Origin of the sequence: Kosmotoga sp. DU53 (genome assembly GCF_001639905.1) — a bacterium.
Classification (GTDB): domain Bacteria; phylum Thermotogota; class Thermotogae; order Petrotogales; family Kosmotogaceae; genus Kosmotoga; species Kosmotoga olearia.
This window is the reverse complement of the sequence record NZ_JGCK01000012.1, coordinates 1-53,417: the sequence shown is the minus strand read 5'-3', so window position 1 is coordinate 53,417 and position 53,417 is coordinate 1. Positions and strand designations below refer to the sequence as shown.

The following is a 53,417-nucleotide window of genomic DNA, read 5'->3' as shown; positions in this document are numbered from 1 at the left end:
ACATATCGAGTTTTTCCTTTATTTCTTCCCTAATCTTCATGAGTTCTTTTTCTGAATAAGGAAGCCCCATTGACTTGAGAGTGTTCATAATCTCAGCCTGTGAATAGCCGTTAGCAACCAACGAAATGATCAAATCAGTAAAGCTTTCATCGTACCTCTTGTATGGTTCCGGTAAAACGTGGGGTCTGAATTTGCCATTTCTGACCCGTGGAACGTTGAGTTCCAGGTTCCAATTTCCAGCAACGAGATTTCGTGAGTAGAAACCATTTGCTTTATCATGAAGATTCTTGTCGAGATAAATATCTCTTTCAGAAGCCATGATGATATTTAGAAAGTTTTCCAGGAATGTTCTCATAGCTAATCTTTCCTGAGGATCGCTAGAGCAGTATTTATCCAGCATTTCCTTTATGGCTTTTTCCTTCGCTTTTTCAAACATTTCTTTTTCCTTGTCATTCATCTTTTCTACCTCCTTTTTTCCTTCCTAGACACAATTTTATTTTAACCCCCCAATTGGTCAGAGGATCCTGAGTTGAAAAGAAAATACGGCGGCGATTGTGCCAACGATGAGTGAAACTTCTTAATAGGGGGGATGAACATGGGGCTTTTTGAAATGGCTATCAGCAATTTTAACCGAGCAGTGGCCATAATGGGAATTGACGAAGAATATGCGGAAATGCTCAGGAGGCCTAAACGCTGTCTTATCGTTGATTTTCCTGTTTTGATGGATGACGGTAGTGTTAAAGTATTCACAGGGTACAGAGTCCAACACAACACCGCACGGGGACCGGCCAAAGGGGGCATCAGGTATCATCCTGAAACAAACCTTGATGAGGTAAAAGCTCTGGCATTCTGGATGACATGGAAAACCTCCCTGATGGATCTTCCGTTTGGAGGCGCAAAAGGAGGAGTCAGAGTAGATCCGAAAAGTCTGAGTGAAAAAGAATTGCGCCGGCTTTCAAGACGATACTTTTCAGAAATTCAGATAATGATTGGTCCCCAGCATGATATTCCTGCACCTGATGTCAATACGAATCCGGATATCATGGCGGTGTACATGGATACTTACAGTATGAATATCGGACATACAGAATTGGGGGTTGTTACCGGCAAACCTGTGCGACTTGGTGGTTCAAAAGGTCGGGAAGAAGCAACCGGTAGGGGTGTGATGGTGACGGTTAGGGAAGCTTGTAGAGAATTGGGAATTGAAACATCGAAGGCAACGGTTGCTGTTCAAGGATTCGGAAATGTTGGGATGTACTCCGCTCTTCTGTGCAAACATGAACTTGGTTGCAAGATTATAGCTGTTAGCGATAGTAAAGGTGGTATCTTTAACCCAAATGGGTTGAACATACAGGAACTCATTGAGCATAAAAAAAGTACTGGAAAGGTGGATAGTTTTCCTGGAGGAGAGAAGATAGGAAAGGACGACGTTTTTGAAATGGATGTGGATATTTTGATACCAGCAGCGCTGGAAAATGCGATAACAGAGGATAATGCGCATAAAATAAAGGCGAAGATAATATCTGAAGGAGCCAATGGCCCTATTACCCCGGAAGCGGATAAAATACTGAACCAACGAAGAGTTATGGTGATCCCGGATATTCTTGCTAATGCTGGTGGAGTGACTGTTTCTTATTTCGAATGGGTCCAGGATCTTCAGGCTTTTTTCTGGAGTCTTGAACAAATAAGAGAGACTCTCGAATCGATGATGACAGAAGCTTTTAAGGAAACACTTGATACGGCAAAAAAATATGGTGTTGATTTGAGAACAGCAGCATACATTATAGCTATTGATAGAGTCATGTATGCAATAAAAAAACGAGGAATTTATCCATAAGAAAAAGATGAGAATTCATGTAATCATCTGTTTTTCTCGGCCTCCTTCAGGGTAAATAAGTGTAACTTTAAATTTATTAAAAACACCCCTCGGAAACATTTTTTTCTATATAATAAATAATGTTTCTGAGGGTTTTTTTTATTTAACTATAATAATTATATCAAGGGAGGGCGAGAAGTATGAAAATCCACAGATTTCAAATGCTGTTACTCGTTATTTTTTTAATGACTGGGATAGGGATTGCAAAAGGTTTTACTGTTGGGATTATGATCCCGGGAGAAATTGGTGGAAATCCAATATACGAACTTGTTTTCCAGGGAGCGGAACGCGCTCGTGAAGAAGGGATAAATGTAAAACTCGTCGAGGGTGGCTACAACCCCGGCAAATGGGAACCACTCTTGAGGGCTATGGCAGCATCTGGTAGATACGATCTTCTGATAACCTTTACCGAAGGATTGCCACAGAGTGTTAAAAAACTCGCGGTTGAATTTCAAAAACAAAAGTTTGCGCTCATAGATGGAAAACTGAATGAGAGTATCAGTAATGTTTATTCAGTGGCTTTTAGAGATGAAGAAATGACGTTTCTTGCAGGTATTTTTGCTGGTTTGATAACTGTATCTGAACTTCCAGGGGTTAATCCTGATCCTGTTGTCGGTTTGATAGCCGGCGATACTTACCCGGCTATGATGAACAAAATGAAACCGGGGTTCGAAAACGGAGTCAGGTTCGTTCTTCCAAACGCGAAAATAATTTTCAGTGTGGCCGGGAACTGGGCTGACCCGGGAAAGGGTAGAGAACTGGCTTCCAAGCAATTTGATGAAGGTGTAGATGTTATTTTGTCGATCGCTGGTGGTACGGGAATAGGCATAATAGAAGAAGCTGCCCGAAGGGGAAAATATGTGATTGGCGTGGATTCAAATATAATTTCTATGAGACCCGGGACGATCCTTGCTTGCTCTTTGAAGCACATTGATAGAGTTGTTTATGAAACCATTATGGCTGCCGCTGATGGAACCATCACATACGGAGTCAATGAAACCGTTGGAGTTTTTGAAGGTGTAATAGATTTTACCTTTGAAGATCCAAATTATTTAGAAATCGTTCCGGAAAGCATTCGGGAAATCATGAAAGCCAGTTACATACTTCTCAAATACGGTATATTGCGACCTCTGGAGGAATAAGATGAAAAAGAGTTTTTTGAATCAGTTTAACGAAAGGGTTGGAGCTCTCACATCATCTGAAGAAAGAGTTGCCAGATACATAAAAGAGAACCCATTAAAAGTTGTTAATATGTCCATCCAGTCGCTGGCAAATGAATGTTTTGTCGTTCCTTCTACTGTGATAAAGACGGCAAAAAAATTGGGCTTTTCTGGTTTTTCCGAGTTAAAAATCGCACTTGCTGCTGAATTGGATAAAGCTGCTATCGCGGGTCTTGATTCGGACATTCTCAATAACACCTTCAAACGGTACGCAGAATTTGTTCAGGAACTCATTGAACAAGCTTCGGTGCGGTTGTCTGAGGAACTTCTTAATGAAGCTGCTCGGATTGTATTGGAAGCTAATAAGATTGACATTTATTCCTTTGGATTTGATAGTATTGCAGGGCTTGACCTTTATCTTAAACTCGTTCAGATCGGTAAAACGACAGCTCATTATGAGAATGGATACATGCAGATGATCTCCGCAACGTACCTTGGAACAGAAGATGCTGTGATAGCTATATCAAGTACGGGAAGTTCAAAGGACCTTTTTGATGCAGTTAAGCGGGCAATAGAATCTGGAGCGAAGGTAATAGTTATAGCACCATCGAGTTCAATGCTTGCCGGTCTGGAAACGGTCTATCTGGATACGTACTTTTCAACATTGGTTCTTCCCGAAGGTGGTATTGCAACGAGGTTGGTACAGTTGTTTTTGATTGACCAGCTTTATCTCAGGATCTTGAAAATGGATGAAAAGAGTTCAGAGAGGTACGAGAAATTTCAAAATGTTCTCGAATACAAAAGAAAAGCCCCAAAATAAAAAAGGGGCTTTAGCCCCTTTTTTATTACGAAAAGTTTTATTCCTTTACTACAAGACCTCTCCAGATTATCTCCTTTACTGTTTCAATACTTTTGGGATTATCTGTGGAACTTAACCCGTTGAGTATGAGTTCTGCTGCACCTTCAGGATCAACACTGGCATTTATTTCTTGAGAAAGTTTTGCCTGTTCAATCAAAGATGATATTCTTTTTCTCAGTGACATATAACGATCTTTGATTCTCTGCCAGGTTCGTTCGTCTTCACGGGTAAAATTTCCCTTTTCCTGGAGGAGCATTTGCCTGATCTCCTTTTTACTGGTTATAAAATCAATGTAGGCTTTCAATAGCTTTTTTATTTTCTTCAGGTATGCATTTTCATTTTCAATTTCGGCAAATATGTGATCCTCGAGCTCATCAAGAGAATATTGCCATACCTCATAGAATAAGTCCTCTTTACTTGGAAAATAGTAGTAGATCAATGCTTTCTTGACCCCGGCATTCTCGGCGATTTCGGACATGCTCACACCATCATGTCCTTTTTTTGCGAAAGCCTTACGCGCCGCAAGAATTATCTTTTCCCTTGTTGAGGTTTTTTGGGGCACCGGGGGGCACCACCTTTCCATCTGATATTGGTTGCTAGGCTTTCTTATCAATTGCAAGCTTTTCTTCGTTGTTCGCGTATCTGTTCATTCTCACCTCAAAGTCGTATATACCACGTTTCGAAGGGTATTTTTCAGCGTAACCATATTCGTACCAGAGTTTATCAGCGTATTTTGCCCATTCTTCTGAAAGTTTGTCAAGTTCCGGAGCAAGGTCGGTTAGAACTTTTTCGCTACCTTCATGCTGAGGAATAGCGTTGAATTTCTTGACCATAGCTCTTAGAACCTTCGGATTGTCTATAATCGGGCATGGCCTGAACAAGTTGTTGCTGTAAGGAATCATTCTCTTGTAAGCGGTGAAGAATGGTGACTTCAGGATTTCGAGAAGGCTCTTTTCTCTAATGCTGTCAACAGCAAATTGCTGGAAAACACAGGGTTCAGCATAACCTTTAGCATTGATGTGGAGGTATTTCGAACCTGCCGCAAGACAACCATGGGTGAGGAACCCGTGGTTCCAAAAATCTGCAACGAAAGCGAAATCTCCACCGAGTCTCAATTTATCGAGTACGAAGAAACGTTCATATCTTTGTTCGGGTGTTGGCACAAGGTCCATTGATGGATTCATACCAACAGGCATAAATTGGAATATCCAAGAATAGGCAACATCGTTTTCTTTTAAGAAATTCCAAAATTCCTCTTTTACAATAGTGTCGTGATTTAATCTTGTGGCAGTAACAGAAGCTCCAAAGATAACACCAGCTTCACGAAGGTTCTTCCAAGCTTCCGAAATTTTTGCGAAAACACCGCGACCTCTTCGCCAGTCAGTATCTGTTTCGAATCCCTCTACGGATATCGCAGGTGTGGCATTACCAAGTTCTGCGAGTTTCTGAGCAACTTCTTTGGTTATTAATGTCCCGTTGGTATAGATCTGGAAGTAGCTATCGTTAAACTCTTTTAGGGTTTCCATGAGATGTGGCCATACAAAGGGTTCACCACCGGTGATGATAAAGAAGTATATTCCAAGCTCATTAGCTTGTCTGATGAGAGACCAAACTTCTTCTTTGGAGAGCTGATACTTTCTTCCGTAAAGACCAGCATAACAACCAACACAATTCAAATTACAGGCATACGTTGGGCTGATAACCAGCAACTTCGGAAGCACAACCTCATGCTCAAGCATCTTTTCCTGTCTTATCTTTTCACCGAGGGCAAATTCGTTTATTACAAGGTTAGTCATAACCTTTTCAACACACTTGGGATTCGCATTTTGAAAGACGCGTCTCCATGATTGGATCATGGGGTGTTTTTCCTTCGCCATATTTGCAAGCTTTTTAAGACCACCCTTTGCGGGTTCTTTGCTCACTGCACTTACAGTGGCGAAAAGTCTATACAACGTTTCCTCAGAGGCGTTCCTAACAACACTTCCAACAAATTTTCCAGCTTGTTTGAGCATGGTTTTCTTCATACTGTCTACAATTGACATCAGATCACCTCCATAGTTTTTTACTTACCGGTCGGTAAAATAGTAAACCCATAGGTTTTCAAAATTTGTTCATTTTGGTAACAATTATTTTCTTCTTTTGCGTTTAACTTGGTGTTGAATTTACGAATTGTTTTTGTTTTGAGTAATTCAGGTGTGTTATAATCAAATTTAGGAGGATTGTATAAATCATACGACAGAAATCGTCAAGGTTTTTAAGAAGACAGAGATTTCTGGAGGTAAATCGATGCGGGATAAAGGAACAATGAGCCTTGTTGAAGCCAGAAGATACAAACGAAGACATCTCTATAACGGTATTAGTGCCTGGTTGACAGGAGCTGTAGCAATTATCCTCATAGTAACAGCTTACAATAGATCCAGCGTTCTACTTCCAATCAATCCGGGAAGCATCGGTGCAATTTTCTGGTTCGGAATCTTATTGAATATTTTTTCTTTATTATTTTATTTGGTGGCGACTATATACGCATTGAGATTTGCCAGAGTGAAATTTCTCTTTTTGAATACCTTATTTTCATTGATTCAGGGTGGCTTGCTTTTCTACTTTTCAAGAGATATTCTCCTCAGGGGAGACAGCGGTAAATATGAACTGGTTACCCCGTTGGGTGGGAGAATACTTTCCATTATCATGATAATAACCGGATTACTCGTTCTTATCATTGGTCTTATAGAAATAGGAAGACATCGCCAGTAGCTGAGTGAAGTTCTACCAATGAAAAAGCACCATGCCTCCCTCGTCGACAGCCCCGACCGGACCGGTTATGCCTTCAGGCTCAGATTGAGCACCCCCACGGCACACGGTTGAGCTCACTTATGGCTGCTTCCTTCCGGACCTGACCAGGTTCGTGAGCCTCCGTTGCGTGGGACCCAATCCTCAACACCCTCCAGCACACCGTGTTCCGACCGGAACAGCCTCGGAGGGCATTCGGCCCCGCATATGGCGGATTTCGGGTACAGGGAACCGCCAGCTCCCCGCCTAGCATGGTGCATAATCATTATAATACCTCGAAGGGTTATATTCAACCGCTTGAACTCAGATTATAGGAATAATGTCTACTGAGTTGTAGGTTTTGCTAACGCATGGCAGATACATTTTGTTGACTCCTTTTGATCTCAAAAGTTCTACCGTTTCATCACTCAGATCAACATTACAGGCCAGGACATATCCATTCAAGGAATTAAATCCGAAAATAGCTGTTCTGAGCCTGTTTTCAGAGTCTACATTGATCGTTATAGAATGTTCATTGTCAGTTTCAACCAGTGCGAGGGAAATTTTTGGATTAAAGTATGAGGTAATAACTGCGAGTTTTTCTGTCGAGGAAAATCTATCCATTTTCGGGAATTTGTTTTCTTCTAGGGCTATATAGTTCTCAAAACCCACAAAATTGAATTTTGCAACTGAAAGAGAATTCCTTTCCGGTATTGTGAGCAGGAGGATATCGTTATCGTGAGCATATCTGACAGCCTCTTTTTCGAATACTCCACAGAAGCTTTTTACACCTGTTGCGTATAATCTTTTTATCATTGGGTAACTAATTGGAAATGACGAACTATACATGACGCTTTCACCATGGTGAATTGTTTCCATGTTGCCTCTTAAAGATACCTCGATCAATTTTCCGTCTGATATAAAGGCTGAGACGTCTCCGAAGAAGTAATAGAGCCTCATAAATTGGAGGACGCTGCGAATATGGGAGTGATTCATGGCCACTGATGGATTGGCTATGTGGACGTCATCGAGAATCCCGCAAATTCCGCTCACTTTGTAAAGGGTAGATTTTTTTAACGACATCTCTCCGAACATAAGTGGCATAATTTTTTCGAGAATAAGATAATTGTATTTTTCCTCGGCAAAGATCTCAGAGAACACACTATAGATTTCCGAAGTATATGCAGATAAAAGATAAAGCGCTTTCAGAGCCAGTTTTCGTCTCCGCTGCAGTGACACATCACCGTAATATTCGAGGTCCTCGAGCACGTCTTCGTAATCTTCAGGATCACACAAAACCACAACATTTCTATAATTTTTTGCTGCTGATAATACCAGTGAAGGCTTGAAAGAATCTATATGTTCTACCAATTCGGTTTCGTTGCCGGTCTTTTCAACGTATGTGGAGAATGGTTCGAAGTTCACCACCAATAGATCAATGTGTTTATTATTACTACCACAGGTGGCTTTTTCTTCATTTGCTCCCGACAAACATGAAACAATCCTTCTTTGAAGAGCAAAATCGTCTGCTACTTCGGTTTCAAAGAATTCCCGAAGGTTTTTAACAGTGATCTTTTTCAACTTAAGAAATGCGTAGGTGCTTTCATCGGCGATGATTTCAGCACCTTTTGATATCAGTTTTGAACAGAGGTTTTCCAGACCATCGGTAATTCTGGCGCTTACAAAAACCTTGTGGATATTCAAAGTTTCACCCCCAGTCAAAGAAATTTTATCAAACGTGAACGTGTTTTCCTTGACTTTCTTCTCTGAATTTGTGTAAATTTGAAGCAATAGTTCATGTATTTCTTTAGATTCAGGGGTGATTGAATGGATAAGAAATCTGTTCTTGAGCTGGTTAAAAGGGAAAACGTAAGGTTTGTAAGGTTGCAAATCACAGACATCAACGGCTTTTTGAAAAACGTAGAGATACCTGTGAAGCTTCTGGAGAAGAGTTTAGATGAAGGAGTTATGTTCGACGGTTCTTCAATTGATGGGTTTGTGAGAATCGAAGAATCGGATATGTACCTTATTCCTGATGCAACAACTGTGGCCCTTCTTCCATGGAAAGATGATGATGAAAAAACGATGAGAATTATTTGTGATGTTCACCTTCCAAATGGTGAACCATTTGAAGGGGATCCAAGATATAGGTTGAAGAAAGTCGTACAAAGAGCTAAAAAAATGGGATTTATTGCCCACGCCGGGCCTGAGCCTGAATTTTTTCTCTTCAAAAGGGATGAAATTTCTGATAGGCCCATCGTTGGATTTATGGACAGGGGAAGTTATTTCGATATGCTGCCGGTGGATAAAGGAGAAGAGACGAGAAAAGAGATAGTTATATCTCTTGAAAAGATGGGATTTGATATTGAAGCGGCTCACCATGAAGTTGCACCTTCACAGCACGAGATAGATTTTCGATATGCCGATATCCTGAAAACGGCTGATAACATTCAAACATTCAAATGGGTTGTGAAAACGATAGCGCTCATGAACGGTTTATACGCGACCTTTATGCCAAAGCCCTTCGCTCAGGTTAATGGTTCGGGGATGCATATTCATTTGAGTTTATTTGAAAACGGGAAGAACGCTTTCTATGATCCTGAAAAGCCCTATGAGCTCAGTAACGTTTTGCTTAATTTTGTTGGTGGAATCATAAAGTATGCGAAAGAATTGACGATAGTAACCAATCCAATAATTAACAGTTACAAGCGGCTTGTTCCGGGCTACGAAGCACCAATCAACATTTCCTGGGCTCTCGGTAATCGAAGCGCTATGATTCGCGTTCCAGCGGCTCGAGGTCAGGCAACGAGAATAGAAATCAGAAATCCTGATCCTTCGTGTAACCCTTATCTAGCTTTAGCTGTTTTGCTGGAAGCCGGGCTAAGAGGCATTGAGGAAGGGATCTTGCCGCCTGAACCAGTGGGAGAGAACATATTCAAGCTCAATCAAACAGAAAGAAAAAAGCGGAAGATTCAAAATCTCCCGGGCAATTTGAATGAAGCATTGGAATATTTTTCTCGAAGTTCTCTGATCAAAGATGTACTTGGGGATCATATTTATAAGAAATTTCTCGAGACCAAGAAAAAAGAATGGAAAGAATTCATGATGCACGTTACTGATTGGGAAAAAGAGAAATATCTTGAACTTTACTAAAGAGATTGAAAATGAGCCGCTCTCTGTTTCAATGGGGAGCGGCTTGGTCATTTAAAAATTGCTCAGGTATGAACTTTTTCATGAACTCACTTTCTTTTCCTTCCGGAATTACACCCTCATCTGTTTCAACGAAAAAGACCCAGCAACCCTTTTGCCATGACAGATCTTTTACCCCAAATCTGACAACTTTACCGAAAGCATAGGAGGGTTTTACAATTCTTCCGCGGTTTTTGGCAAGCACCTCGAATCGTTCCTTCCAGAGTTCTTCCCAGAGTTCACGCGCTTTTTCTTTGTTATCCAGTTTCCAGAAGAACACAAGGTATCTATGATGTGAAGCGTCCGTAACCACGAATCCACGGCAGTCCCATCCTGAAATCGGACAGAGTTCATTGGTATCAACGATTTCAAATCCTTTTCCCGGATAAAACTCGTCGAGTTCAACAGAGTCATTTGGAACGTAAACTGCAATTCTGTATTTTGAGCTGTAAACCATCATGAATAAAAGGGCAATGATTACAAAAACAAGAGTGAAAAGTTCTGTCTTTGTCCGTTTTTTCATTTCTCATCGACTCCAGAAATCTTCCAATTTCTTCGGAATGCAACCCGAAGAGTGATTTTTTCAGCCATAAACTTGACTATAATTATGGTCATAAGGTATAATGGTTTTCGAGGTGATTTGTCTTGAGACTGCACGAACTGAAGTTCTATTCTATCGCTGAAGCGAAAGCACATTTTTCGCAAGTAGTGGACGAAAGTCACTCTACTGACGTAATTATAACAAAAAACGGTGTTCCTGTGGCTGTAGTGATAGACTACGAGAAGTATGTTGCAGTGAACAAGTTCATTGAACAAACCCGGGATCTTTATTTAATGGATGCTGGAGAAGAAGCCGTAAGACTGAAGTTTGAAGATATACTTGTTCAACTGGATAAAAACTCTGGAGGTGAATTGGATGGCTAATGTAATCCTGAAGAATGTTACCAAAGTCTACCCCAACGGTTTTAAAGCGGTTAAGAACATCAGCCTCGATGTTTTAGACCAGGAGTTTGTGGTGCTCCTTGGACCTTCCGGTTGTGGTAAAACCACTACCTTGAGAATGATTGCGGGACTGGAAGAAATAACTGAAGGGACAATTGAGATAGGGGGAAAAATTGTTAATGATGTCGAACCAAAAGATAGGGATATCGCGATGGTTTTCCAGAACTACGCGCTTTATCCTCATATGACCGTTTATGAAAATATGGCATTTGGTTTGAAGCTGAGAAAATTCCCGAAACCGGAGATTGACAAGAGAGTCAAAGAAGCAGCAAGAATCCTTGGTATCGAGTCGCTTCTCGACAGAAAACCCAAGCAGCTGTCCGGTGGTCAGAGACAGAGGGTGGCTGTTGGGCGTGCTATCGTTAGAAACCCAAAGGTTTTCCTTTTTGACGAACCTCTTTCAAACCTTGATGCGAAATTGAGGGTTCAGATGAGGGCGGAACTAAAAAGACTTCACAAGAATCTTCAGGCGACGATCATATACGTTACCCATGACCAGGTAGAGGCAATGACGATGGCCGATAAGATCGTTATTATGAAAGACGGTATAATTCAGCAGATAGGAGATCCATACTCCGTGTATTTTGATCCTCAGAATAAGTTTGTCGCTGGATTCATTGGAACTCCTGCTATGAACTTCATTAACGCCAAACTCATTTCTGACAAAGGTAAGCTCTGGGTAACCGCAGAAACCATGAAGATCATTGTTCCCGACAAGTTTGCTCCTAAACTGGAGCCTTATATAGATAAGGACATCATTTTTGGTATAAGGCCTGAAAACATTTACGACAAGATGTTTGCTGTCAATGCTACAGAGGAGAACACAGTTACCGGAATGGTTGACGTTGTTGAGCCTCTTGGGAGTGAGACATTGATTCATGCTACCATCGACGGAAACGATATTGTAGCCAAGGTTGATCCAAAAACCCGGGCACAGGCAGGAACCAAGATCGACCTCGTTTTTGATGTATCGATGATGCATATCTTCGATCCTGAAACAGAGATGAATGTTCTTGTAGGTGAACACACTGAAAGTGTAGAGGCATAGTATAACTATTTCCCCTCTTAAATAAAAAGGGTGAGACGTTGAATCTCACCCTTTTTCTATTTTTTCATCAAGAAGGATTTATGACTGTGCTGAACGTGCCTCGAGGTAAGCTTTAACTTTAGACGCGAGCCTTGACTTTCTCCTAGATGCTTGTCTCTTATGAATAACGCCTTTTTTTGCAGCTTTATCAAGGACTGAATAAGAGAGTCTTAAAAGTTCGTTCACCTTTTCAGGCTCCTCGTTGATTTCGATTGCCTTTATAAGCTGTTTGGTGACATTTCTAAATCTGGTTCTAACACTTTTATTTCTGAGCCTTCTAACCTTATTCTGCCTCACGCGCTTGGCAGCCGACCTAATGTTTGGCACTCATTTGCCCTCCTTTCAAACTCTACTGCATCATTTTATCATAAGATTTTACATATTGAAAGCCCTTTTCAGTTCATCTACGGCATCTAATTTTTCCCACGGAACATCTACGTCTATTCTTCCAAAATGCCCGTAAGCGGCAACCTGTTTATAGATAGGTCTTCTAAGATCAAGTTTGTCGATGATAGCGGCAGGCCTGAAATCAAATACCTCTTTGACAACTCTTTCAAGCTTTTCAAGGGCAACCTTTTCCGTTCCATGAGCATCTATCATAAATGAAACAGGATGAGCGACGCCAATAGCGTAAGCAATCTGAAGAGTGACTCTATCGGCAAGCCCGGCAGCTACTATGTTTTTGGCAACGTATCTCGCCATATAATGAGCTGATCTATCAACTTTTGTTGGATCCTTACCGCTGAAGGCTCCGCCTCCATGAGGTATCCAACCACCGTAAGTATCTACGATTATCTTTCTTCCCGTAAGTCCTGTATCTGCCGCAGGGCCGCCTTTCACAAATCTTCCTGTGGGATTAACAAAAATCTCTATTTCATCTAACATCATTTCTTCAGGTACTACAGCTTTGATAACATGTTCTTTCACAAGCTGTTCAATCTCTTTTTGAGTCATGGCTGGATCGTGCTGTGTGGAAACAACTATTGTTTTGACTCCGATGGGTTTCCCGTCTTCATAGAGAACAGTCACCTGTGTTTTACCGTCTGGTCGGAAGCCTTCAACGATCTTTTCTTTTCTGACCGTTGCGAGTCTCCGTGCTAGATTGTGTGCAAGGACAATCGGAAGAGGCATCATCTCTTCTGTTTCATTCGTTGCGTAACCAAACATCATACCCTGATCTCCGGCACCTATGATGTCATATTTATCCTTGCCGTCATTCTTTGCTTCTAAAGATTTATTAACACCAAGGGCAATATCCGGAGACTGTTCATCGATACTTGTCAAAACGGCACAGGTTTCCCCATCAAAACCAAACTTGGCTCTTGTATAACCTATCTCTAATATGGTATCTCTTACGATTCTCGGAATATCAACGTAAGCCTTTGTTGTTACCTCTCCAGCGACGACAGCAACACCTGTTGCCACCAACGTTTCAACAGCTACTCGTGATTCAGGATCCTGCTCAAGCATCGCATCCAAAATAGCATCTGATACCTGATCTGCAATTTTGTCGGGGTGACCCTCTGTAACACTTTCACTGGTGAACAGCCATTTTTTCATCAGCGTTCCTCCTTTTATCTGTAATTCTATGTTTGTTGACTTTCACGTTCGTATTCTTCTTTAGAAATGAACCGCCCACCTATTATATCAAAAGAAATGGGTTTGAATGTTCTTGTAAAATCCGCGTAAATATTTATCCTGTTCTGGCATTTGCTTCCAATGAATTCTTTATCTAAGCGATAAGCACCTCCGGAGCGCTCGTAATTTACATGGATGTCATAGAATTTTCGTAAATGACTCCTGAATACTTCTCCACACTTTGTGCACTTAAAATAGATAACCAGGGTGTCGCCGTTATTATAAAAGGGATTTTTGTTGATGTCTTTTCCTTTTTTCTTTCGTTTAAAAAACATGTCCCATCATCTCCCAACGATTTTGAATGTTACTTCAGATTTGTTTCCCCAGTGGTCTTCAACAACTATGAGAGCATCTTTAGGATCAGAAAGGTCTATTCTATCCCAGTAATTAACGACAATATCGAGGTTTGCGTTACTTTTAAGGTTAAACCAATAATCCGAAGGGGTGGAATTCACATATATTTCATTAACAGCGTCATAGTGCTCTAATTTAAGGTATTCAAAATCAATTCCATAGATCAGTTTATCGTCTATGTACAGCTTAATGCTTTTTGGGTTTATGGGATGCCTTAGTTTGATGATCGTGTGAAGAACGATGGGTGAAAATTTTCCAATCTCAACCAGAGGATGCTCGCTCAAGTCGTATTTTTTGTTTCCCACTTTCAATTCCATTATTTTTACTTCTGTACGCTCGTATCCAAGATCAAAGAAGAAGCCTGGATTCATTATCAGCACTTCGTCCATATCCCTTACTTCCACGTGTAGGTGAGGAGGAACTCCACCTGTATCACCGCTTTTAGCAACAACGTCTCCCCTTCTAAAGGTTATTTCTTCCGGGTCGAATTTTACTTTAACATAGGCTTCACCGTAAGTGCCTTGGATTTTCTCGTAAATCATCTTTAATTTTCTTCCGGCCAATGTTCCTTCAGCACCGATACTTTCAAGATGACAAAACAATACCTTTACGCCTTTTTTACTGGTATAAGGATTTTCTACTTCTGGCAAAGCTAGAACAAGAATATTACCATAGAGTGGATGGTTCAACTCGAAATAGTCAATATATCCATTCTCGGGAGCCATTACATCTAATCCTGTTACACCTCCGGTTGAAAAATCGATTCCTTTATGAAAATGTGCTGCAAATTGTAAGTCACGTGAAGGGCCACGATATTCTCCGAAATAACCGGTGACCTCAATTTTTCTATTCAACGGAAATTTCAGATAGCCGGCAATAAGAAAACTGGATAGGAATAAAAATGATAGCAAAAGGATCAAAACCTGTTTATGCAGTTTCATTTAACTCCCTCCCCGATAAAAGAAACGAGCTTTTTATGAATTCTTTCCGGAGCTTTATATACAACGATCAACGAATCCCCATAACATTCCTGAGATATCACTTTTATTTCATCCCGAACCTTCAAAAACTCGCCGAGTTTTTCTGGAGGGACAACCAGTTTGTATTTCCGAAAACTCTGGCTGAGCACTATATCTATTTTCTCTTTCAATTCATCGAGATTGTACTTCAAAACAGCACTTACAAAGACCGCATTAGGAAAACTATTCCCGAGTTCCTTTAATCGTTCTCCGGTACATTTGTCGATTTTGTTGATCACGTTCAGTTTTGGAACATTTTCCGCACCTATGTCTCTTAACGTTGAATTGATAATCTCCAGTTTCTCATCTAAATAACGGTCAGAAGCGTCCAGCACTACAACGAGTAAATCCGAAAACTTTGCTTCTTCCAGGGTGGATTTAAAAGACTGTATCAATTCCTGCGGGAGTTCCCTTATAAATCCAACCGTGTCAGATATTAGTACCCTTCTGCCGCTTGGTAGTTTCAACCGGCACGTTTTAACATCTAAAGTAGAAAACAACTGATTTTCAACCAATAGATCAGCGCCTGTTAGCGCCGAAATCAGTGAAGACTTTCCAACATTCGTATATCCCACGAAAGAAACTACGGGAATTGAGTTCCGTTGGCGTTTCTTTCTAATAACCTCCCGTACTTTCCTTTGTTTTATAAGTTCTTTTTGGAGAACCGTTATTCTTTTCAGAGCCAATCTTCTATCTCTTTCCAGTATCTTTTCTCCGGGTCCTCTTGTACCTATTCCAGCTCCAGTGTTTGATAGAGAGGTTCCTTTTCCTTTCAAAGATGGGAGCTCGTACTTCAGCCTCGCAAGCTCCACTTCCAGTTTTCCTTCTCTAGTAACAGCATGCTTTTTAAAGATCTCAAGAATTACCTGCGTTCTGTCAAGAACCTTAACCTCTAAAAAACTCTCAAGATTCTTTTTCTGGGAAGGTGTGAGATTATGGCGAGTTATTACGACTGATATATTCTTGAACGATACTATCTTTTTAACCTGTTCGAGCTTTCCCTTTCCAAAATAACGGCGGTTATCAGGTTTATCAAGGTTCTGGATGATTTTATCCACAACAATATATCCAAGGGTTTCTGCTAAATCCTCTAATTCATCAAGAATCTCATCTTTTAATCTTCGTTCCGTTGGATTAAAAACCGCTATAATTATCGATTTTACCTCTATTACGCTACCCCTCCTTCTTATTCTGGACAGCCAGCTTAACGTATCTCTGTGGGATCATCATCTTTATCGCGTGCTTGTAAATCAGTGTCTGTTCCTGGCCGGTCTCAAGGAGAACCGTAAAATTATCAAAGGAACGAACGATTCCCTTCGTTTGAAACCCACCTTCAAGGAAAATCTTAACCTCGATCTTGTTGATCCTTAAGAGATTCAGGAAACGATCCTGAAGATTGAATTTTTCAGCCATATTTACCCCCCCAAACATTAAGAATGTCTTCCTTCAAAAGGCTCAAGATATCATTCTCATTGGTTTCAGAAAGACTAATTCGTTTTGCATCTTTGTACCGTCTGAACCAGATAATCTGGCGTCTCGCAAAACGTCTTGTATTTCGTTTTATGAGCTCCGTGGCTCTTTCTAAAGCGACCTCCCCTTCAAGGTAGCTCCAGATCTCCGCGTAACCGATCGTTTGCTGGGAATTCAACTCACGGGTGTAACCCATTTCTTTTAACCTTACTACTTCCTCGATCAACCCCGATTCGATCATTTTATCGACACGGTTCTCAATTCTTTCGGCGAGTTCTCTTCTATCTCTTTCTAATATTATAACAGTGAATTGATTTGAGCATTTATGTATTTTCTGAAGTGACGTTAATGTTTTCCCGGTGGTAAAAAACACTTCAAGATACCGGATAGTTCTCTTCAAATCGTTTGGATGAATCTTTTCGTAGGCTTCATGATCCACTTTTTCGAGGAGTTTTCTCAAAGATCCTGGAGCGTTCACTTCAAGCGTTTTCAATGCTTCCCTGACTTTATCATTTCGTGGAACATTTTCTACTATCCCTTTCATCAGTGTTTCAGCATAAAGACCACTTCCCCCAGCAAAAACGGGGATTCTCCCTTTCTTGACAATCTCGTCCATGGCTTTCAGAGCAATTTTACGGTATTCAAAAACATTGAAATCTTCGTCCGGATCTACAACGTCTATAACATGATGTTTTAATTTTGAAAGTTCTTCCCGTGTAGGTTTTGCTGTCCCAATATCCATGTATCTGTATATCTGTCTTGAATCAACGGATACTACCTCTATTGGAATTAATGAAGCGAGTTTTACCAGAAATTGCGTTTTACCGACAGCTGTTGCCCCTAATATCATTGGTATCTTCATTTCTTCTCTATCACTCCATACAAAACGCCGCTGCTTTTACCTCCCGATATTCTGTCGAACTTTATGGTTTTGAATGAATCAAAGAGACTATCGGTATTGCGGGTTTTCAAGACAACTCGTTTCTTGGCTATTCTCAACATCTCGAGTACATCTTCTTCGTTAATGGGATTGTAAACAGCAAAAGGTCTCAACGGATTCAAAGAGCTCGAACTGTATTGGGGGACCTCAAACATCGGGTCACAGTAAACGATGTCATAAACACCGTCTGCAACCTTCCGTATGAACTTTTTAAGATCCGCGTTTATTAGAATAATTTTCGATACTGCATCATACATCCATTGATACTGGAACGGGTAATGTTCAAGTCCATGCTTCACCACTCTGTATATGTGGGGTGATGCCTCGAGCCCTATCACCTTTCCCTGTGTCAGAAAATGTGCCATCAATATTGCTTCGCTACCGAGTCCAAAGGTTGTGTCCAGTATCAATTCATTACCTTTTAGTTCAAGGCTTTCGATAAGGTGATCCCGCTGACCGTCCCGAAAATTTTTAAGTCTCAGCTTGGCCATCGATGGGTGAAAAAAGAATCTCTGGTTGTCGTAACTTATAGATAGCTGACCGTTCCTATCCAGTACATAATAAAAGTCAACAGGTTTTAATTTTAGATAATCTTTTAACCTTCGGCGCGAAACGTAAGGAACCCCAAGCTTAGCTGCCAGGTCTTTTGCCCTGGCAGCGATTTCTGCATCGGGTTTATGTGAGGTTGTAACTATAAAAGTCATTCCTCTTCCCTCGCGGTGTTTTGCTCTATAAAATTTCTGAGAGCTTCAAGTTCCTTCTCTTTAATTTCAAGCTCTTTAGTTAAATCCTGATATCGCTTCTCTACCTCTTGAAGCCTTTGTTTGGCTTCCTTGTATTTGGTATATGCACGATAGTTTGCAACCACTGTAAGCAACAGCAAAAGAGTGATGAAAATAATCACACCAAAGGACACTCGTTTTCTTCTTATTTCAAACCACTCCTTGCGATACCGGCGATGAAGTATTTCTGGGTTACAAGGAACAGAATTATTACCGGTACAATGGAAAAGGTAGCTGCTGACATCAAGAGATTGTATTCTGTACCGGTTGCGCTACTGAAGTTCTGCAAACCAACGGGCAGTGTTCTGTATTCCGGGCTTTTGGTAACGATCAATACCCAGAGGAAAGCGTTCCAGCTTCCAACGAACTTCAGGAGTGCACCTGTGATAACAGCAGGTTTTGCAAGCGGAACCATTATCCGCCAGAGGAACTTCCACTTTGACATTCCATCTATTTTTGCGGCATCAAAGAGCTCGTCTGGGATCGTCATAAAATGCTGTCTTAAAAGAAATATAGCAAAAACGCTTACAACCCACGGCACGATAAGGGCGTAGTACGTATCGATCCATCCGAAGGCCGTAAGGGTTATAAAATTCGGGACCAGAAGGACTTCTCCCGGCACCATCATAGTGGCGAGGAAAAGGGTAAAGAGGAAGTTTTTCCCGAAAAAGTCAAGCTTCGCAAAGGCAAAGGCAGCCATTGCTGCAAATATTATTTCAAGGAACGTGGTGCTGACAGCTACGAAGACCGTGTTGAAATAGTACCTTCCAAAGGGTGCGGCATTCCATGCATCCACATAGTTTTGCCAGAAATTCTTGAACACTTCACTGGCAGTGTACTTTACCTTTCCTTGAACGTTGTCGTCTTTGAACCAAACGGCATAAAGGTCTTTGAACTTTATTTCGAAAGATTTAGTACCGGCACTGGTTATTCTTCCCCGGTAATAGACCTTGTAAACCTCATCCGGCTTCTTTACTATTTCAAGTTCACTGAACGTATCAGAAACGGTTTTCGAAAATTCCCCTATCAAGCGTGTTTCCTTCCATCTTCTTGAGACCAATCGACCGAATGTGGCGGGATCTACCTTGTTGGCGTATCTGTCAAGAGAAGCAAGAGACGCGTTTATAACCAGAGATTGGCCGCTTTTAGCCCCTATTTCTTTTGCTATGTTCTTGAAAGCATCATAATTCAGACCACTTTCAATCTTGCTTTCAACTGCATTTTGATAATGCGGATCGTTAAGAGACACAAGAGCAGCTCTTGAAAGGTTTATTATCTCTGTAATGCCGTTAAAAGCCTGGGTGGGATTATCGAAATACTTTGACAATAGCTCTTTATATTCGAAATCCACGTGACTGAGCATTATCTGTAGTGAATTTCTCACATTTTTTTCAGTGATGTTTGTTTTTCAAATAAGTTTTCAGTTCATCCGGGGCTTCCCAGTTATCAATCTCCTTCATCAAAATCGCGTGAACTTCCTGGTCAGTCCTTATTCTACCAACGATTTCACTGCCGGAAAGCCTCAAAACCTGCTGACTGACGTAGAACGCTTTCACCTTGTTGTAGAATGCCAGAAGGGTTTTCCAGTTTTCCAATTTTTTAATAACACCACCATCTATGAGTGAGCTTACCTGTCTTAAAGAGAGTTTTAAGCGCATATCGGTTGCAGGAATTAAAGGTGTTAATTCCTTAACAACAAGGTTTTTAAGGTTTCTGGCCTCATTGATCAGATTATTGAGTGCGGTTATAACGCTCCTGACTTCATCAAGGGTAATGACTCTGGTTTCCCCGACCTTCATGGATTGAAGATCAGTAGCGACCTTTGAAATCTCCTCACGGAAAGGCTCAAAAAGCTCGGAAGCTTTTAATGTCAGTTCTTCTTTAAGCTTTTTGGTGGTATCGTTGTCCATCGGGAACGGTTTGAAGGGCGTTTCGACAGCACGCTTCAGGTTGCCTATAGCTCCTTCCAGACTTGCGCTCAGATTGGCAACGAACATTACACATCTCGCGAAGCCTTCATCGGAAAATTCGGCGACATAAAGGAAATCATCGATAAAATCTGAAGGGTTATCGGTGAATATGTTTCTTAATTCTTTCTCATATGCAGAGGGTGCGTTGGACTTAACTTCTTCAAATTCACTGACGACTTCAGCATATGTGGCTTTGTCTATATTCTTTGCATACGATGGAGCCTGCCCGGTTTCATCTGTTAACCTGAGGGTTACTGTACCTCTGAGTATTGGGTCATCGTCGAGCATCACCACAAGAGTATCCTTACCAGCTGCAGAGCCAAGCAACGCTGCAAAATTGCGAAATTCACTCAAACTCAGCGATGAGAGGTCTATTCCCGCACCTGTTGTTTTGTATTTCAATTTAGTTTGAAATTCAACCTCTGATTTTGCATTCTTTGTCGTCCACTTTGGAGGCCAGCTGGAAACTTCGCTGGAGGCTTTGAATGAGGTATCAACCATCCAGGCGAAGGGTATCAGCATTAGAAGCGCACCAGCAACGATAATAAGATAAACAAGAGTCTGAATTAATGTCTTTGTAGTATACTTCATGCTTCCACCTCAACTCTCGTAGTGGACGCGAGAACGTCCGATTTTGAACTGTACCATCGTTAATATTAGTATGATTATGAACAACACATATGCAGCTGCGCTTGCGACCCCCATACGCTGTTCATTGTAGAATTTTTCGAACACGTAATAAACGAGAGTCAAACCGCTCTTATTGACGGGGCCTGGTAATCCCTGGTAAAGAATGAAGATCTGGGCAAACACTTTGAATGCACCGATCATAGTGATGATTAGTATGAAGAAGGTTGTTGGTGATAACAGCGGCCAGGTAATGTACTTGAATTTTTGTAAGCTGTTAGCTCCATCAACCTCTGCCGCTTCGTAGTATGATCTGTCTATATTTTGAAGACCTGCAAGGAATATAACGGCTGTGTATCCCACCCGTTGCCATACCGAAACTATGGCAATGGTCGGGATCGTCCATTTTTCCTCTTTCAACCAGGCTATTTTGTCTATGTTAAACCAGGAAAGTGCATAGTTTATCAAACCAAACTGGTCGTTGAACATCCACTGCCACACAAGGGAAACAGCAACAACAGAGGTTACGAATGGAATAAAATAGGCTGTTCTGAACAGAGACCTGAGTTTGATATTCCTGTTCAACAAAAGGGCTATTATGAGCGCCAGAGCTATCTGGGTTGGAACTGCAAGGATAACGTAATAAACGGTATTATAGATTGCTTTCAAAAAGTCTGAACTTTCTTTAGCCAATTTGAAATACTCTACAAGGTCATAACTCTTCGGTACAACAATCATTGAAAAGAAAAGGTAAGCAGCGACGACGAGGATGATCTTGGTCCAAGGTCGTGAATCCATTAGCTGAATATGAGCATCGCTTTTCTTGATTTTCTTTATAGAAATCAGTGCAATCACAAAGAAGGTCAGTCCTAACCAGATGTGCAGCATTGACAGATTAGCAACGATATTGCGTAGAATATAGTAGATTGCCCCAAGAGAGATGGTAACACCGTAGTACACTGAATAAATCTTAGCTGGCTTTGAATATTTGCTCAGCAAACCAGCGATAAAATAGCAGAATCTTACCAGGATCAACGCTGTGATTAGGTAGATCGCAGTGTTTAAAGCAGCATAAAAGATGTTCATGTCTATCGGGTAGGAAAGCCTGAAGAGTTCTTTATAGTTGTCGAATCCTATGAAGTACTTCTCTGTGGTGGTGTAGTCCCATTTAAAAAAGCTAAGAACCAGAGAAAACCCTATCGGCCAAAAGACGAATATTGATAGGATTACGAGCGATGGTAGCAGAAAAAGGTATGCGTGGAGCGTCTCTCGCCAGTATTTCTTTGAATACTTACTATAAGCCACTTCGCACCCTCCCAGGAATTTTTTTTTGCGCTAAGTTCATTATATCATCTAGTTTTTTAACGCACTTAAAACCTTGAACAGCCTGATATGCTCTCTCACATCGTGGACCCTGATAATCTCAACGTTTTTCAAATAACAGTATGCCGAAACAGCCAATGTGCCTTCAAGCCTTTCCTCTGGCGGAAGGTCGAGGATGTACCCTATAAAACTTTTCCTTGAGTGCCCTATCAGTACAGAATACCCGAGTTTCTTAAAAATGTCAAGTTTTCTTAAAATTTCCAGGTTATCTTCGAATCTTTTTCCGAAACCAATACCCGGATCAATCACTATGCTTTCTGAAGGAATACCCATTTCAACGGCTTTTTCCGCATTGGCTTTGAGTAATTCTTTAACCTCGCTTACAACATCTTCGTAATATGGTTCATTCTGCATTGTTTTTGGCGTTCCCTTCATGTGCATTAAAATCACGCCAGCATTGTTTTCATATACCAATCTCATCATTTTCTCGTTTCGTAAACCCGTAATATCGTTCACTATATCTGCACCGCTATCCAGTGCGGCTTTTGCGGTCTCTGGATGGTAAGTATCTATCGAGATGAAACAATCAGGTATTAATTTTCTTAGCTCTTTGATTACGGGAACAACACGTCTTATCTCTTCCTGTGGTTCTACCGGATCTGCTCCAGGTCTTGACGACTCGCCCCCGATATCCAGTATTTTTGCTCCTTCTTCATACATTTCAACGGCTTTTTTAACAGCGTCTTCTATGCCCTGATAGCGGCTTCCGGTGTAGAACGAGTCCGGGGTAACATTTATTATTCCCATTACAACTGTTTCTGAAAGGTCGAGATAACGACCTCTTGCCAGGAGCTTTTTCAAGTTGTATGCCCTCCTTTTGCTTCAACCGCTTCAACATAAGCTTTAAAGAGAGGGTGGGGATCTCCCACTCTTGATTTGAATTCAGGATGATACTGTATCCCAACAAAGAAAACGTGATTTGGTAGTTCTATTGCCTCTACAAAATCTAATTTTGAAGAGATAATAAGCCTGGTATTTTTAAATGCTTCTTTATCTTCTGGAAAGGTAAAGAGATTTTTGAACTCTTCATAATTGACCTCGTATCTGTGTCTGTGACGTTCCATAACGAGGTCTTTTCCGTAGATCTCTCTTAGCTTTGAACCTTTAAACAAAGGCGTTTTTTGAGCGCCCAATCTCATAGTGCCTCCCATTTGGAGCACCCTCTTCTGGTCTTCCATCAAATCTATTACGGGATATGGGGTTTCTGGATCGAATTCTCTGGAATTCGCACCTTCCAGACCCGCTACATTCCTTGCGAATTCGATGACCATCAATTGCATCCCCAGACAAATCCCGAGGATCGGGACATTGTTGAGCCTTGCGTACTTTATCGCTTTTATCTTACCTTCAATACCACGTTTCCCGAAACCGCCGGGGATGATTACTCCATCGTATGAAGAGAGAGTTACAGCGATTTCATCTTCACTCATTTCTTCAAGTATTTGGGAATCAACAGTCTCCGGTTTGCTGACGCCACAAAGTAATAGACTTTCCGTTATGCTCTTGTAGGCGTCATCAGTGCCAAGGTATTTACCGACAAGAGCTATGCGATATGGTTTGAAAGCCCGCGGATAATCCCAGTGGAAAACATCCTTTAGTTCTATTCCCAATTTTTGTGCTATCAGTTTCTGAATTCCCATTGAATACAGTACGTGGGGGATTTCGTAAACGTTCGAGGCGTCTGGAAGGTTAAAGACCATTTGCTTCGGAACTCCTCCAAAAAGGGCGATCTTATTCAACTCGTCGTTTCCCAGGGGGATTTCTGATCTAACAGCGATCATGTCCGGATGGATACCTATCTTTCTCAAAAGCTGTACCGACTGTTGTGTGGGTTTGGTTTTGAATTCGTTGGACGCTTTCAAGAAGGGTACATAAGTGACATGAATAAAGAGAAAATTCTCAGGTCCTTTTTCAAGGCTCATCTCTCTGACAGCTTCCAGGAATATTTCGCCCTCGATGTCCCCGACGGTTCCGCCTATTTCAATCAACACGAGATCACCGGAGATTCTGTCTATCCTCTCTTTAATCTCGGCTGTAACGTGGGGTACCATTTGGACGGTAGCACCGAGGTATTTTCCGGCGCGTTCCTTATCAACAACACTTTTGTATATCTGACCAGCCGTTACATTGTTAATTCTTTGCATATTGACACCGAGGAATCTTTCATAATGTCCGAGATCGAGATCAGCTTCGTATCCATCTTCCGTTACAAAAACCTCTCCGTGTTGATTTGGATTCATCGTACCGGCGTCAACATTCAGGTATGGATCAATCTTCAAAACATTTACGTCAACGCCGCCTTCCTTCAAAACCCTGGCAAGTGACGCTGAAAGAATTCCTTTCCCGATACCACTCAACACACCACCGGTCACAACAATATACTTTTTAGTCATCGCTATCACCGTTCTCTCCAAGGATCTCTTTTACTCGTTTTATGTCTTCAGCATGTTCTGGATCTTTTCCCGGGGTTTCCAGTATTAAAGGTCGTTTTAGTATCTCCGGGTTTGAAAGGAAATGGTAAAAACCTTCATTACCGATGTAACCTTCCCCGATGCGTTCATGTCGATCTTTTGCCGCGCCAAGAGGATATTTAGAATCGTTGAGGTGGATCATAACAAATCTATTAAGGCCGACCTCGGAATCTATTTCTTCAAGAAGCTTTTCAACGGCAGCTTTGCTTCGGATATCATATCCAGCATCGAAGCCGTGGCAGGTATCGTAGGTTATCATTACCCTTTCGGGATAGGAACATGTCTCAATGATCCTGCGCAGTTCATTGAAAGTGCTGCCGATGTTTCCGCCTTTTGGTGCCACGTTTTCTAAGAGAAGGATAACTTTGCTATCTTCATTGCGTGAGAGTACCACATCAATGCCTTTAGCGATTCTGGATATACCTTCGTCCAAACCCGTTCCAAGATGGCTTCCGGGATGAAAATTCAGATATTTTAATCCAAGGACTTCGACGATTTTTATTTCTAAATCAAGCAGTTCCACTGATTTTTCCCAGACTTCGGGTTTTGGTGAGGCCAGGTTTATTAAATATCCAGAGTGAACCAACGTATCTTCAGGTTTTATACCCGATTCCGCCAGCCTGTATTTAAAATTTCTCGCTGTAGTATCATCAGGAAGTTTTGCTCGCCACATTGATGGGCTGTGGGGAAATATTTGAAACGTATTTCCGCCGATGTTCAAACTGGCTTGAGGTACTTTGTCGAACCCCCTGGATGTTGACATGTGAGCACCGATTATCATTATTTCACCCCATTCACTTATCTTCTTCCCCTATCTTTAACAAAGCAAGGAATGCCGTCTGCGGTATTGTAACCCTTCCAATTTCCCTTAATCTTTTCTTTCCTTCTCTTTGCTTCTCAAGGAGTTTCATTTTTCTCGTTATGTCTCCACCGTAACACTTAGCCAAAACATCCTTTCTGAGAGCTTTTATATCGGTCCTGGCGATTATCCTTCCGCGGGACTTAGCCTGTATGGGAATCTGAAACTGATGTTGAGGAATCAGATCCTTGAGCTTTTCAACTACTTTCTTTGCCACGGCATATTCCTTGTCCTTATGAACGATGAATGATAAGGCATCAACCACTTCTTTATTAACAAGGATCGTTACCTTTACAAGATCGGAGGGTCTATATCCGATGATCTCGTAATCCATAGAAGCGAATCCTCTAGAAATAGCCTTTAGTTTATCGAAGAAATCAAACATTATCTCTGACAGTGGTGCGATGAATTTCAGCACTACTCTGTTCTTACCGGCATTTTCGACTTCCTTAAATTCACCGCGCTTCTCTGAAGTAACGAATCCAATTATGTTACCCATATATTCAGAAGGTGTGATTATGGAAAGCTCGACGTAAGGTTCCTCGACCTCTTCAAATTCACCATCGTTTGGGAATTTTGCGGGATTGGTGATTTCCACGATTTCACCGTTTTTCATCTTCACTCTATATACAACATTTGGAGCGGTTAAAATCACAGCTATTTCAAATTCCCTTTCAAGCCTTTCTCTAACAACATCCATATGAAGCAACCCCAGAAAGCCAACCCGGAAACCGAATCCAAGAGCTGGTGAATTCTCCGGTTCAAAAACCAGAGCGGGGTCGTTTAACTTTAATTTCTCAAGAGCCTTCCGCAGTTCTCCGTAGTATTCAGGGAGACCCGGGAACATTCCAGCATATACCATTGGCTTGACTTCTCTAAATCCCGGAAGAGGTTCAGAGATAGGATTATCTGCCGATGTTATCGTGTCACCTATTCGTGCGCTGGAAACCTCTTTTATCCCCGCAATTATGTAACCAACCTCTCCTGCACTTAAAGAATCGGCCGGTATAAGTTCGGGAGTAAATATTCCAACCTCGGTGACTTCAAAGGTTTCACCGCTGCTGAACATCATTATCTTATCTCCGGGGCGCACCGTGCCCTCGAAAATCCTTGCATGAACTATAACCCCTCTGTATTTATCGTACTCGGCATCAAATATGAGAGCTTTCAGGGGAGCACCAGAATCTCCAGAAGGTGCCGGAATTTTATCGACAATGGCTTTAAGAATCTCATTAACACCTTCGCCTGTTTTCCCGCTTGCCTTTATACAATCTTCCTCCGTAAAACCAATGAGATCTTCCAGTTCGCTTATGGTTTCCTGAATATTGGCATTTGGAAGATCGATTTTATTTATGACAGGAATGATTTCCAGGTCGTTTTCTAATGCAAGGTAAGTATTTGCGAAAGTTTGCGCTTCAACTCCCTGACTCGCATCGACGAGCAATATAGCACCCTCGCAGGCAGCAAGACTTCGTGAGACTTCGTAAGAGAAGTCCACATGGCCGGGAGTATCGATTATATTTATCTCATATGTTTTTCCATCATCAGCGGTGTACATTACTTTTACCGGTGTGGCTTTTATCGTAATTCCTCTTTCTCTTTCAATATCCATAGTATCAAGATACTGTTCATGCATCTTTCTCTGTTCAATGGCACTGGTGATTTCGAGTATCCTGTCAACAAGAGTGGTTTTCCCGTGGTCAATGTGCGCAATTATCGATATATTCCGTATCAATTCCTTATTGTACATACAAATTCCCCCTGATATGTTCTGATAGAAATTTTATCACGGGAACGTTTTAAGCGCATGAAAAAAAACAAGGGAGAGTACTCCCCTGTCTTTTCTGGTAAATGCTATTTAACTAATTTTAAGAAATTCTTGCCCGAGATCCCGAGAAGTTGAGTACTGTAGATAGATCCTGAATTTAAATCGGTATCTCATTTTTGGGTTTTATCCGCCGCAAGCGCATATCAACTGCGAAGCAGTTCGAGACAACCACGTAGTGGTTCGAAACAACTCCGAAGGAGTTCGCTCTAGCTGCCCTGCAGCGCACAGCCCCTGCAAGCGTCCTGGACGTAGTCCAGCACTTCCGCCGCAGGCGCATATCAACTGCGAAGCAGTTCGAGACAACCACGAAGTGGTTCGGAACAACTCCGCAGGAGTTCGAGTCAATCCCGAAGGGATTCGTATCCTCAGCGTAATCGAGCTTACCATTTCTCGGATTCTCGTGTTTTTATTCGTTGATCAACTCTTTTATAAAATTCGGCAAGACAAAGCAAGCCTTGTGAATGTCTTCGTTGTAATATTTTAATTGATGATCAAAATTCTGCACTCTCGACGGATCAAAGTCGTCAATTGGATGGTACTTTTTGGAAGCGAAAACATATGTCCACAGTCCTGATGGATAGGTTGTCATAAAGCCTGTATATAATTTAGAAATCGGGAAAGCAGATGAAATTCTGTTGTACGCTATGGCCACCCATCCTTTATCGTAGAAAGGATCTTCCGTTTCGGCAGAGAAAACACCGTCTTCCTTTAACGCTTCAAAACAATTTTTGTAGAACTCTTTTGTGAAAAGATGGCCACCCTCACCAGCCGTCGGATCGGTGGAATCAACGATTATGGCATCAAAATAATCCTTGTACTTCTTGATGAATTCGGCACCATTTTCGTTTACGATTTTGGCTTTTGGGTTGTCCATTTCTACAGCCGTTGGCAAGTATTTCTTTGCAGCTTCTATAACATAAGGATCGATTTCACAAAGTATTGCCTCTTCAACAGATGGATGCTTCAAAGCCTCACGCAGACTACCTCCATCCCCTCCACCTATTATGAGGACTCTCCTGGGTTCAGGGTGTACGAACAACGGAACATGAACCAGCATTTCGTGGTACATGAATTCATCCACTTCCGTCATCATCGTTATACCGTCAAGAGCAAATACCTTTCCAAAGTCGGGATGTTCGAATATATCTATCCTTTGATAAGGACTTTGGTAAGAATGTAACATCTTTTTTATCTTCATAAAAATGCCTGCGTTTCTACCAGTATAATATTCCATGTACATAAGATGATCCATCGTTCTAAGATCTTTTCTCACACCAATCCCCTCCGTTATACCTTGTGTGGTGCAGTTTCAGGAATCCCAATTTCGGAGTAAATTCCTCTAAGGTGTTCAACCACGCTGGTTTTTTTTGCATCAAATTTTATCCTCAAAAATTCAAAAGCTTTCCATGGGTTAACCTCATCGCCGCAGGTGAAGAGGTCTATAGCTGCGTACCCGTATTCCGGCCAGGTATGTATTGCAAGATGAGATTCCGCTATTACAACAACTCCACTTATTCCATGTGGCAAAAATCTGTGAAACGACGAATCAACGATCGTAGCCCCAGCTTCCTCAGCGGCCTGCCTCATGGAATTGACTACGAAGTCGAGATTGTCCAGTGCTTCAGACGAGCATTCAAAGAACTCAGCCACCAAGTGACGCCCGAGAGCCTTAACTTTTTTCACCTTTTCTTCCCTCCATATATCAAAAATTATGCCCCCCTCTCGGGTAAGGCATTTGTGCTAACTCTTTATGTGATGCGATTGCATTATATTCTTTTAGAGAATGAAAAGTCAAACATTTAGTTGTAAAAACCTGGTTAACGACTGAGATTTATTGATGGTAAAATTTATTGAGATAAACCAATAACTATCAGGAGGCAGACGTATGTTATTCAGACAGGATATGGGAATTGACCTAGGAACGGCGAACACACTGGTATTTGTAAAAGGAAGCGGCGTTGTCGTAAATGAACCTTCAGTTGTCGCTATTGATTCAGAATCTCAAAAAATCCTTCAGGTTGGTCTAGAAGCCAAGAAAATGGTTGGTAAAACTCCTGCCAGTATAATCGCTATAAGGCCTTTAAGAGATGGTGTGATAGCGGACTACGATATTGCTCTGGCAATGCTTAAATACTTTATTTCGCGCGCTTCAAATCGTTTTACTCTATTAAAACCCCGGGTTGTAATAGGAGTTCCCTCCGGAGCAACCGAAGTAGAAAGAAGGGCATTGACCGATGCTGGGTTGGAGGCCGGAGCAAAAAAAGCCTTCCTTATAGAAGAACCCATGGCAAGTGCAATAGGCGTAGGACTAAATGTTGAGGAACCGACCGGAAATATGATTGTTGATATCGGTGGCGGAACCACAGAGATTGCCGTCATATCTCTGGGAAGTATAGTGTTAAGTCAATCCATAAGAACCGCGGGCGATGAGCTTGATGAGTCTATTGTACAGTATGTTAAGGATAAGTACAGGCTTTCCATAGGTGAAAAAACTGCGGAAAGAGTGAAAATTGAAATAGGGAACGTTGTTGATCACGAGGATTTCGACGAAGCGGAAACTGAGGTCATTGGTTTGGATCTGAATACGGGCTTACCCAAAAAACTGATCCTGAAGGGCTACGAAGTTCGCGAAGCTATAACAGAACCTGTAAATAGAATCGTTGAAGCGGTTAAATTCACCATAGAGAACACACCACCTGAGTTAGTCTCTGATATTGTCTTGAATGGTATCAATGTTGCCGGTGGCGGCGCGTTATTGAAAGGTATAAGAGAGCTTCTGGAAAGAGAAACAAGGATTAAGGTAAACCTTGCAGATGACCCGTTAACCTGTGTTGCACGGGGCGCAGGAATGGTTCTTGAAAGGGTTTCGATTTTAGAAAGGATTTCTAAGGAGAATCAATATTGAAACTTTTGGAGATTTCCATAACCATCCTTTTGATTTATCTAGTGTTTGTCTCTACGTGCTTTTATTTGGGGCTGTTAGATGGCTTCAAGGTCTTTCTTGGAAAAGCGATCTGGCCCCTGACTTATATGAGGATGAGATCCTCAGAAATTTTTTCTATATTACTAAAAGAACAAGGAAGAGTTGTTTTACTTTCGGAATTAAATGAATTGCTAAAAAAAGAATTATCGATAACCGGGATTGAGCCTCCTTTGAGGGTGGCCTTTTACAATCACTACAGAGGAAATCATCTATTACTGGATGCTGTTTCCACTCCGTTATTAGGGTCCCCTGTTGTTGCCTTTGAAAGCAAGCATATTGTGGGGGTCGTCGTTGGTTGGGGTAGTGGCTATATAGAGGTTGAACCTCTGAAGTTTTTAGAGTTTAGAATTCCCGCGGTTGCCAGACATCGTTCTGTGGATATTGAAGGATTCGTTTACAGTGAACATGGTAGAGTGTTCTTTAAAACCTTTGATCCTGTTGAGTTAGAGTATGGAGATGAGGTAACCCTTTCACCGTCAATTGAGGGGTTTGGGTATCTGCATCACGCCGGATTGACGGTTATTGGTCAGATTACTACTCCCTTTAGGGAATGTGGAAACTATCTGCTGAAAACCCTGGAGATATCCGGTGAATTATTCATATATCTTGGAGGAGAGTAAATGTGAGCTGGAAATATTTGATTCCTGTATTTCTTACATACATAGATCTGGGTTACGCAGATCTCTTTCCACTGTTCCCGCTTTCAATTGTTTTGTTATTTATAACCTTAAGAGGCGGATGGTTGAGCTTTGTTTTGAGCCTTTTTATAATCTGGCTAATAAGCGTTTCATACTCCAGCCTGAGTTTTGCCGTTCTGGCAGGAATCATCACATCTTTCGGGTATCTTGTGTTCAAAACGAAGTTAAAAACTCCTTTTTCAGCAATTTTAACAACATTTCTGCTGTCGCTATCGACATTGGTATTCAATACCTTCTTTCCTGGAATTTTTGTAGCTCCGCTGCTGATTCTATTCATTTTGAGGAGGAAAATCCTTGAATTCGAAAAGAATTGATTTACTATTTCTCTTCTTTCTCCTCGGGGCAGGACTTTTTATATTCAGGCTTTTTCAGTTTCAAATCCTGGAGCACAAAAAATTCCAGGCAGAAGTGGAAAAAATAATAACACGCGTTTCTTCAATTGAAGCTCCAAGAGGAAGAATATTCGACAGGAACGGGATTCCTTTAGCATGGAATGAACCGATTTATATTCTAAAGAAAAAGGTGCCTTTCCTTTCTGAGAAAATCAGGAGCATTCTTTATACGGCACTCAATAGAGCTGATGATGCCACTTCAACCATCAGAAAACTGGAGGCCTTTGGGGAGGTAGAAGCTCATTTAAGGGCTGATTATATACATCTTCTGGAAGATTCGGACGAAATTGATGTCGAAGAACACTTCGTGCGGCGTTATAGCGAAAATCCAGGAATAGCACATGTCGTAGGCTACATTACATCTGAAGAACAACCGGTTCGGGGGATTGAAAAATTTTACAACGACCTGTTAACCGGGAAAAATGGCCTGAAGCTCTTGAAAGTGGATAACCACGGAAAGGTTGTTTCTGTACTGGAAAAAACAGAACCAATTCCCGGGGAAGATCTCGTTCTCACCATAGATGCGAGTCTCAGCAGTTACGCTTATTCTTTACTGAAATCGTACAACCGTCCCGGCGCAGTTATTGTTATGAAAACCGACGGCCAGATTCTGGCAATGGCTTCCAATCCCTCGTATTCTCCAGAACAATTCTCGTTAGGCCTTTCCGATAGGGAATGGACAAGACTCAAATACGATCCTGAAGGCCCTCTGCTTAACAGAGCTGTTTCCCCGTATCCGCCTGGTTCAATCATAAAACCTTTTATTTCTATGGTGGCTCTTTCAGAAAAAGTTTCGCCAGACGCAACCATCTTTTGTTCGGGGATTTTTCAGTACAAAGATTCAGAGGGACATACCCTGGCTGTGTTTTCTGATTGGTATCTTTACGGTCATAAAGAAGTTGATTTGAGAAGAGCCCTTGCGGTCTCCTGCAACGTGTATTTTTATGAGTTAGGGCTTAAACTTGGTATAGACACGCTAACCCATTATGCTGAACTGACGGGCATTTTTGGCAAAACAGGTATAGATCTTGAGGAAAGAGAGGGACTCATGCCATCAAGGGAATGGAAATTTAAAACCTACGGTGAGCCGTGGTATCCCGGTGATACGATCCTAACCTACATCGGTCAGGGGTATGCGCTTATGACACCTCTTGAGGTAACAAGAATGACGGCGATAATAGCTACAAAAGGGTGTGAGGTTGTCCCATATATATATCGAAGGAGTGCAACGAACGAAAAAGACTTTCATCTTTCCGAAGATGCGTGGGAGACAATCATAGCTGGAATGAAAGATGTCATATCACGTGCCGGAACAGGTCCTGCTGATAGAGGAACGGCCTACCATGCTTTCAAAGGGTTTCCTTACGATGTTGCTGGAAAAACCGGAACGGCAGAAAATACTGGTAATGTTCCGCATTCCTGGTTTACAGGCTTTTCTCCGGTTGATGATCCAGAAATCATAGTAACGGTGTTTGTCGAAAACGGCGGCTATGGTTCAACAACAGCCGCCGCGATAGCAAGAAAGATCTTTGAAGCATACTACGGGATTCGTTGATTGATTAACCTCGATTCCTTTCATATCTTCAAGAGACTTATTCGTAATTGGCAAATCGGCCACCAAGCATTGCTATTGCCAGTATCATCCTGAATATTTCTAGATATTCTGTGGATGTGTATCTAACTGTTCTGCCAGAGGTTCTGGTTAACCCCGGTATAATTGCGACCGCATCTGCGACAACAGTTGTAACAAGATCAACCTCGAGGGTTATCTCACCATTGAGTTTCTTGACTTCCAGGCTATCGAGCTGCTCCAATAACTTTTCGAAAGCCTTTTCGTATGCTTTTTTTACCTTGACTGGATGATAGACTTTGGCGGAGAATCTTCCGATTCCTTCTTTCGTTCTTACAAAGGGAAAATCGTTTCCAAAGAATTCTTTGACCTGCTTTTCGAGAACATCATCGCCTGTAATCAGTCCTACCGGTACACCGAAGACTCCTGCGTAATAAGCATTTATCTCTGTTTCACCAACTTCTTTTCCGTTCAGTCTTATGTTGTAGATGCAGGATCCGGCATAGGTGTGATCCATACCAGCCCGGAACGAACCTACTTTGCCATGATAGCCGAGGAGCATAACAAGGTCGAAGCTGTTATCAAGCCCTTGCATCATATAAAAAGGTCTCGGGTAACCCCTGATCCAGCTAACTCTGTGGTCAGAAATACCACCAAAGGGCAGATTTTCTCCCCTGGAATGGGAATCGCAAATCACTATCTCTTCGACCTGTTCGTTTAATTTTGATTCTTTGATGAGTTCAATTACCCAGTTGAGTTCCGTGTTCTGCATGGTGGTATATATTTTGTTGTTTGACTTCATCTCGTTCCAGGAGACTACCCCCGCAATGCCTTCCATATCTGTCGAAATGAATATCTTCATCGCCATCCCCCCTGATAGCCTTTACACCTTTTCAACAAAGACGATGTTACCATTCATCTCTACTTCTATTTGCCTTTCCTTGAAGAAGGAGATGAGAACATCAAGGTTTTCCACTCTACAGGAGATTTTGGCTTTTACTGAAGCGCCGAAATCGATGTCTTGAATATTGAAGTCTTTTCCCTCAACAAATTTTCCAACGAACATGTTCCATATGCTGTAATTAACCTGGACACTAAATACCTTTCCGGGACAGTATCTTCCTTTTTCCCCTTGTTCCAGAGTGGATCGTGCGGTTGACCGATAGGCGTCTATTAACCCCCGTACACCAAGCTTTGTTCCGCCAAAGTATCTTGTAATAACGATGGCCACGTTTGTCATGTTTAGCTCTTCAATGGCCGAAAAAATAGGCCGACCGGCGCTCCCATGGGGTTCGCCGGCATCGGAAAAATTGAACTTTTCAACGCCATTACCAATTACCTTGTAAGCCCAGCAATTATGGCTAGCATCCCTGTACTTAGCAGCTACGTCTCTGATGAATCTTTTGGCTTCTTCCTCCGTTTCACAATGTGCTGCGTTACCTATGAAAACGGAACGCTTTATATTCACTTCAAAAGAGACGGTCCCAGTTAGTGAAAGATAACAGCTCAATCCTATTCACCTTTCATCAGTTTTTCAATGAAGCTCATATCTGGGCTGAGTATGAATTTTGAATCTGGCAGCGTCTCTTCATAGACAACCAGCCTTTTCCAGAACTCGTAAAATTCCGGGTCGTCCGAAAAGGCTTCCGCATAGATTCTCAGAGCTGATGCTTCCGCGGTTCCCTTTATTATTTCAGCTTTCTTCTGTGCTTCTGCAAGGGCTATTACCTTCAATTTATCAGCTTCGGCGCGAATCATATTGGCTTCCTTTTCACCTTCAGCACGGATCAGGGCGGCTTCCTGGTAGCGTTCAGATTTCATTCTGTTGAAAACAGCGTTTTTATTTTCATCAGGAAGGACAGCACGTTTAACCCTGACGGATACAATGAGGATACCGTAGTCCTTCATTTCTTCAGCAGCGGCCAGGGTGACTTTCTCGAGAACCGCGCCGCGACCGGAGATCACTTCATCAAACTGCAATTTTCCAAAGGTGTTTCTCACGATGGAGTAAACAACATCGTCGATCCTTGTCAGAGCAAGATCGACCGATTTCATCGTTTTCACGAATTTTTCAGGATCAACGATCTTCCACACAGCGATGGTGTCCACCAGAAGCGTTTTCTTATCCTTTGTGAAAATTCTTTCTGCGGGAACATCGTATATCTGTAAACGTTTATCGAATCTTACAACCTTGTCAACAAAGGGTTGTTTGGTATGGAGCCCCGGTTCGGTACTAACCTCTTTTATCTCTCCAAAGCGGAGAACGACCGCCTGTTTGGTTTGATCTACAATGTAGAAGAATTCAGGTACAAGTATCAGAGCAATAATCGCCAGAATCACAATTGTTATTATGGCTTTCATCGGCTACCACCTTCTTCCATTTTGGAGAGGTCCAGGAACTTCAATACTCCATCTTTACTAAGGAGAACGAATTTTTCAGAATCTTTAAGGATTCTGTTCAGCATTTCGAGATAAAGCCTTGTACGGGTTATTTTCGGCGCCTTTTTGTATTCTCCAAAAACCTTTGTGAATCTCTCTGCTTCACCCTTTGCTTTGAGGATCAATTCTTCAGCATAGGCTTCCGCCTCTCTTACTATCTGGACGGCTTCACCTTCAGCACGTGGAATTAAATCGTTCTTGTATCTTTCTGCTTCATTTCTCAGCTTTTCTTTATCTTGCTTCGCGTTGTTGACGTCGTCGAATGCGGCAACAACCTGTTCAGGTGGACTGACCTCCTGGAGATAAACGTTCTTTACCTCGATGCCAACATTGAGCTGGTCTAAAACATCCTGGACTCGCTCAGCCGTTTTTGCTGCGATTACATCCCTCTCGAATGTGAGGACTTCATCTATACTCGCGGCGGCAACCTCTTCCCTGAGGATGGCTTCAGAGACGAAACGGACCACCTGCTCGTCATTAATCAGGTTAAAAGCAAACTGCTCAGGATCTTTCACATAGTACTGAACAACTGCTTCCACAGAGACGATATTTCCATCGCCTGTCAACATCAACGATTCATTCTTTACTGAGGTGTATCTTCCTGGCGAAACTGTTCTGAATCCTATCTCCTGTTTTCTGAGTGCGGAAACATTGACCTTAACAACGCTTTCGATAGGGTATGGGAGATGATAGTGTAAGCCAGGACCAACGGTTTTTATGTGGGCACCGAATCGTTTGACTAACCCAACCTCTGCCGGTCCAACGAAGAAAAAACCTGACAGGAAATAAACAACGACAATTGCGATTATTACAAACACAATAACAAAACCACTCATGAACTTAAAAGAGGGTCTTCTTTCAGGTAATTCACCTATTTCTGTCATAGGATCACTCCTTTCCTTTACCAGATGTCGATCTCGGTTTGTAGGATAACTCCCGTTTTTTCATAAACCCGCGCTTTTATTTTTTCAATTAGTTCTACCAAATCTCTCTGTGTACCTCCTCCTACGTTTACAATAAATCCCGCATGTTTCCTGGACACTTCAACGCCACCAACTCTTAGTCCTTTTAATCCGAGTTTGTCAATGGTAGAGCCAACATAAAAATCCGGTTTGGGACGCAAGAACACACTACCAGCACTTGGAAGGTGTATCGGTTGTTTTTCCAGTCTCTTCGATAATATCTCTTGCATCTTCTCACGAATCTTTTCTGGCTTACCTTCGTGTAATGAAAGAGTCGCGCTGAGAATAGTTAGACCGTTCTTTTTAAACAAACTCTGTCTGTAACCATAACCTATTTCCTCTACGGATAGTTTTTTTGGCTTCAAATTATCGTCTAAAACGCTCACTGACTCAACGACCTGAGACATCTCTCCGCCGAAAGCGCCTGCGTTCATGTAAAGAGCACCACCAAGAGTTCCTGGTATTCCGGAAGCGAACTCCAGGCCGGAGAGCCCCCCCTCAGCGGCTATATCCAGAACCCTTCTAAGAGGCACACCACATTCAGCTGTTATCTTGTTTCCAGAGATTCTAACGTTCGCTAAATATCGAGTATGGACGGCAATGCCATTGAAGCTTTTTGGAGGAACAACGTTAGACCCTCCGCCGAGGATTTTGAAAGGGACCGAATGAGCTTTTAAAACCTCCAGGCATTTCGAGAAAGCCTGAATGGTCATCGGAAAAACGACCGCATCGACTCTTCCACCAATTCTTATTGTGGTATAGTTTGCGAGAGATTCGTCGAGCTTTATTTCGCAACCTGAAAGGTACAATTTCCGGAAAAGCTTATTATTTAGACTCACAATTTTCGCCCCAGAAGTAGATTTTGTCGATGATTTCTTTCCCACTCTTCAAATTCTTAACTACTTCTATGAATTCCGGCCGATTCACAAGCAACATCTGAAGCGCCTCGAGCAAAAAAGCTTTCGTTGCCTTATCAATTTTATCATCATTGTAAAGCTCAACAAGAGCTTTTAGAGCCTTCATGGATCCAGTATGGCTGAGCGCCATAATTATCTGGTCACGAAAATCAGTGCTTACAGCTTCCTTCAGGAGCATTGACAACAGATCAACGACTTTATCACCTTCACCCAGTTTTGCCAGAGCCTCGTATAAAATTACCTGTGCTTCTTCACTGTCATAGAGTTTTAACATGGAGTATATCAGTGGAACTATCCGTGTTTCACCAATATCACTGAGTCTGTCAACGATATAAAGGGCTGTGATGTCGTTTTGCCTGCCTTCACTGACAATTTCTTTTAGTTTCTTAAAAAGTGCATCAATACCGGAAGATCCCATATCGCACAGTGCATCAAGACATATATTGGCTACCTCGTCGTCCTCTTTTTCAAGCAGATCTAAAAGCAAAGGAATTGCTTCTTCTCCTTTTTCATCGACAATCTTCCTTATAACTTCATCCCTATTCATATAATCTTTCCTCCCCTATTATTCCAGTCATAGCTTTCAGTTCAAGTTGTCTTTCCTGGTCGCTGAGAGTTTTTACAAAGGAATACGTATTATTCCCGATTATCTCTTTGTTCACAGTAAAATGTCTGTCCGCAATAGCCGCGATCTGCGGGATATGCGTTATCACAATAGATTGGACACTATCCGAGATCTCCTTTACTTTTTCAGCGACAATCTTTCCAAGCCTCTGTCCAACACCGGTATCGATTTCATCAAAAACAACAGTGCTTAAGGTAAGTTCATCCTTCAAAACAGATTCTATAGCCAGCAGAATACGGGAAAGTTCACCACCGGAAGCTACTTTCGAAATCTCTAACAGTCCTCCCCCGGGATTTGTCCTGATCAGCAAAGAGACCTTTGAAATGCCGGAGCTCGTGGGGTGTTCGTTTGGTATGAATTGAAAATCAACAATTGCCCCTTTCATTTTCAGATCATCAAGATGCTTCTGTATCTTCTCCTTTATAATCCTGGCAACCTCAAGACGTTCTTTATCTATCTCCTTTCCCAGTCTGATAAGCTCCTGGTAGAGTTCCTTTTCCCTCTCCACCAACCTTTCTTTTTTAGCTTCTAGATTTGTGAGTTCTTTAAGTCTGTTTGCTATTTTTTCTCCTGTTTCGATTATCTCTTCAACGGTTTGACCGTACTTTCGCTTCAAATTCTGTATCAACGAAAATCTTGCCTCGACTTGCGAGAATTCTTCATCATCGAACTCAAAATTCGGAAGCTCAGCTACCAGCATATCGTAGAGATAATCGATCTCCTCAATGGCGACGCGAGCATGTTCGGAAAAATCTTTGTAACCATATTTTTCAAGTGCTTCCAGGTCGTGCAGGATGTTAGATAATATTGCATAAGCCGAATTGTCCATATCTTTCAATGTCTCCATTAGAAGGGTAAAGGTTTTCTTGAGTTCCTGAGCGTCGGTGTATTTTTTGTACTTCCGTTCAATTTCAATGTCCTCACCGGGTTGGAGCTTTGCATCCACAATCTCTTTCAACTGAAATTCCAGAAAATCCTTCTCTCTTGCTATGCTTCCAGGGTCTACTTCGAAGGTGCCTAATTCTTTTTTGACTTTTACAAACTCGTTATATTTTTCTGCGTATTCCTTTAGCAAGGAACGATCCCTTATCATGTTGTCGAGAATCAGGTGATGTTTTGAGCTATCGAGAAGTTTCACACTACTGTGTTGAGAGTGAATCTCAATCTGGTCTGAAAGAAGCTCAGCAATGACCTGGCGCGGCGTGATTTTTCCGTTCAGACGGTATATAGTTCTTTGAGGCCCGAAACTAACCTTTATCAATATCTCGTCAGAGGGTTCGATTCCCATTTCCACGGCCCTTTTGCGGAGGGCTTCGTTCATGAGAAATATGGCTTCGACATAGCTGTCTTCCTTTCGTTCGGTGAGTTGTGGAGAAAAGCCGGTTACTGCTTTCAAGGCTTTCAGAAGAAGCGTTTTTCCCGCACCAGATTCTCCTGTTATGACGTTCAGCTTTTCAGAAAACTCCATGTAAAATTCTTTGAAGGTGAAAAAATTCTTTCCTGATAGAGTAAAAAGCATTTCTAACCTCCATCTCTTGGTTTCAACAACATTATACTATTTGCATATGACCCTTCGGTGGGTAATAATAACATTAATCTTAATCTTTCCATCCTTGACAGTTTTTCAGATGCTCCGTATAATCTTCAAGGATACATTAAAAGGAGGTTGAGCTATGAAGAGGACATACCAGCCTTCGAGGGTTAAGAGAAAGAGAACCCACGGATTTCTCGTTAGGATGAGAACGAAATCCGGTAGAAGGATTATTGCAAACCGCAGAAGAAAAGGAAGAAAAAGATTGGCGGTGTGAGAAAAATCGACCAGAGATTAACACGAAATGAGAGATTGAGAAAGAAGGCAGACTTTGATAGAGTGTTCAAACAGGGAAATGTTGTTCAGGATAATTTCTTCGTTGTTCTCTATGTCAGAAATGGTCTGCCTTTTTCTCGTATTGGTGTATCTGTAAAAAAGAAATTCGGAAAAGCACACGACAGGAACCGACTCAGAAGGATTGTAAAAGAGATTTTCAGAAAGAACAAAAGTGCTTTCCTGCCAGGTTATGATATACTCGTCATTGCAAGAAAGGAACTTTCTGACTCGTTTAAGAGTGGTAAAGCTGATTACCATATTTTATCTGATCATTTACTTGGATTATTGAGCGGGATTGCAGAGCAGGAAAAAAATGAAAAAAATAGTTCTGACGTTAATTAACTTTTATAGGAAATACATTTCTCCATCCAAGCCTCCTACGTGTAGGTTTACACCTACCTGCTCTGCTTACACTTTTGAAGCTGTTCAGAGGTTCGGTGTATTTAAAGGACTTTTGCTGGGAACCTGGCGTATTTTAAGATGCAACCCCTTCAACAAAGGTGGATATGATCCAGTTCCAGAAGAATTCAAACTGCTAAGGAGGAACACGAAATGAGAAAAATTACTGCTTTGTTCTTTATCTTGGTTGTTTTGTTTGCTTCTGTTCTCCTTGGTTCTGAAATGACCACAAAAGAGGGGACAGACACTCTCACGATATCTTCCAAGACTTTTACAATTGTTCTAAATACCAGGTTGGGGGTTCTTGACGATATTCGTATTAACGTGGATAGAAAGGTTGTAGATATTTATACTTATTATCCTGAAGATCCTGATGGTTACAATGTGTACGGTTCCAACGGCGAACTCATTCCAATTTCATTCTCATACGAAGAGGATGAAAATGGAAATATTCTTGTCTACTTTTTCTATGATAGTGGAACAAAAACCTTTGTCGTAAAAAATGACCCTTACTACGATTTTGATATTATTCTATCTTTTTCAGAGGAGATTACCGCTGTAAGTGTTCCTTATATATCGGAGATAAATCAGAAAGTCCATCCGAACTTCTTCATTACATATGCAAAACCTGATAAACAGAAAACGGTGTGCATTAGTTATTCTGAAGAAGGACGTTTTGACGTAAAACGTTTTTATCCCAACTCCGGAAGAGCTACTATCTCTGCCTTTGCCGGGCCTGTCAAACTCATACATATCTCCGAAGCGTTTCCGGAGATATACGAAGAAATAAAAAAGGACCTCGAGGAATTCGGTGCCATCGGTTTTACAAGCTATATATTCCACGGGCTTGTCGCATTTCTTTACTGGCTCTATAAGCTGACGAAGAGCTTTGGTTGGGCTATCATCCTGTTCACCATCGTTGTAAGGCTGGTCCTCTATCCCCTTTATCATCTCCAGACGAAATCAATGATACAGATGCGTGCGGTACAACCTGAAATAGAAAAAATCAAAAAGAAGTACAAGGATCCTCAAAAGCAGCAACAGGCTCTTACAAAGCTTTACCGGGAAAAGAACATAAATCCTGCAACCGGTTGTCTCACTCTTTTGATACAGCTACCGGTGTTTTTTGTATTGTACGCTGTTATCCGTTACTTCGGCGAGATGTTTGCTTATTCGCCGAAGTTCCTGATCTGGAGCGATCTTTCAACCGGCGGATTCGTTATAAACCTGCCATTTATAATCATCACAATCCTTGCGGGATTTTACATGTCGCTATTTACAAGCCAGGATCCACGGGCAGCCAGACAGGGCATGATTTTTAATGTAATGTTTCCGTTCCTTTTTTACAGTTTCCCATCGGGTTTATTCCTTTACTACACCACAAATACTGTCATACAGATGCTCATTACTATTTACGTCTACCGCAAATTTGGCATCAAAAAACTAACAGTCAGGGAAGTTCTGGGATTGCCACCAAAACCCGTGAAATAACGTTATGTTAAAGTTCTGGGAGGTGTACATTTAAATGAAAACCGTCGTAGTAAGTGCTCCATCAGTGGATGAAGCAGTAAGACTCGCTCAGATTAAGCTCGATGCCTACGAAGACGAAATAGAGGTAAAGGTTATTGAAAAAGGGTCTAAGGGATTTCTTGGAATTTTTGGAGGTAAAGCAACCAAAATCGAAGCCAAACTTCTTCCTAAATATTTTGAGAGAAAACTATCGGAATACTTGAAAGGAATACTACACCATTTTGGAGAGGACATCTTTTTCGACGTTACTTTCAACGGGAAAACCTTCAAGGTTATTATTGAGGGCGACAACATCTCAAGATTGATTGGCAGGCACGGAAAAACGGTGAGTGCATTGCAACACATCCTGAACATCTATGCCAACAGGCTATCCGATATAAAGGTCAACGTTAGTGTGGATGTCGGTAATTATAAGAGGGAACGCAGTGAACTTGTAGTTAATATGGCTCACAAAATAGTGAGAAAGGTAAAAAAGCAAAAGGGTAAGGTGATTCTTGAGCCTATGTTTGCTTTTGAAAGAAGGATAGTCCATGAAATAGTTTCCCAATATGACGGAGTGAGAAGCTATTCTATAGGGCTTGAACCTTACAGACGAGTAGTTGTGGAATATTCTGGTAACGGCAACGGTAGAAACGGTGCCAGGAAAAAAACCGGGAGGTTCAAAAATGTCAGAGCGTATAGTAACAGGAAAAGCTCATGACCTGGAAGCTCAGGTTTTTGATAGCGATACTGTAAGAGGGGTAGAGAAGCGCATATTGATTGGCGAAAAACACAATGCTCCTAATTTTGTAATGAGGCTTTTCACAGTAAAACCTGGTGGTTACAGCCCCAGGCATTCCCACGATTGGGAACACGAGGTTTTCATTGTTAAAGGGGAAGCCACAGTTGTAACTCCTGAAGGTGAAATAAAGGTTTCCGCAGGTTCGTATGTTTATGTTCCAAAAAACGTTGAGCATCAGTTCAAAAATGAAACAGAAGATATACTTGAGTTCATCTGTGTTGTTCCAGTATATGCAGAAAAGTGAGGAAAGGAGGAATCGTCATGCCAATATACAAATATCGTTGTGAAAGTTGTGGAAATGTAGTAGAAGTCTTTCAGAAGATAAACGACGATCCCTTAGAAACCTGCGAAACCTGTGGCGGAGAACTCAAGAAGATGATAGGTAACATTGGTGTTGTGTTCAAAGGAAGCGGCTTCTACTCCACAGACTCAAAAAAAACATCGAATGATTCCAGCAGTTCCAAAGAAACCACTAACAACACTTCAAAGACTAACGATTGAGAGATAAGGTATAGCATTGGTATCTATGGGGGAGAAAATCCCCCTTTTTGCTTTTTCGTAAGCTGCCATAGCTATCATCGCGGCGTTGTCGGTGCAAAATTCTATTGGTGGAAAGTAAATATTTATATCTTTCTCTTTTGCAATCCCATTCGCACGCTCTCTTAATCTGGTGTTAGCAGCTACGCCACCGGCAAAAACAATTTTGTTAATGCCATATGTTTTAGCCGCAGCAAAGGTTTTGGTAAGCAAAGAATCAATCACCGCTTCCTGAAAAGCGGCAGCTACATCCTCGATTCGAGCCTCAGGATTGTTCTTTAGAAAGTAAAGGACAGAAGTTTTCAACCCGCTGAAGCTGAAATCAAAATTTCCCTTCTCGTTGAGAGCACGGGGAAAACGATAAATTGGATTTCCGTTTCTGGCAGCTTGTTCGACCTCTGGCCCTCCTGGATAACCCAATCCAAGGAGTCGGGCAACCTTGTCAAAAGCCTCACCGGCCGCATCATCACGTGTTTTTCCTATACGCTTAAAATTATTCCAGTCCTCGGCAAGTAGAATTTCTGTGTGTCCGCCGGAAACGAGCAAAACCAGAAAAGGATATTCTAGATCTGGAAAACTCAAAAAATTGGCATAAATATGCCCGATGAGATGGTTGACTTCAACGAATGGTTTGTTGAGCGAGATGGAAAGCCCCTTAGCCAGCGATAAACCTACAAGAAGTGAACCCACCAATCCCGGTCCCTGAGTAGCCGCGAATATATCGATATCGTCGATCTTTAAGCTTGCTCTATCCAGGGCTTCATCCAGAAGGAACAGAATATTTTCAAGGTGTTTTCTTGCTGCTATTTCGGGAACTACACCGCCATATTTGCGGTGAATATTTACCTGTGAAGAAAGAACACTGGATAGGAGCTTGCCGTCTTCAACTATAGCAACGGCTGTTTCATCGCAGGAACTTTCTATTGCCAGTACTCTCATCAGGCTGATTCCCTCGTTATTATTTCAGGTTTTGCGCGTCCCTCTATAACATCTTTGGTCATGATAATCTTTTCAACATTCTCCATACTTGGAGCTTCAAACATAATATCGAGCATAACAGATTCTATAACGCTCTTTATTGCCCTCGCGCCGGTACCCCGCTTCAAGGCTTCTTTGGCGATAGCAGTCAATGCGTCTTCGGTAAATTGAAGTGTTATACCTTCGATCTCCAGGAGTTTCTGGTACTGTTTTATGACGGCATTCTTTGGTTCCAGCATTATTCTTTTCAAATCTTCTACACTCAAGTCATCCAGTGTGGCGACCACGGGGAATCTGCCGACGAACTCTGGAATCATACCGTAGTGAATCAAGTCATCCGGACCAACCTGAGCAAGAACTTCGCCAAGGCGATAGGAATCTTTTCCTTTGACCTCTGCTCCGAACCCCATGGTAGAGGTCAAGATCCTCTCTTTTATAATCTCATCCAGGCCGTCAAAGGCTCCACCAACGATGAAAAGGATATTGGTGGTGTCAATCTTTATGAACTCCTGATAGGGATGTTTTCTTCCTCCCTGAGGCGGAACATTTGCAATTGTACCCTCCACTATCTTCAAAAGTGCCTGTTGGACGCCCTCGCCGGAAACGTCTCTGGTTATGGACGGATTGGAGGTTTTGCGCGTTATTTTATCTATCTCGTCAATATATATGATTCCGTATTGCGCGCGTTCTACATCAAAATTTGCAGCTTGTAAAAGCCTCAGGATAACATTCTCCACATCTTCGCCAACATAACCGGCTTCAGTCAACGGTGTAGCGTCAGCTATGGCAAAAGGGACATCGAGAATCTTTGCCAGAGTTCGGGCAATCAGCGTTTTTCCGGAGCCTGTGGGACCGATTAACATAATGTTGGACTTTTCCACTTCGATGTCATCGCTTCCAATGAAAACACGTTTGTAGTGGTTATAAACAGCGACAGAGATTGTTTTCTTTGCCTTTTCCTGACCGATAACGTACTGATCCAGTATTGCCTTTATTTCGGCAGGTTTCGGCAGCTTTTTCCCGGGTTCCCGCCTCACCTTTGTATCTTCTTTTAGAATATCGTGGAATAGTTCAACACACTCGTCACAGATGTAACCTTCTGCTCCGGATATTAACTTTTTTACCTGAGAAGCAGGTCTTCCACAAAATGAACATTTTCTTTCGAACGGCAAAGATATTACCTCCCAAATCTATTTGGTCCAAATTTCTTCAATATATTATACACTCTTAATGAGGAGATGTATGAAAAATCCCGAGAATGGAGGATGAAAACTTCATGAAGGCTGTGCTTGTCGATGGTTATATAGATGAACCCGCCGCTTTTGGTGTTTCGCCTTATATTTCTCCGAAGATCAGGTTACTGGCGGGGATTCTGTTTCGGGCTGGATACGAAGTGGAATACCATACAATAGACGATGTCAGGAAAAAAGAACTCTGGGAAGCTTTTCGCGGCCACCAGATTCTCGTTGTGCACGGCGGGATAACCACTCCCGGTCGATATGTTGGGGGCAATCCAGTAACCCTTAATGATATTAAAAAGCTTCTTTCCGGAAACAAAGAACCACAGAAGATTATTTGTGGACCAATAGCACTTGGATACAGTCTGAAAGGCGGAACAAAGGCTATGAACGTAGAGCTCAGCGAAGTGGATGCGCTGCTTTCCCATGAACTTCAACTTGCAGATTTTTTGGGATTGGAATTGAAGGGTTCAAGATACGAGATATTGAACGAGCTATATCCCATTGGTGCGAGGATTGTACCGCAGCACCCGCGTTATCCAAATGTCATGATCGAATTCGATATTTCGTCCGGGTGCGAACGTTCTGACGGTTACTGCTCTTTTTGTACAGAATCACTGCTTTACGGGAAGTTTGAAAGCCGTGATTTGAGAGGCATAGAAAGAGAATTGAGAGCATTAAAAGATGTGGGAGTTAAAGCTTTGAGGTTTGGACGTAGTGCAAATGTTGTGGCTTATGGTTACAATAGAGATGTGGGGAAGCCGGATCCTGAAGCAGCGGAAAACTTGTTCAGATTAGCTACGGAGATTCTCAAGCCGGAAGTTTTACACATAGACAACGGGAATCCGATTTTTATAGCCCAATACCCCGAAGAATCAAGAAAAATCCTTGAAACCATTGCCCGATACGATACACCGGGAGATATAATCTCTTTTGGTGTTGAGAGTTTCGATGAAACCGTTAGAAGGTTGAACAATCTTGGTGGTTCCGCTGAGGATATTTTGAAGGCAATTGAAATCGTAAATGAAATAGGAGCTTTCAGAGTTGATGGTGTTCCAAAGCTCCTTCCAGGGATAAACCTCCTGTATGGATTGCCGGGTCATTCAAAAGAGACCTTTAAGATAGACAGAGCATACCTGAAAAAGATATATGATAATGATTGGCTCATCAGACGGCTCAACATTCGTCAGGTTATGATATTTGAAGGGACGCCATTATCGCACCAGGTTCTTCCTAAATTCTCTAAGAAAGCATTTATAAAACACAAAGAAACGATACGGAAGGAATTCGATACTCCCATGCTTAAAAAGGTATTTCCGGTGGGTGCGATACTGAGAAAGGTAATTCCGGAGTACACTCAGGGAGATATAACCTTTGGAAGACCTCTCGGAACCTACCCAATTCTTGTGGGAAGCCCGGTAAAGTTCGAGAGCCCAACCGATATGGTTGTTATCGGACATGGGATACGTTCTATAACGGCAATACCAGTAAATGCTGATTTAAACACTCTGAGCTTGAGAGAACTTACTTTTTTGCCGGGCATCGGGAAAAACAGAGCAACAATGTTGGTATTGAACAGACCCTTCAAAAATTGGGAAGAACTCGTGAATTTGCTTGAGCAGGAAACCGTAAACAATCTTAAAAAATTAAGGCTTCAGATAGGAGGTAAGACGGATTGCCTGAAATCGCGATAATTACAACCGGAGGTACCATCGCAATGGTAAGGGATCCATCAACAGGGGCTTCCGTTCCCGCAAGTGGAATGAATGTTCATGTGGCAGAAGTTGACGGATTATCTGCAATTGCAAAGATTCGACATTACGATTTCAGTAATGTCCCCAGCCCTTATATGACCCCTTCGATGTTGTGGAATTTATCGAGGCTTGTAAACGATATTCTAAAAGATGAAAATATTGATGGAGTGGTGATAACCCATGGAACGGATACTCTTGAAGAAACCGCTTATTTTTTGGATCTGACCGTTCAATCCGATAAGCCGGTTGTTTGCACGGCAGCCATGCGAAACATCAACGAGCTAGGTACCGATGGTCCAAGGAACGTTGTATCTTCTGTGAAGGTAGCTTTGTCCCCGGCTTCAAGAGGATTGGGGACATTGGTTTGTTTGAACGACGAGATTCATGCTGCAAAGGAAGTTACAAAAACCTATACCAGTAACGTGGCTACCTTTGATTCCCCTGGATATGGACCTCTCGGAATAGTTGATGAAGACAAGGTGGTATACTTTAGAAGATTATATTATAGAGAAAACTACAGAGTTAGATTCATAGAAGAAAATGTAGCTCTGATAAAAACCTTTGTAGGTGATAACGGAAGAATAATAGAAAAATTACCAGAACTTGGTTACAAAGGTCTCGTGATAGAAGCCTTTGGGCGCGGAAACGTCCCGCCAAAGGCTGAAGATGCTTTAAAAGTACTGATAAAAGATCTTAGTTTTCCCGTTGTGATAACATCACGATGCTTCAAAGGAAGGGTTCTCGGCATTTATGGATACAAAGGTGGCGGACGGAGTTTACAGGATTTAGGCGTTATTTTTGCACCGGGCCTTTCCTCTCAAAAAGCTCGAATTAAATTAATGGTAGTAATGGGGTTGACCAATGATCTAACGAAAATTGCTGAATATTTTCAGCATAGTTGAAAGGAGAATGCTCGCGTATGAAGCGTTCCAACAAAGGTAGATTGTTTGTGGCGTTACTTGACATTTTTGTATCTCTTCATCGCGTTCATGATTTTCTTACTCTCACCGACCACAGCTATTGTGGTTCTTGCAAGTCTGGTTATTGTGTTTATAGTAGTTACCTGGGCAAAGTTTGCAACAACAAAGCTCAAAATCAAAAGAGCGTTAGCTCTTATCATCGGATTGCTGAGTGTCTTTTTAACGATAATTATGATAATGTTCTTTATTGTTCCACTTGTCTTGAAACAGGTCCCAAATTTTTACAACCTCGTTCTTGATTTCTTCCCTTCCGATGATAAAACAATATCCACTGGATATGTCGGCACCACCTTGTGGGTGCTGGAAGTGGGAAACCGAGACAGAGTTATCGAATCGCAATATAGAATCATTCTCGACAGGATGGGTGCAAGCAAAGAGCAAATGATCAAGGAGATAGAGGATTACCTTTTAGCGGCTTCTTCGGTAAGGAGAAATCCAAATTACCTTGAATTGCAGCTCAGAAGTGCGACAGAAAAACTGAAAGAGTATTTTGAAGAAGTCCCTACATCACCAGATATAAAGAAAGTGGAAATCTACGGAGCGCTTGTATCATCAGACGAAAGGATATTCAGAACAAAACTTGAAAATAAAATAAAAGAATGCATTTCTCCAGAGACAGTTGCAGTTGCCATAGCACATGATATAGCAGCACGCTTGTCAGAAGAAATATCACAACAAGGTAATCTTCGAGACAGCAACATATACGTTCCTTTTACGATTCAGAGCCGAAATGCCTTGCTCAAAATAATAAACAAATACTCTTATGAATTCAATCCGGACAAAACATTTTCAGAATTCATATCGGAGATAAAACAGATAGTAGATGAAGAAATAAATACTCGTTACTTACTTATGATTCCGCTTCCTGAAGGGGAACCGGAAAAAATCAGGGAATTTATAGAAAAAGAACTTGTTTCTGTTTTTCCACCGGGCTTATTCCGTGTCAAAATTTATTCTCCCGGAGCAAGCGATGTGAATTCACTGAAAGCTTATTACATGACCGAAAAAGAACGCAGCGAGCTACAACGTTATACGGTTAATTTTCCGGATCTGGAAAGGGCCTACATCGTTATAATGGAAGAACCGAATCTACGAGATGGAATAAAAAGACGTGTTGAAGAAATACTCGAAACTTATAAACCAATAGGATTGAGCAAAGAAGAGGAAAAGTATTTCCAGCGATTTACCAGGGACTTTGCAACCAATCTGGCAAGCAACTTCGAGAGTTATGATGGCAATTGGCTTGCTTATACAAACGAATTGCTTGATTGGTTCAACGTAAAAAGAGAAACGAAGGCATCTATTCTTTTGACCACCAGGACTTTTCTTTTAGAACTCAAAGTGAAGCTGAGGGATTATACGAATTCAATGCTAGAAAAAATCCCCAACATCGCTTCTGAAACCTTTACGATAGTGTTTTTTGTGGTAATCGGTTCGATATACACGAGTTTTTACTTTGCCTTTTTCAAAAGGCTTGCTCCAAAACTCTATCCACGGCAGTATAGAAGAATTGCGGCAAACTTTTTAAGGGAACTTCATGGAAACATGGAACGCTACATACTTTCCATACTGTTTATAGCTCTTATAGTTGGTATAACCGTTGGACTCCTGATAAAGTTTCTCGGGCTTGGTTATAGCCTTTTGATTGGATTTTGGGCTGCGATTACCAATCTTGTTCCCGTTGTTGGTGTTATATTTGAAATAGTTCCCATCATTCTCCTGATAGCAGCCCAACCAAGTCTTTCAGGATTGATAATCCTTGTGATTGCTCTTATAGCGATCCATTCAGCAGCTTTCATCATATTCTTGAAACTCATGGGTGATTACAATAGAGTTAACCCCGTAATGGTTATCCTCCTTGTCCTGTTCATGGGACAATTGCTGGGAATATTGGGTGCATTCCTTGCTGCACCGGTAGCCATACTTCTCAAACAACTGTGGAAACATTTCTTTGAACCGTGGCTTGAATCAAAAAACTCAGTAAATGAAGCAAGCGTCGCCGAATGAGAAAAAGCGATAACGAAGCTTTATAGCTTCATTATAGGCTTTTAGTATTTTTTTGTGTCCAGCAAAAGCTGCCACGAGCATTAAAAGCGTGGACTTTGGAAGGTGAAAATTTGTTATAAGGCCATCGATGACCTTAAACTCGTAAGGTGGATAGATGAATATATCCGTTCTCCCTGATTCCGCGACGAGTTTTCCGTTGTGTTTTTGTGCAACGGCTTCCAGAGTTCTGACCACCGTGGTTCCAACAGCAATGACGCGGTTCCCATTTCTTTTAGTTTCCTTAATTAACTCAACCGTTTCTTCGGGAAGTGTGTAAAATTCCGAGTGCATAACGTGATCTTCGACATTTTCGACCTTAACCGGGCGGAAGGTTCCAAGACCAACATGTAGTGTCACGAAAGCCATTTTGATTCCTTTTTCTTTGAGTTTTTTGAGCAAAGAATCTGTGAAGTGCAATCCCGCTGTTGGAGCTGCAACGGAACCGTCTTTTTTTGCATATACCGTTTGATAGAGATTAGGATCATCAGGGTATTTAGAAATGTAAGGTGGTATAGGCAATTTGCCGATACGCCTTATCTTTTCCCATGGATTGCTGCCGGTGAATTCAAGGATTCTTGTTGAATCATCGCAATGTTCTACAACCTCACACTGTAAATCTTCAAAAAGGAGCACATTACCGCGTTTTATCTTGCTTCCAGGCCTGACGATTGCCTTCCATTGTTTAGAACCTACTTTTTCGATCAGAACGATCTCCACCTTTGCCCCGGTGGATTTTTTCCCCAACAGCCGTGCGGGGATAACCTTACTGTCATTCATAACCAGCAAATCGCCGGGCTCAAGATAATCGATTATCCGGTAAAAATGTGTGTGCTCAAAATTCTCTCTATCTCTTCTAATCACCATCAAACGACTATGGTCTCTAGGTTGGACAGGTTCTTGAGCTATCAACTCTTTTGGGAGTTCGTAATCAAAATCTGATACTTTCATATTCACAACAGATCCTCCGGTCTTAGAATTTTGATTCCAGAAGTATTATGTTCAAGAAATCTATCATAGCTTATCACTTTTGCTTTCAGGCTTCTAGCAAGCATGATAATTCTATCATCAGCAGGTGAATAAAGTTCTACATTCGGTAAAACCAGCCACTTCTCTAACTGGCTTTGCTGGTAACCTCTTATTATATAGCGTATATTTGCATCAAACACTATCCGGTATGGAAAGAGCGCTTCTTTTGCCCTTCCCATGAAATTAAAAAGTTTGTCGAGCCTCGCGATGTCTGGAAAAGGCTGTTGCGAAAAAACAATATTACTTCCATCTATAACAACAGGAGAAACCCTTTTACTTGTAACTACCTTCTTCACATAAGAATCATTTAAGAACCGGACAACTCTTTCTTTTTGTTTCCCTTTTAATTTCTTGTATTCTTCCCGGGCTTTCTTGATTCCTTTTACATTGATGAACGAAAGTCCCTTGAAAAATTCTTCAATTCCTTCGCTAATTTTTGGCGATGGTTTAAAAAGAAAGGCACTTTCGAGCATGATGTAATTATCTACGATGTTACCCAGAAACTTCTCTGCTCTTTTCTTCCAGCTATAATACTCTTCCACAGTTACCATCTCATTTCCGATGGCCTTAGGAACAGGCGGGTAATGCTTTGGATATATCAGATAAAGCAAATGAGCCGTATTACCAACGGTATCACCGCTCAGATCCGAAGCCAGCACTATCCGTTCTTTAACATCTCTTTCGGAATCTTTGAGGATATCGATTATAAAAGACAGATTCTCATCAGAGAAACTGAGCAGGGGACTGGAATTATCCAGTTCTCTCTTTAAAAGTCGCAGGCCACTTTCAGAGTTACGTCTCAAAAGTAGCGCGAGCCTTTCGACCCATTCTTTCCTCTCATAATAAAAAGTTGTAAAACCTTCTTCATAAATTTTTCCCTTTACAGATTCAAAAACTCTCTCGATATCCTTCATAATTATCTCCGGGCGCACAAAAATTTGTTAGAGACTGTCTCCTTTTTGACAGCTTCTAAAACATATGATATAATGAAGCCTGTAAAATTAAACTATTGAAGAGGTGAAGTCCTGATGAAAAAAGGCATCCATCCCGAGCTAAAGCTGATCACCGTAAAGTGTACATGCGGGGCGGAGCACAAGTTCTGGACGATGAAAGAGGATATTAAGATCGATCTTTGCTCCAATTGCCACCCATTCTACAAAGGCGATACTGGGTCGTTGATCGTCGATACTGAAGGAAGAGTACAGAAATTCAGAAACAAGTACGGCGACAATTACTGAGCTGTAAAGCCCAGCATGTCGTCATTACTAAATCATAAACATTACTGGAGGTTTAGAGTGTGAGTGTGAAAGTTGGTAACATTGTTCAGGGCAAAGTTACCGCAGTTAGGAAGTACGGAGCTTTTGTTACTCTTGAAGGCGGAGAAGAAGGATTCATTCACATTTCCAAGGTTTCGAAGGGTTATGTAAAGAATATCGATGATTACCTGAAAGTTGGACAGGAGATCACAGCGAAGGTTCTTGGTACAACTAAGGACGGAAAATGGGAATTGTCCATCAAAGACGCCGGAGGAAATCAGGGGGAGGAACAGGCTACAAGTCAGGATTTCGAGAGAAAACTTGCCCGTTTCATGCGTGATAGCTCTCAAAAGCTTTCGGCGTACCGCAGGAGATCGATAAAAAAAGAGGGGTCAAGAAAAGATAAGAAATAGCAAAAAATAAAAACGGGGGAAGCTTAATGCTTACCCTGTTTTATTTTTAGAAGAGCAGCAAAAAACGAGAGTCCGAGAAAGCCGCTGCGCGGCGATAAAAGCCGTTGTCGGTTCTGGGTTGTAGATTGTACGTGAAAATCGAGATACATTAAAACCCGAACACTCCCACCTGTCATCCTGAACTTGATTCAGGATCTCGTCTGAAAACAAGATTCTGGATAAGACATCTCCAGAATGACAGTCTTTGAAAATAGGGCACAGCATGCTGTGCCCTTTATTAATATTACAAACATCTTCAAAATGGGCAGAACATGTTCTGCCACTACATTACCATCCAACATGAACACCCCTAACACGTCATCCTGCCCCCAACCCGTCATCCTGAACTTGATTCAGGATCTCGTTCTTAAAAAAACCAAGATTCTGGATTGAACATCTCCAGAATGACAGTGGTGGTTAAGATTCTGGATAAAACATTTCCAGAATGACTGCTTTTTTCAACCGCTTGCGGTTCGGAACAACCACGGAGTGGTTATCGAGTAGGAGGGGGGGAATCCGCCCGTCCTCTCACAGAACCGTGCGTACGGGCCAACGTACACGGCTCATGGATTGAGTATCGGATTCTCCGACAGTGGTGCATGTGAAAGCTTCATATCATACAGCCCTATCTTCTGAAAATATTTGTTAGGCAGTAGTCTACTGACCAATCGCGATCGAGAGCTTCTCCATTTGTTCATTCTTATTCC

56 protein-coding genes, 1 other RNA gene and 1 pseudogene are annotated in these 53,417 nt (G+C 41.7%); 22 read left to right on the top strand and 36 right to left on the bottom strand.

Annotated elements, in window-relative coordinates:
• The coding region (locus DU53_RS01360; protein WP_201029969.1) for a transposase at positions 1–457 on the bottom strand (457 nt) is incomplete at its 3' end.
• Between the two features lie 132 nt (positions 458–589).
• Between DU53_RS01360 and DU53_RS01355 the strand changes: the two genes are divergently transcribed.
• The 3 genes from DU53_RS01355 (at position 590) to DU53_RS01345 (ending at position 3,856) form a co-directional block, all read left to right on the top strand.
• Entirely contained in the window at positions 590–1,837 is a 1,248-nt protein-coding gene (locus DU53_RS01355) for a Glu/Leu/Phe/Val dehydrogenase (RefSeq protein WP_063727089.1), read from the top strand.
• Between the two features lie 179 nt (positions 1,838–2,016).
• Positions 2,017–3,018 (top strand): BMP family ABC transporter substrate-binding protein, encoded by a 1,002-nt coding sequence (locus tag DU53_RS01350; RefSeq protein ID WP_082853736.1) that lies wholly within the window; start codon positions 2,017–2,019, stop codon positions 3,016–3,018.
• 1 nt (position 3,019) lies between these two features.
• Complete coding sequence (locus tag DU53_RS01345) at positions 3,020–3,856, top strand: MurR/RpiR family transcriptional regulator (protein WP_063727087.1); 837 nt, start codon at positions 3,020–3,022, stop codon at positions 3,854–3,856.
• Positions 3,857–3,893: 37 nt separating this feature from the next.
• Here the strand turns inward: DU53_RS01345 and DU53_RS01340 are convergent, their stop codons facing one another.
• Positions 3,894–4,457, bottom strand: coding sequence for a TetR/AcrR family transcriptional regulator (locus DU53_RS01340; protein ID WP_082853735.1), 564 nt, complete (start codon positions 4,455–4,457; stop codon positions 3,894–3,896).
• 34 nt (positions 4,458–4,491) lie between these two features.
• Positions 4,492–5,937, bottom strand: coding sequence for a radical SAM protein (locus DU53_RS01335; protein ID WP_012744805.1), 1,446 nt, complete (start codon positions 5,935–5,937; stop codon positions 4,492–4,494).
• 244 nt (positions 5,938–6,181) lie between these two features.
• Between DU53_RS01335 and DU53_RS01330 the strand changes: the two genes are divergently transcribed.
• On the top strand, positions 6,182–6,646 hold the full coding sequence (locus DU53_RS01330; RefSeq protein ID WP_012744804.1) for a hypothetical protein: 465 nt from the start codon (positions 6,182–6,184) through the stop codon (positions 6,644–6,646).
• Positions 6,647–6,675: 29 nt separating this feature from the next.
• Here DU53_RS01330 and ffs read toward each other — a convergent pair.
• Both ffs and DU53_RS01320 read right to left on the bottom strand, forming a co-directional pair.
• Positions 6,676–6,937: signal recognition particle sRNA large type (ffs, locus tag DU53_RS01325), an RNA gene on the bottom strand.
• Positions 6,938–6,985: 48 nt separating this feature from the next.
• Entirely contained in the window at positions 6,986–8,365 is a 1,380-nt protein-coding gene (locus tag DU53_RS01320) for a hypothetical protein (RefSeq protein WP_161484726.1), read from the bottom strand.
• A 123-nt stretch (positions 8,366–8,488) separates the two neighbouring features.
• Here DU53_RS01320 and glnA point away from each other — a divergent pair, with 123 nt between their 5' ends.
• Positions 8,489–9,814, top strand: coding sequence for a type I glutamate--ammonia ligase (glnA, locus tag DU53_RS01315; protein WP_063727083.1), 1,326 nt, complete (start codon positions 8,489–8,491; stop codon positions 9,812–9,814).
• 28 nt (positions 9,815–9,842) lie between these two features.
• Here glnA and DU53_RS01310 read toward each other — a convergent pair whose 3' ends face one another.
• Entirely contained in the window at positions 9,843–10,373 is a 531-nt protein-coding gene (locus tag DU53_RS01310) for a hypothetical protein (protein WP_063727081.1), read from the bottom strand.
• 122 nt (positions 10,374–10,495) lie between these two features.
• Between DU53_RS01310 and DU53_RS01305 the strand changes: the two genes are divergently transcribed.
• Positions 10,496–10,774, top strand: a complete 279-nt coding sequence (locus DU53_RS01305) for a type II toxin-antitoxin system Phd/YefM family antitoxin (RefSeq protein WP_063727079.1) — start codon at positions 10,496–10,498, stop codon at positions 10,772–10,774.
• Entirely contained in the window at positions 10,767–11,900 is a 1,134-nt protein-coding gene (locus DU53_RS01300) for an ABC transporter ATP-binding protein (RefSeq protein WP_063727077.1), read from the top strand. The genes DU53_RS01305 and DU53_RS01300 overlap by 8 nt, the downstream gene beginning before the upstream one ends.
• A gap of 78 nt (positions 11,901–11,978) precedes the next feature.
• Here the strand turns inward: DU53_RS01300 and rpsT are convergent, their stop codons facing one another.
• From rpsT to speD, 18 genes and pseudogenes are all read right to left on the bottom strand, one after another.
• Complete coding sequence (gene rpsT / locus DU53_RS01295) at positions 11,979–12,266, bottom strand: 30S ribosomal protein S20 (protein WP_063727076.1); 288 nt, start codon at positions 12,264–12,266, stop codon at positions 11,979–11,981.
• 48 nt (positions 12,267–12,314) lie between these two features.
• Complete coding sequence (gene metK / locus DU53_RS01290) at positions 12,315–13,499, bottom strand: methionine adenosyltransferase (protein ID WP_063727074.1); 1,185 nt, start codon at positions 13,497–13,499, stop codon at positions 12,315–12,317.
• Between the two features lie 26 nt (positions 13,500–13,525).
• Entirely contained in the window at positions 13,526–13,852 is a 327-nt protein-coding gene (locus DU53_RS01285; protein WP_012744796.1) for a hypothetical protein, read from the bottom strand.
• Between the two features lie 6 nt (positions 13,853–13,858).
• Positions 13,859–14,872 carry a M23 family metallopeptidase gene (locus DU53_RS01280; RefSeq protein ID WP_063727072.1) on the bottom strand — a complete coding sequence of 338 codons (1,014 nt, stop codon included), beginning with the start codon at positions 14,870–14,872 and terminating at the stop codon, positions 13,859–13,861.
• Positions 14,869–16,098 (bottom strand): GTPase HflX, encoded by a 1,230-nt coding sequence (hflX, locus tag DU53_RS01275; RefSeq protein WP_063727069.1) that lies wholly within the window; start codon positions 16,096–16,098, stop codon positions 14,869–14,871. The genes DU53_RS01280 and hflX overlap by 4 nt, the downstream gene beginning before the upstream one ends.
• A gap of 25 nt (positions 16,099–16,123) precedes the next feature.
• Complete coding sequence (gene hfq, locus DU53_RS01270; protein ID WP_012744793.1) at positions 16,124–16,363, bottom strand: RNA chaperone Hfq; 240 nt, start codon at positions 16,361–16,363, stop codon at positions 16,124–16,126.
• Entirely contained in the window at positions 16,356–17,282 is a 927-nt protein-coding gene (gene miaA / locus DU53_RS01265; RefSeq protein WP_063727067.1) for a tRNA (adenosine(37)-N6)-dimethylallyltransferase MiaA, read from the bottom strand. Before miaA ends, hfq begins: the two co-directional genes overlap by 8 nt.
• Complete coding sequence (locus DU53_RS01260) at positions 17,279–18,064, bottom strand: class I SAM-dependent methyltransferase (protein ID WP_063727065.1); 786 nt, start codon at positions 18,062–18,064, stop codon at positions 17,279–17,281. The genes miaA and DU53_RS01260 overlap by 4 nt, the downstream gene beginning before the upstream one ends.
• Positions 18,061–18,264, bottom strand: a complete 204-nt coding sequence (locus DU53_RS01255; protein ID WP_012744790.1) for a hypothetical protein — start codon at positions 18,262–18,264, stop codon at positions 18,061–18,063. Before DU53_RS01255 ends, DU53_RS01260 begins: the two co-directional genes overlap by 4 nt.
• 23 nt (positions 18,265–18,287) lie before the next feature.
• Positions 18,288–18,983: pseudogene (locus DU53_RS13295) on the bottom strand (carbohydrate ABC transporter permease); the annotation flags it as partial.
• A 550-nt stretch (positions 18,984–19,533) separates the two neighbouring features.
• Positions 19,534–20,703: a hypothetical protein gene (locus tag DU53_RS12645; protein WP_082853734.1), complete on the bottom strand. Its 1,170-nt coding sequence runs from the start codon at positions 20,701–20,703 to the stop codon at positions 19,534–19,536.
• A 9-nt stretch (positions 20,704–20,712) separates the two neighbouring features.
• Positions 20,713–22,044 (bottom strand): carbohydrate ABC transporter permease, encoded by a 1,332-nt coding sequence (locus DU53_RS01245; RefSeq protein WP_012744788.1) that lies wholly within the window; start codon positions 22,042–22,044, stop codon positions 20,713–20,715.
• A 48-nt stretch (positions 22,045–22,092) separates the two neighbouring features.
• Entirely contained in the window at positions 22,093–22,923 is an 831-nt protein-coding gene (folP, locus tag DU53_RS01240; protein WP_012744787.1) for a dihydropteroate synthase, read from the bottom strand.
• Entirely contained in the window at positions 22,920–24,515 is a 1,596-nt protein-coding gene (locus tag DU53_RS01235; protein ID WP_041288608.1) for a CTP synthase, read from the bottom strand. Before DU53_RS01235 ends, folP begins: the two co-directional genes overlap by 4 nt.
• Complete coding sequence (locus DU53_RS01230; protein ID WP_012744785.1) at positions 24,508–25,374, bottom strand: deoxyribonuclease IV; 867 nt, start codon at positions 25,372–25,374, stop codon at positions 24,508–24,510. The genes DU53_RS01235 and DU53_RS01230 overlap by 8 nt, the downstream gene beginning before the upstream one ends.
• Before the next feature lie 13 nt (positions 25,375–25,387).
• Positions 25,388–27,202: a translation elongation factor 4 gene (lepA, locus tag DU53_RS01225; protein WP_063727064.1), complete on the bottom strand. Its 1,815-nt coding sequence runs from the start codon at positions 27,200–27,202 to the stop codon at positions 25,388–25,390.
• Positions 27,203–27,686: 484 nt separating this feature from the next.
• Positions 27,687–28,532 carry a polyamine aminopropyltransferase gene (gene speE, locus DU53_RS01220; RefSeq protein WP_063727094.1) on the bottom strand — a complete coding sequence of 282 codons (846 nt, stop codon included), beginning with the start codon at positions 28,530–28,532 and terminating at the stop codon, positions 27,687–27,689.
• A gap of 35 nt (positions 28,533–28,567) precedes the next feature.
• Positions 28,568–28,963: an adenosylmethionine decarboxylase gene (speD, locus tag DU53_RS01215; protein WP_012744782.1), complete on the bottom strand. Its 396-nt coding sequence runs from the start codon at positions 28,961–28,963 to the stop codon at positions 28,568–28,570.
• Between the two features lie 202 nt (positions 28,964–29,165).
• On the opposite strand from speD, the gene DU53_RS01210 reads away from it, so the two are divergent.
• On the top strand, positions 29,166–30,185 hold the full coding sequence (locus DU53_RS01210) for a rod shape-determining protein (protein ID WP_012744781.1): 1,020 nt from the start codon (positions 29,166–29,168) through the stop codon (positions 30,183–30,185).
• The gene (locus DU53_RS01205) at positions 30,182–30,883 is read left to right on the top strand and encodes a hypothetical protein (RefSeq protein WP_012744780.1); all 702 of its coding nucleotides are present in this window, start codon (positions 30,182–30,184) and stop codon (positions 30,881–30,883) included. The genes DU53_RS01210 and DU53_RS01205 overlap by 4 nt, the downstream gene beginning before the upstream one ends.
• Positions 30,884–30,935: 52 nt before the next feature.
• Here DU53_RS01205 and DU53_RS12090 read toward each other — a convergent pair whose 3' ends face one another.
• Positions 30,936–31,238 carry a hypothetical protein gene (locus tag DU53_RS12090; RefSeq protein ID WP_153020788.1) on the bottom strand — a complete coding sequence of 101 codons (303 nt, stop codon included), beginning with the start codon at positions 31,236–31,238 and terminating at the stop codon, positions 30,936–30,938.
• A gap of 17 nt (positions 31,239–31,255) precedes the next feature.
• Here DU53_RS12090 and DU53_RS01195 point away from each other — a divergent pair, with 17 nt between their 5' ends.
• Entirely contained in the window at positions 31,256–32,908 is a 1,653-nt protein-coding gene (locus DU53_RS01195; protein WP_082853733.1) for a penicillin-binding transpeptidase domain-containing protein, read from the top strand.
• A gap of 37 nt (positions 32,909–32,945) precedes the next feature.
• Here DU53_RS01195 and DU53_RS01190 read toward each other — a convergent pair whose 3' ends face one another.
• The 7 genes from DU53_RS01190 to DU53_RS01160 are packed head-to-tail and all read right to left on the bottom strand — an operon-like array spanning position 32,946 to position 39,385.
• Positions 32,946–33,785: a M55 family metallopeptidase gene (locus DU53_RS01190; protein ID WP_012744777.1), complete on the bottom strand. Its 840-nt coding sequence runs from the start codon at positions 33,783–33,785 to the stop codon at positions 32,946–32,948.
• Between the two features lie 21 nt (positions 33,786–33,806).
• Positions 33,807–34,391 (bottom strand): YigZ family protein, encoded by a 585-nt coding sequence (locus tag DU53_RS01185; protein ID WP_235599647.1) that lies wholly within the window; start codon positions 34,389–34,391, stop codon positions 33,807–33,809.
• 44 nt (positions 34,392–34,435) lie between these two features.
• Entirely contained in the window at positions 34,436–35,284 is an 849-nt protein-coding gene (hflC, locus tag DU53_RS01180) for a protease modulator HflC (protein ID WP_012744775.1), read from the bottom strand.
• Positions 35,281–36,246, bottom strand: a complete 966-nt coding sequence (hflK, locus tag DU53_RS01175) for an FtsH protease activity modulator HflK (RefSeq protein ID WP_012744774.1) — start codon at positions 36,244–36,246, stop codon at positions 35,281–35,283. The genes hflC and hflK overlap by 4 nt, the downstream gene beginning before the upstream one ends.
• Positions 36,247–36,263: 17 nt before the next feature.
• Positions 36,264–37,163, bottom strand: a complete 900-nt coding sequence (gene murB, locus DU53_RS01170) for a UDP-N-acetylmuramate dehydrogenase (RefSeq protein WP_012744773.1) — start codon at positions 37,161–37,163, stop codon at positions 36,264–36,266.
• On the bottom strand, positions 37,150–37,788 hold the full coding sequence (locus DU53_RS01165; RefSeq protein ID WP_012744772.1) for a HEAT repeat domain-containing protein: 639 nt from the start codon (positions 37,786–37,788) through the stop codon (positions 37,150–37,152). Before DU53_RS01165 ends, murB begins: the two co-directional genes overlap by 14 nt.
• On the bottom strand, positions 37,781–39,385 hold the full coding sequence (locus DU53_RS01160; RefSeq protein WP_012744771.1) for a DNA repair protein RecN: 1,605 nt from the start codon (positions 39,383–39,385) through the stop codon (positions 37,781–37,783). The genes DU53_RS01165 and DU53_RS01160 overlap by 8 nt, the downstream gene beginning before the upstream one ends.
• Positions 39,386–39,539: 154 nt before the next feature.
• Between DU53_RS01160 and rpmH the strand changes: the two genes are divergently transcribed.
• Genes rpmH through DU53_RS01125 form a run of 7 tightly spaced genes read left to right on the top strand, consistent with a single transcriptional unit; the run spans position 39,540 to position 42,944 of the window.
• Positions 39,540–39,674, top strand: a complete 135-nt coding sequence (gene rpmH, locus DU53_RS01155) for a 50S ribosomal protein L34 (RefSeq protein ID WP_012744770.1) — start codon at positions 39,540–39,542, stop codon at positions 39,672–39,674.
• The gene (rnpA, locus tag DU53_RS01150) at positions 39,671–40,075 is read left to right on the top strand and encodes a ribonuclease P protein component (RefSeq protein WP_012744769.1); all 405 of its coding nucleotides are present in this window, start codon (positions 39,671–39,673) and stop codon (positions 40,073–40,075) included. Before rpmH ends, rnpA begins: the two co-directional genes overlap by 4 nt.
• Positions 40,047–40,289: a membrane protein insertion efficiency factor YidD gene (yidD, locus tag DU53_RS01145; protein ID WP_012744768.1), complete on the top strand. Its 243-nt coding sequence runs from the start codon at positions 40,047–40,049 to the stop codon at positions 40,287–40,289. The genes rnpA and yidD overlap by 29 nt, the downstream gene beginning before the upstream one ends.
• A complete protein-coding gene (gene yidC / locus DU53_RS01140; protein ID WP_012744767.1) occupies positions 40,286–41,623 on the top strand; it encodes a membrane protein insertase YidC in 1,338 nt (445 codons plus the stop codon). The genes yidD and yidC overlap by 4 nt, the downstream gene beginning before the upstream one ends.
• Before the next feature lie 34 nt (positions 41,624–41,657).
• On the top strand, positions 41,658–42,362 hold the full coding sequence (gene jag / locus DU53_RS01135) for an RNA-binding cell elongation regulator Jag/EloR (RefSeq protein ID WP_063727062.1): 705 nt from the start codon (positions 41,658–41,660) through the stop codon (positions 42,360–42,362).
• Complete coding sequence (locus tag DU53_RS01130; protein ID WP_012744765.1) at positions 42,328–42,687, top strand: cupin domain-containing protein; 360 nt, start codon at positions 42,328–42,330, stop codon at positions 42,685–42,687. The genes jag and DU53_RS01130 overlap by 35 nt, the downstream gene beginning before the upstream one ends.
• A 17-nt stretch (positions 42,688–42,704) precedes the next feature.
• A complete protein-coding gene (locus DU53_RS01125; RefSeq protein ID WP_012744764.1) occupies positions 42,705–42,944 on the top strand; it encodes an FmdB family zinc ribbon protein in 240 nt (79 codons plus the stop codon).
• Here the strand turns inward: DU53_RS01125 and tsaD are convergent.
• Positions 42,927–43,919: a tRNA (adenosine(37)-N6)-threonylcarbamoyltransferase complex transferase subunit TsaD gene (tsaD, locus tag DU53_RS01120; RefSeq protein WP_063727060.1), complete on the bottom strand. Its 993-nt coding sequence runs from the start codon at positions 43,917–43,919 to the stop codon at positions 42,927–42,929. The two genes, DU53_RS01125 and tsaD, sit on opposite strands and share 18 nt — an antisense overlap.
• Positions 43,919–45,130: an ATP-dependent Clp protease ATP-binding subunit ClpX gene (clpX, locus tag DU53_RS01115; protein WP_063727057.1), complete on the bottom strand. Its 1,212-nt coding sequence runs from the start codon at positions 45,128–45,130 to the stop codon at positions 43,919–43,921. The genes tsaD and clpX overlap by 1 nt, the downstream gene beginning before the upstream one ends.
• A 104-nt stretch (positions 45,131–45,234) precedes the next feature.
• Here clpX and DU53_RS01110 point away from each other — a divergent pair, with 104 nt between their 5' ends.
• Genes DU53_RS01110 through DU53_RS01100 form a run of 3 tightly spaced genes read left to right on the top strand, consistent with a single transcriptional unit; the run spans position 45,235 to position 49,937 of the window.
• Positions 45,235–46,890, top strand: a complete 1,656-nt coding sequence (locus tag DU53_RS01110; protein ID WP_063727055.1) for a radical SAM protein — start codon at positions 45,235–45,237, stop codon at positions 46,888–46,890.
• Positions 46,872–47,852 carry an asparaginase gene (locus DU53_RS01105; protein WP_063727054.1) on the top strand — a complete coding sequence of 327 codons (981 nt, stop codon included), beginning with the start codon at positions 46,872–46,874 and terminating at the stop codon, positions 47,850–47,852. Before DU53_RS01110 ends, DU53_RS01105 begins: the two co-directional genes overlap by 19 nt.
• Positions 47,853–47,909: 57 nt before the next feature.
• On the top strand, positions 47,910–49,937 hold the full coding sequence (locus DU53_RS01100; protein ID WP_235599646.1) for an AI-2E family transporter: 2,028 nt from the start codon (positions 47,910–47,912) through the stop codon (positions 49,935–49,937).
• Here the strand turns inward: DU53_RS01100 and queA are convergent.
• A complete protein-coding gene (gene queA / locus DU53_RS01095; RefSeq protein ID WP_063727092.1) occupies positions 49,908–50,924 on the bottom strand; it encodes a tRNA preQ1(34) S-adenosylmethionine ribosyltransferase-isomerase QueA in 1,017 nt (338 codons plus the stop codon). The two genes, DU53_RS01100 and queA, sit on opposite strands and share 30 nt — an antisense overlap.
• Before the next feature lie 2 nt (positions 50,925–50,926).
• Complete coding sequence (locus DU53_RS01090; RefSeq protein ID WP_012744757.1) at positions 50,927–51,916, bottom strand: hypothetical protein; 990 nt, start codon at positions 51,914–51,916, stop codon at positions 50,927–50,929.
• A gap of 114 nt (positions 51,917–52,030) precedes the next feature.
• Here DU53_RS01090 and rpmE point away from each other — a divergent pair, with 114 nt between their 5' ends.
• Positions 52,031–52,240, top strand: coding sequence for a 50S ribosomal protein L31 (rpmE, locus tag DU53_RS01085; protein WP_012744756.1), 210 nt, complete (start codon positions 52,031–52,033; stop codon positions 52,238–52,240).
• A 65-nt stretch (positions 52,241–52,305) separates the two neighbouring features.
• A complete protein-coding gene (locus DU53_RS01080) occupies positions 52,306–52,671 on the top strand; it encodes a S1 RNA-binding domain-containing protein (RefSeq protein ID WP_063727090.1) in 366 nt (121 codons plus the stop codon).
• Positions 52,672–53,417: the final 746 nt, after the last annotated feature.

Excerpts from the sequence above, each read along its gene's own strand:
- DU53_RS01355 (WP_063727089.1), top strand. The coding sequence starts at position 590 with ATGAACATGGGGCTTTTTGAAATGGCTATCAGCAATTTTAACCGAGCA.
- DU53_RS01350 (WP_082853736.1), top strand. The coding sequence starts at position 2,017 with ATGAAAATCCACAGATTTCAAATGCTGTTACTCGTTATTTTTTTAATG.
- DU53_RS01345 (WP_063727087.1), top strand. The coding sequence starts at position 3,020 with ATGAAAAAGAGTTTTTTGAATCAGTTTAACGAAAGGGTTGGAGCTCTC.
- DU53_RS01335 (WP_012744805.1), bottom strand. The coding sequence starts at position 5,937 with ATGTCAATTGTAGACAGTATGAAGAAAACCATGCTCAAACAAGCTGGA.
- DU53_RS01330 (WP_012744804.1), top strand. The coding sequence starts at position 6,182 with ATGCGGGATAAAGGAACAATGAGCCTTGTTGAAGCCAGAAGATACAAA.
- glnA (WP_063727083.1), top strand. The coding sequence starts at position 8,489 with ATGGATAAGAAATCTGTTCTTGAGCTGGTTAAAAGGGAAAACGTAAGG.
- DU53_RS01310 (WP_063727081.1), bottom strand. The coding sequence starts at position 10,373 with ATGAAAAAACGGACAAAGACAGAACTTTTCACTCTTGTTTTTGTAATC.
- DU53_RS01300 (WP_063727077.1), top strand. The coding sequence starts at position 10,767 with ATGGCTAATGTAATCCTGAAGAATGTTACCAAAGTCTACCCCAACGGT.
- metK (WP_063727074.1), bottom strand. The coding sequence starts at position 13,499 with ATGAAAAAATGGCTGTTCACCAGTGAAAGTGTTACAGAGGGTCACCCC.
- DU53_RS01285 (WP_012744796.1), bottom strand. The coding sequence starts at position 13,852 with ATGTTTTTTAAACGAAAGAAAAAAGGAAAAGACATCAACAAAAATCCC.
- DU53_RS01280 (WP_063727072.1), bottom strand. The coding sequence starts at position 14,872 with ATGAAACTGCATAAACAGGTTTTGATCCTTTTGCTATCATTTTTATTC.
- hfq (WP_012744793.1), bottom strand. The coding sequence starts at position 16,363 with ATGGCTGAAAAATTCAATCTTCAGGATCGTTTCCTGAATCTCTTAAGG.
- miaA (WP_063727067.1), bottom strand. The coding sequence starts at position 17,282 with ATGAAGATACCAATGATATTAGGGGCAACAGCTGTCGGTAAAACGCAA.
- DU53_RS01260 (WP_063727065.1), bottom strand. The coding sequence starts at position 18,064 with ATGACTTTTATAGTTACAACCTCACATAAACCCGATGCAGAAATCGCT.
- DU53_RS12645 (WP_082853734.1), bottom strand. The coding sequence starts at position 20,703 with ATGAAGTATACTACAAAGACATTAATTCAGACTCTTGTTTATCTTATT.
- DU53_RS01235 (WP_041288608.1), bottom strand. The coding sequence starts at position 24,515 with ATGACTAAAAAGTATATTGTTGTGACCGGTGGTGTGTTGAGTGGTATC.
- DU53_RS01230 (WP_012744785.1), bottom strand. The coding sequence starts at position 25,374 with ATGATAATCGGTGCTCACATGTCAACATCCAGGGGGTTCGACAAAGTA.
- lepA (WP_063727064.1), bottom strand. The coding sequence starts at position 27,202 with ATGTACAATAAGGAATTGATACGGAATATATCGATAATTGCGCACATT.
- speE (WP_063727094.1), bottom strand. The coding sequence starts at position 28,532 with ATGGATCATCTTATGTACATGGAATATTATACTGGTAGAAACGCAGGC.
- DU53_RS01210 (WP_012744781.1), top strand. The coding sequence starts at position 29,166 with ATGTTATTCAGACAGGATATGGGAATTGACCTAGGAACGGCGAACACA.
- DU53_RS12090 (WP_153020788.1), bottom strand. The coding sequence starts at position 31,238 with ATGAATAGAATCAGCAGCGGAGCTACAAAAATTCCAGGAAAGAAGGTA.
- DU53_RS01190 (WP_012744777.1), bottom strand. The coding sequence starts at position 33,785 with ATGAAGATATTCATTTCGACAGATATGGAAGGCATTGCGGGGGTAGTC.
- hflC (WP_012744775.1), bottom strand. The coding sequence starts at position 35,284 with ATGAAAGCCATAATAACAATTGTGATTCTGGCGATTATTGCTCTGATA.
- hflK (WP_012744774.1), bottom strand. The coding sequence starts at position 36,246 with ATGACAGAAATAGGTGAATTACCTGAAAGAAGACCCTCTTTTAAGTTC.
- DU53_RS01165 (WP_012744772.1), bottom strand. The coding sequence starts at position 37,788 with ATGAATAGGGATGAAGTTATAAGGAAGATTGTCGATGAAAAAGGAGAA.
- DU53_RS01160 (WP_012744771.1), bottom strand. The coding sequence starts at position 39,385 with ATGCTTTTTACTCTATCAGGAAAGAATTTTTTCACCTTCAAAGAATTT.
- rpmH (WP_012744770.1), top strand. The coding sequence starts at position 39,540 with ATGAAGAGGACATACCAGCCTTCGAGGGTTAAGAGAAAGAGAACCCAC.
- yidD (WP_012744768.1), top strand. The coding sequence starts at position 40,047 with ATGAAAAAAATAGTTCTGACGTTAATTAACTTTTATAGGAAATACATT.
- yidC (WP_012744767.1), top strand. The coding sequence starts at position 40,286 with ATGAGAAAAATTACTGCTTTGTTCTTTATCTTGGTTGTTTTGTTTGCT.
- jag (WP_063727062.1), top strand. The coding sequence starts at position 41,658 with ATGAAAACCGTCGTAGTAAGTGCTCCATCAGTGGATGAAGCAGTAAGA.
- DU53_RS01130 (WP_012744765.1), top strand. The coding sequence starts at position 42,328 with ATGTCAGAGCGTATAGTAACAGGAAAAGCTCATGACCTGGAAGCTCAG.
- DU53_RS01125 (WP_012744764.1), top strand. The coding sequence starts at position 42,705 with ATGCCAATATACAAATATCGTTGTGAAAGTTGTGGAAATGTAGTAGAA.
- tsaD (WP_063727060.1), bottom strand. The coding sequence starts at position 43,919 with ATGAGAGTACTGGCAATAGAAAGTTCCTGCGATGAAACAGCCGTTGCT.
- DU53_RS01110 (WP_063727055.1), top strand. The coding sequence starts at position 45,235 with ATGAAGGCTGTGCTTGTCGATGGTTATATAGATGAACCCGCCGCTTTT.
- queA (WP_063727092.1), bottom strand. The coding sequence starts at position 50,924 with ATGAAAGTATCAGATTTTGATTACGAACTCCCAAAAGAGTTGATAGCT.
- DU53_RS01090 (WP_012744757.1), bottom strand. The coding sequence starts at position 51,916 with ATGAAGGATATCGAGAGAGTTTTTGAATCTGTAAAGGGAAAAATTTAT.
- rpmE (WP_012744756.1), top strand. The coding sequence starts at position 52,031 with ATGAAAAAAGGCATCCATCCCGAGCTAAAGCTGATCACCGTAAAGTGT.